This window comes from Streptomyces sp. CNP082, assembly GCF_059570535.1.
On the sequence record NZ_JCANSZ010000047.1, the window covers coordinates 1 to 57671 of the forward strand.

A 57671-nucleotide genomic window follows, 5' to 3' on the forward strand; every position below is an offset into this window, starting at 1 on the left:
GCCGGCGACACCGCCGGACGCCCCCGCACCGGAAACAGCTCCTCGAAGTCGGCGTCAGCGAAGACCGGCCCGAGCGCATCCCGCACCCGCATCACCAGACAGCCCTTCGGGAACACCGCACGCGCCAACCGCACGGTCTCCTCCGGGATCTCCGCCAACTCCACCCCACGCAACGACACGAACCCACCCCAGAAGCACGACGACGGCCTGCACAACCCCAACGGGGTCACACAGGCCGACGTCACGCAGGCCCCCGGATTAAACCAACAGCGTCCGTAGGCGGCCCGGACCGCCGCGGGTTGCGAAGGAAATATTGCGCAACACTTCTTTCGTATCTACGGTGCCCGCATGGGGAGAGAACCTGAGCGGATCACCGAGCTGGAGCAACTGAAGGCGTTCACCCACCCGTTGCGGATCGAGCTGTACCGGCTGCTCACGGCGGCCCGCACCGCGACCGCGTCGCACCTCGCGGAGCAGGCCGGCGAGGCGGTGTCGCTGGTCAGTTACCACCTGCGCAAGCTCGCCGGGCACGGCTTCATCGAGGAGGCGGCGGAGCAGGGCCGGGACGGGCGCGAGCGCTGGTGGCGGGTCTCGGCTAAGCGGTCGTTCAGCTTCCGGTCCGCGGACTTCGACGACACCCCGGAGGGCACGGCGGCGCTGACAGGCGTCACCCGCGAGCTGCTGGCCACCCGGAGCCGTACGTACCTCAACTACCTGGACCAGCAGGCCGGGTGGGGCCGGGAGTGGACGCGGGCGGCGTTCAGCTCGGAGTACACCCTGCGGCTGACGGCGGCCGAACTGCAGGAGCTGGCGGAGGAGATGGGCGCGTTCGTCCTCAGGTGGCGGGAGCGGGCCGAGGCGGCGGAGGCGGAGGGCTCCCCGGACCGCGAGACCGTCGCCCTGCACCTCTACGGCTTCCCCTTCCGCCCGTGAGCCGGGCGCCCGCGCCCCTGCCGTCGTACCGCGACGCCGCCGTCCTGCGGTGGCTCGTGGCGTACGCCCTCTCCGTGCTCGGCGACGGCGTGTTCTTCCTCGCCCTCGGGTGGGCCGCGCAGCGGGTCGCGGGCCCGGCGGAGACCGGCGTGGTGATGGCCGCGGGCTCGGTGCCGCGCGCGGTGCTGCTGCTCGGCGGGGGAGTGGTCGCCGACCGCTTTGGGCCGCGCCGGGTCGTCATCGGCGCCGACGCGGTGCGCTGCGTCCTCATCCTGGGCACCGCCGCCGCCGTGGGGATCGCCGCCCCCGGGCTGTGGCTGCTGGTCGCGGTGGCCCTGGCGTTCGGCGTGGTCGACGCGCTGTTCCTGCCCGCGGTCGGGGCGCTGCCGGCGCGGCTCGCGCCGCCGGAGGAGCTGGGCCGGATCGCCGGGCTGCGGGCGCTGGCGCTGCGCCTGGGCGGTGCGGCGGCGGCGCCGGTCGGCGGGTACGCGCTGGTGCTGGGCGGGCCGGCGGCGGCGTTCGCGGCGGCGGGGCTGCTGTTCGCCGCGTCGGTGCCGCTGCTGCTCACGCTGCGCGTACGCCCCCTGCCGGACACACCGGACACACCGGACGCATCCGGCGCACCCGGCGGGTCGGCGGAGCGGGCGCATCCGGCGGGCGCCGGGCGGGAGTTGCGCGAGGGACTGCGGTACGTGCGCGGCCACCGGCTCATCGGGCCGCTCGTCCTCTCCGGCGCGCTCAGCGAGTTCGGCCTCAACGGCCCGCTCAACGTCGGCCTCGTCCTCCTCGCCGCCGAACGCGGCTGGGGCGCGGCCGGACTCGGCTGGCTCGTCGGCGCGTTCGGCCTCGGCGCCGGCGCCGGCGCGCTGTTCCTGGCCGTCGCCGGCCGGCTGCCGCGCCCCGGACTCGTCCACGCCGCCACCCTCGTCGCCGCCGGCGCCGCGCTCGGCTGCGTCGCGCTCGCGCCCTCCCACGGGCTCGCGGTCGCCGCCTGCGCACTGGGCGGCCTCGCGGGCGGCGTCTGCGGGGGACTGGCGTACGCGCTGATCCAGACCTCCGCCGCACCCGCCTGCCTCGGCCGCGTCACCGCCGCCACCAGCCTGACCGGCCTGGGGCTCGCGCCGCTGTGCTACCCCCTGGTCGGCGCGGCCATCGGCGCCTGGGGCAGCGCGCCGGTCTTCCTCGCCTGCGGCGCGTTCAGTTGCCTGGGCGCCGTCGTCTGCCTCGCCGCGCCCGCCGTGCGCCGGGCCGAGCTGCCCCGCGCCCGCGCCGTGCGCCGCAGCCGCCGCGCCGGTACGGGCCCGCTGCCGGACCGGCCGCCCGCCCCGGCCCCGTAGCGGAACCTGCGCCTCGCCGCCCGGTGCAACTCCCCGCCGCCCGGGGTCAGATGCCGAGCGGCGCCGACTGCGCCTGCGCCACGGCGTCCTCGTCGCCCTCCAGCTCCGCCTTCGCCGCCTCCTGCCGCCCGGTGGCGAACAGCAGCAGCTCCCCCGGCTCCCCGGTCACCGTGACCACCGGCGCGCCCCGGTGGGCCACCGCCGTCTGCCCGTCGGGCCGGCGCAGCACCAGCCCCACGGGCGACTTGCGGCCCATCATCCGGGCGCCGCGCTCCAGGCGCTGCCACAGGGCGTCGGAGAAGACCGGGTCCAGCTCCCGCGGCGTGTAGCCGGGCTGCGCGCGGCGGACGTCCTCGGCGTGGACGTAGAACTCCACGACGTTCGCGGCCTCGTCGACCTGCTTCAGCGCGAACGGCGAGAACCGCGGCGGCCCGCTGCGGATGAGCCCGACCAGCTCCTCGTACGGCCTCTGCCGGAACTCCGCCTGCACGCGCTCCAGCCGGTTCTGCAGCGGCTTGAACAGGATGCCGCCCGCCGCGTCCTGCCGGCGTTCGCGCACGACCACGTGCGCGGCCAGGTCGTACGTCGTCCAGCCCGCGCACAGCGTCGGCGCCTCGGGCCCGGCGCCCTCCAGGAGATCGGCGAGGAGCAGCCGTTCGCGCTTCGCATGGGTTGTCATGCGGCCACACTACGGCCGCGGGAGCCGCCGGAGTTGCCGGGGCACGCGGCGCCGCAGACGGCCGCGGCTGCGGGGAGGGCGAGCCCGCGCCGGCGGCACGGGCCGGGGTCACGGCAGCGGCTGGGTCAGCTTCGGGCCGTCGGGCTCGGTGCTCAGGGTCAGCGCGCAGGAGATCTCGTCCTGGCTCTGGTATTCGTACGTCGTCAGCGTCGGGTACAGCGCGTAGTAGAAGTAGTGCCGCCCGTCGGCCGGCATCGTCTCCAGCCTCTCCTCCGCGGCCCGCTGGCACAGTCCCAGCGCCTGGTCGTCGAGCGCGTCGCCGTCCGGGAAGTCGCCGCTGAGCGTGCGGTTGGCGATGATCTCGCCGTCGTGCGGGCCGGTGCACGAGCGGGTCTCGACCGACTCCACGGCGGTGTCCAGCGAGGGGTGGTCGAAGCACTCGCCGGTGCGCAGCACCACGTACGGGATGTGCGACTCGCTCGGCTCCAGGTCCCCCCGCGCGTCCGTGGTGCCCGCCGCCGCCCCCGCGCTCGCGCTCTTCGTCTCCGGGGCGCCGCCGAGGCTGTCCTGACCCGCCGGCCGCTCCGCGCTGCCCAGCGGTCGCGGGCCGCCCGCCTCCGTCCGGTCGCCGTCGCCGCCGCGCAGCGCGAGGAAGGCGGCGAGCGCCACGGCGACGAGCAGGGCCGCGGCCACCGCAGCGGTGACGGCGGGCTTCGGCCCGCGGGGTCTTGCGGGCGGATCCGGAGGAGGGTTGGTCATGGGCGAAGCATGCCCTATCGACACGTACCGATGTGCCGGAAGGGCCATCCCCGGCCGCGCGCGTCGCGCCCTCTGGCACCGTGGTGTGTCCGTCCCTCTTGGCACAATGGCCCCATGACCGGCAACCGGCCCGCGCGGCCCTCCGACCTCGATCCCGCCGTCGCGGCGCGCCTGAAACGGAACACCGACGGCATGCTGCCCGCCGTCGTGCAGCAGTACGACACGGGCGAAGTGCTCATGCTGGCGTGGATGGACGACGAAGCGCTGCACCGTACGCTGACCACCGGCCGCGGCACGTACTACAGCCGCAGCCGAAAGGAGTACTGGGTCAAGGGCGAGACGTCCGGGCACGTGCAGCATGTGAAGTCGGTCGCCCTCGACTGCGACGCCGACACCGTGCTCGTCCGGGTCGACCAGGTCGGCCCCGCCTGCCACACCGGCACCCGCACCTGCTTCGACGGCCGCGAGCTGACCGTGGGCGGTGCCGGATGACCACCCCTGACCGGGAGACGTTCCACACGCTGGCCAAGGACCGCCGCGTCATCCCTGTCGTGCGTCGCCTGCTGGCCGACGGCGACACCCCCGTGGGGCTGTACCGCAAGCTCGCCGGCGAGCGCCCCGGCACGTTCCTGCTGGAGTCCGCGGAGAACGGCCGCACATGGTCGCGGTACTCGTTCGTCGGCGTGCGCAGCGCCGCCACGCTCACCGAGCGTGACGGCCGGGCCCACTGGCTCGGCACCCCGCCCGTCGGCCTGCCCACCGGGGGCGACCCGCTGGCCGCGCTGCGCGCCACCGTCGAGGCCCTGCACACTCCGCGCGACCTGCACGAGCGCACCGACGGCCGGGGGACGCTGCCGCCCTTCACCGGCGGCATGGTCGGCTATCTCGGGTACGACGCCGTGCGGCGGCTGGAGCGTATCGGCGACAGCGCCCGTGACGACCTGCGGCTGCCGGAGATGACGATGCTGCTCGCCTCCGACCTCGCAGTCCTCGACCACTGGGACGGCAGCGTCCTGCTGATCGCCAACGCGATCAACCACAACGACCTCGACACGGGCGTCGACGAGGCGTACGACGACGCGGTCGCCCGGCTCGACGCGATGACCGCCGGCCTCGCCCGCCCCACCGCCGCGAGCGCGGCGCCGCTGCCGCCCTCCGCGCTGCCGGAGTACGGGGAGCTGTGGGGCGCCGCGCAGTTCAGGGCGGCGGTCGCGGACATCAAGGAGCGGATCAGGGCGGGGGAGGCGTTCCAGGTCGTGCCCTCGCAGCGGTTCGAGACGCCGTGCGAGGCGAGCGCCCTCGACGTCTACCGCGTGCTGCGGGCCACCAACCCCAGCCCGTACATGTACCTGATCCGGCTGCCCGACACCGGCTCCGGCGCGTTCGACATCGTCGGCTCCAGCCCCGAGGCGCTGGTCAAGGTCGAGGACGGGCGCGCCCTGCTGCACCCCATCGCCGGTACGCGCCCGCGCGGCGACACCCCGCAGCAGGACGCGGCGCTGGCCGAGGAGTTGCTCGCCGACGAGAAGGAGCGCGCCGAGCACCTGATGCTCGTCGACCTCGGGCGCAACGACCTCGGCCGGGTCTGCGAGCCCGGCAGCGTCGAGGTCGTGGACTTCATGTCGGTCGAGCGCTACAGCCACGTCATGCACATCGTCTCCACGGTCACCGGCCGGCTCGCCCCGGGACGCACCGCGTTCGACGTGCTCACCGCGTGCTTCCCCGCCGGGACGCTGTCGGGTGCGCCCAAGCCGCGGGCGCTGCAGATCATCGAGGAGCTGGAGCCCACGCGGCGCGGCCTGTACGGCGGTTGCGTCGGGTACCTGGACTTCGCCGGCGACGCGGACACCGCGATCGCGATCCGCACCGCGCTGCTGCGCGACGGCACGGCGTACGTGCAGGCCGGCGCGGGCATCGTGGCGGACTCCGACCCGGCGGCGGAGGACGCGGAGTGCCGCAACAAGGCGGCGGCGGTGCTCCGGGCGGTCGCGGCGGCGGGGCACCTGTCCCGCGCGGGCGGGCAGCCGGCGGGGTAGCGGGGCGCGTACGGCGGGCGCGGCGTGCGCATCCGTCCCACCCGCGCCCCCTGCCTGAACCGGGCCCGGCGGGTGCGAGACACTTGCCGGGTGACAGCTCAGTCCGGCTCCCGCACCCCCCTCGCCGCCGCCCTGCTCTCCGGCGCGCTCGGGGCCGCCCTGGTCCTCGTCGCCGCCGGCCGCACCTGGGCCGAGGGCGAGGCCCCCACCCCCGTCGCGGACACCGCGCTGCCGGTCACCGCCGGCGGCCGGGACGTCACCGGCGTACCGTCCGCGCTGGCGATCGTCGGGCTCGCCGCCCTCGTCGCCGTCTTCGCCGTCCGCCGCGCCGGCCGCACAGTGGTCGCCGCGCTGCTCACGCTCAGCGGCGTCGGCGTGATCGCCGCCTCCGCCGTCGGCGCCTCCGACTCCGCCGCGCTCGACGACGAGGCGGCCGAGGCCGCCGGCCTCACCGACGCCGTGGTCGACGCCGTCAGCCACACCGCCTGGCCCTGGGTGAGCCTGGCCGGCGGCGTGCTGCTGCTGTGCGCCGGTGTGCTCGCGCTGCGGTACGGTTCCGGCTGGCCGGCGATGTCCGGCCGCTACGAGCGCCCGGGCGCCTCCGGCGCCGCCGCCCGCCCCCGGCGGGCCGCACCCGCGGACCCGGAGCGGCCGGAGGAGCTGTGGAAGGCTCTCGACCGCGGCGAGGACCCCACCAGCGGGGGCTGACCGGCCCCCGGCGTCAGAGGCGTGGACCGATCGGGGACAATGGCCACGTCTGGTGATATGAGCGTTTGTACGTTTCAAGGAGCGCAGGATGGCCGAGACCTACCACCACGGACGGACGCCGGCGGCATGGGCCACGGCGACCATCATCATCATCGGGTTCTGCGTCTCGGGCGCCCTGATGGTGATGGACAAGCCCGTGCTGTTCTGGCTGAGCCTGATCATCATCCCCATCGGCGGCGTGGTCGGCGCCGTGATGCGGGGCATGGGCCTGGGCAAGAAGCCGTCGCCGCCGGTGCGCCTCGTCGGCGAGTAGCCGGCGAGCAGTCGGCGTCCGGCAGGTACGGTCCGCGCTCCGCCCCCGGCCGGGAAGCCCCGGGCCGGGGGCGCGTCGCGTCGCACCCCTCCCCGGCCCCGCGTCACCTCTCCGGGCCGCGGGGGATGCGTACCTGCACCGGCATCGGGACAATCCGGGTGTGTCCGCCCGTACCGCCGCGACCGCCCCGCTGCGGCGCCTCGCGCCCCCGCTCGCCGCGCTGGGCTGCGCCCTCGCCGGCCTCGCCGCGGTCGGCGCCGCCGACCCGAACGAGCCCGGCCGCTACCCGCCCTGCCCCGTCCTGGCGTACACGGGCCTGGCCTGCCCCGGCTGCGGCGGCCTGCGCTGCGCGCACGCGCTCGCCCACGGCGACGTGGCCGCGGCGCTGGGCGCCAACGCCCTCGTGACCGCCGCCGCGGCGGCCCTCGCCGTGGCGCTGCTCGGGTGGCTGCTGGCGGCCGTACGTCCCCGCCGCGGCGCGCCCCGGCCCTCCGTGCGCTTTCGGCCGGCGGCGGCGCTGCCGGTGGGGTCGGTGCTGTTCGCGCTGGTCGCGGCGTTTACGCTGCTGCGGAACCTGCCGTTCGGGGCGGTGCTGGGACCGTAGCCGCACCGTGTCCGGCTGGTGGGACGGAGAAGGTCCGGATTCGGGGCTTCCGCCCGGTGCCGGATACCATCGCAGGTACCCGAACAGCCGCCCGCCGGCGGCCGGTGTTCCGCACCGGCCGGCACCGGCGCCAGCAGAAAGGGGTCCGCTCGCGTGAGTGTGCTCGACGAGATCATTGACGGCGTGCGCGAGGACCTCGCCGAGCGGCAGACCCGGGTCAGCCTCGACGAACTCAAGGAGCGCGCCACCCGGGCCCCCGAGGCGCGGGACGGGGTGGCCGCGCTGCGCGGCGACAGCGTCGGCGTCATCTGCGAGGTCAAGCGCTCCAGCCCGTCCAAGGGCGCGCTCGCGGCCATCGCCGACCCCGCCGCGCTCGCCGCGGACTACGAGGCGGGCGGCGCCGCCGTCATCAGCGTCCTGACCGAGCAGCGCCGCTTCGGCGGCTCGCTGGCGGACCTGGAGGCCGTGCGCGCCAAGGTGGACCTGCCGGTGCTGCGCAAGGACTTCGTCGTCACGGCGTACCAGCTCTGGGAGGCGCGGGCGTACGGCGCCGACCTGGTGCTGCTGATCGTCGCCGCGCTGGACCAGGAAGCGCTGGTCTCGCTGGTGGAGCGGGCCGAGTCCATCGGGCTCACGCCGCTGGTCGAGGTGCACGACGAGGAGGAGACCGAGCGCGCCGTGGCCGCCGGGGCGAAGATCATCGGGGTGAACGCGCGGAACCTCAAAACGCTTGAGGTGGACCGCGGCAACTTCGGCCGGGTGGCCGCCGAGATCCCCGGCCACATCGTCAAGATCGCCGAGTCCGGCGTGCGCGGCCCGCACGACCTCATCGCGTACGCGAACGACGGCGCTGACGCCGTGCTCGTCGGCGAGTCCCTGGTCACCGGCAAGGACCCGCGCGCCGCCGTCGCCGACCTCGTCGCCGCCGGCGCCCACCCCGCGCTCCGCCACGGGCGTGGCTGACGCCCCGGTGACCCCGGACATGGACCACCCGCCCCCGCCCCCCGCCGCGCACACCGGCGCCGCGCCGACCGCCCGCGCGGCGTCCCGCGCCCGCCCCGACGGCTCCGCCGCGGCGGGCGGTCGGCGAGCGGGGCGCACCGGTGTCCCCACAGCCGGAGGCGTTCTCGCCCCCGGGTGCCGCCCCCGTGGCTGCCGGGCGCCCGCGCGGCGCGTCCGCGGGCGGCGCGTGCGCTATCACATCGGGGCCGAGCCCGGTCAGATCAACGGCATGCGATGGCAGGCGGCGTGTTCCCACGCCGTCCGTCATCCGTTCCGACCGAGGATCACCCATGTCCGCAGACTTCTTCATCCCTGACCCAGAGCGTCAGGTCCCGACCGCCGAGGGCTATTTCGGCGCGTACGGCGGCAAGTTCATCCCCGAGGCGCTCCGCGCGGCCGTCGACGAGGTCGCCGTCGCGTACGAGAAGGCCAAGGGCGACGAGTCGTTCGTCGCCGAGCTGAACGACCTGCTGGTCAACTACACCGGCCGGCCCAGCCCGCTCACCGAGGTGCCGCGCTTCGCCGCACAGGCCGGCGGCGCCCGCGTCTTCCTCAAGCGGGAGGACCTCAACCACACCGGCTCGCACAAGATCAACAACGTGCTGGGCCAGGCCCTGCTCACCCGCCGTATGGGCAAGACCCGCGTCATCGCCGAGACCGGCGCGGGCCAGCACGGCGTGGCCACCGCCACCGCCTGCGCCCTCCTCGGCCTGGAGTGCACCGTCTACATGGGCGAGATCGACACCGAGCGGCAGGCGCTCAACGTCGCCCGCATGCGGATCCTCGGCGCCGAGGTCGTGCCGGTGAAGTCCGGCAGCCGCACCCTGAAGGACGCCATCAACGAGGCGTTCCGCGACTGGGTGGCCAACGTCGAGCACACCCACTACCTCTTCGGTACGGTCGCGGGCCCGCACCCCTTCCCCGCCCTCGTACGCGACTTCCACCGGGTGATCGGCATCGAGGCCCGGCAGCAACTGCTCGACCGCACGGGCCGGATGCCCGACGCGGCCGTGGCCTGCGTCGGCGGCGGCTCCAACGCCATCGGCCTCTTCCACGCCTTCCTGCCGCACCCCGCCGTGCGCCTCGTCGGCTGCGAGCCCGCCGGGCACGGCCTGACCAGCGGCGAGCACGCCGCCACCCTCAGCCTCGGCGACCCCGGGATCCTGCACGGCTCCCGGTCGTACGTGCTGCAGGACGAGGACGGCCAGATCACCGAGCCGTACTCGATCTCCGCCGGCCTCGACTACCCCGGCGTCGGTCCCGAGCACGCCTATCTCAAGGACGCCGGCCGCGCCGAGTACCGGGCCGTGACCGACGACGAGGCCATGCAGGCGCTGCGGCTGCTGTCGCGCAGCGAGGGCATCATCCCGGCCATCGAGAGCGCCCACGCGCTCGCCGGCGCGCTGGAGATCGGCCGCGAGCTGGGTCCCGACGGCCTGATCGTCGTCAACCTCTCCGGCCGCGGCGACAAGGACATGGACACCGCCGCCCGCTACTTCGGGCTCTACGACGCCGAGGAGGCGGACCGGTGACGGGGAACATCGCGCGGCTCGACGCCGTGCTCGCCGCCGCGAAGGCGGCGGACCGGGCGGCCCTCATCGGCTACCTGCCGGCGGGCTTCCCGGACGTGGACACGGGCGTACGGGCCATGACCGCCATGATCGAGGGCGGCTGCGACGCCATCGAGGTCGGCCTGCCGCACAGCGACCCGGTGCTGGACGGCCCGGTGATCCAGACCGCCGACGACATCGCGCTGCGCGGCGGGCTGCGCATCAAGGACGTCATCCGCACGGTCGCCGAGGTGCAGGCCGCGACGGACGCCCCGGTGCTCTGCATGACGTACTGGAACCCGGTCGACCGCTACGGCCCCGAGCGCTTCGCCGGGGATCTGGCTGCGGCGGGCGGCGCGGGCTGCATCCTGCCCGACCTGCCCGTCGAGGAGTCGGGACCGTGGCGGCAGGCGGCTGACAAGCACGACCTGGCTACGGTCTTCGTGGTCGCCCCCAGCAGCCGTGAGCAGCGGCTTTCGGCCATCACGGCGGCCGGTAGCGGCTTCGTCTACGCCGCGTCGCTGATGGGCGTCACCGGCACCCGCGAGTCGGTGGGCCGCGAGGCCCGGGACCTGGTCCGCCGCACCCGCGCCACCGAGGCGGTACGCGACGGCGGCCTGTCCGTCTGCGTCGGCCTCGGCGTCTCGACGGCCGCCCAGGCGGCCGAGGTAGCCGGGTTCGCCGACGGCGTGATCGTCGGCTCGGCGTTCGTCAAGCGGCTGCTGGCCGCGGGCGACGACCACGAGGCCGGCCTCGCGGCCGTGCGAGCGCTGGCCGGCGAGCTGGCCGAGGGGGTGCGCCGCCGGGCCTGACGGCGGTGGCCATTATCCACAGGGCCCTCCGCGGTGCGTACGGACGTGCGATCCTGGAAAAGAGCAATCCGTGCCGTACTGGGGAGGGCCCGATGGCCGGCGAACAGCCCGGCGCCGACGACGAGTCGCGTCTGCCCGATGACATATGGGAGCGATTCCAGAAGGACTCGCTGGGCCAGATAGACGCCACCGCGCCCAAGGAGCACTCCGCCCGGTGGTATGAGGTCACGGAGCGGCTTGCCGCCGAGGAGGCCCGGCGCGAGTCGGCCCCCCGGCCGCGCCGGATGCACCGCCCCCGGCCGCGCATGCCGCACGCTCCGGTACCGCGCGCCCTCACCGTCGGCCTGGTCCTCGTCTCGGTCGTCCTGGTGCTCTCCGCCGCCGCCGCGTACCTGCAGTACGGGCGCGTGTTCTGATCCGTCACCGGGCGGCGGGTCCCTCGTTATAGCCGGGCGTGAGCGAGAACAAGCCCGAGGGAAAGCGCGCCGCCAGGGAGCGGATGCAGGCCGAGCGTGAGCGGCAGAGGTCCAAGGACAAGCAGCGGCGCATGCTCGTCGTGCTCGCCGCGGTGGTGGGGGTGCTCGCCGTGATCGCGGTGGTCGGCATCCTCATCGACCAGAACAGCGGCGACGGAGACGAAGGCGACAAGCCCGTGGCGTATCCGAAGGGCGCCGTCGGCAAGGACCGGCTCGCGCTGCCCGCGGGGAAGGCGGACGCCCCGGCCGCCCTCACCGTGTACGAGGACTTCCGCTGCCCCGCCTGCGGCCAGTTCGAGGCCGGCTTCAGCAAGACGATCAACGAGCTGGAGGACGCCGGGAAGCTGCGCACGGAGTACCGGCTGGTCAGGCTCATCGACGGCAACTTCGGCGGCTCCGGCTCGCTGAACTCCGCCAACGCCGCCGCCTGCGCCCAGGACGCCGGCAGATTCGTCCCCTACCACGACGTGCTCTTCCGCAACCAGCCGCCGGAGACCGACGACGCCTTCGCCGACAAGGGGCATCTGAAGGACCTGGCGGGCAAGGTCGACGGGCTGAGCGGCAAGCGCTTCGACTCCTGCGTCGACGACGGCAGGTACGACGGCTGGGTCGACGCCTCCGACGACGCCTTCGGCGAGTCCGGCCACAACTCCACGCCCACGGTCCTGCTGGACGGCGAGAACATCTACGGCCAGGGCTCGGACCTCACCCCGGAGCGGCTGAAGCAACTCGTCGGCGACGTCGCGGCGGGCTGAGGAGATACGACCTCGCCCGCACTGACGCGGACGGGGCCGTTATGCAGGTGTTGCCGGACTGGTTCGCCTCACCCCGCAGGGCGCGGTACCGTCGGTCCTGCTGTGACTCCTCCCTCTTCGGCCGAGGCCGAGGGGCTTCCCCCTCCGTTGTGTGACGGAGGGGCGGCCAAGCCCTGACCGCTGCCCGAAGGCAGGCTCACGAGCATACAAGACGCAGGTCGGCAGCGCGCGCTAGGAGACGGATGGATCTCGCATACATCCCCAGTCCCTCCGACGGGGTCTGGCACCTCGGACCGGTCCCGCTGCGCGGGTACGCCCTCGCCATCCTGCTCGGCATCTTCGCCGCCATCTGGCTCGGCGGGCGCCGCTGGATCGCGCGCGGCGGCCGGCCGGGGACCGTCGCGGACATCGCCATCTGGGCCGTGCCCTTCGGCCTCGTCGGCGGCCGGCTCTACCACGTCGTCACCACGTACGAGCCGTATTTCGGCGAGGGCGGCGACTGGCTCAAGGCGTTCGAGATCTGGGAGGGCGGCCTCGGCATCTGGGGCGCCATCGCGATGGGCGCGCTCGGCGCCTGGATCGGCTGCCGCCGCCGCGGCATCCCCATCCCGGCCTACGCCGACGCCGTCGCGCCCGGCATCGCGCTCGCGCAGGCCCTGGGCCGCTGGGGGAACTGGTTCAACCAGGAGCTGTACGGCAAGCAGACCGACGTCTCCTGGGCCGTCGAGATCGACGCGGACCACTCCGTCACCGGCACCGCCGAGACCTTCCACCCGACCTTCCTGTACGAGTCGCTGTGGTGCATCGGCGTCGCGCTGCTGGTGATCTGGGCGGACCGGCGCTTCCGCCTCGGCCACGGCCGGGCCTTCGCGCTCTACGTCGCGGGCTACACCGCGGGCCGCGGCTGGATCGAGTACATGCGCGTGGACGAGGCGCACGAGATCCTCGGGCTGCGGCTCAACGTCTGGACGTCGATCCTCGTCTTCGCCGCCGCGGTCGTCTACATCGCGGTGTCGGCGAAGAAGCGGCCGGGCCGCGAGGAGGTCGTGGAGCCGGCCGCGGCGGACGGCGAGCCCGGGGACGGCGACACGGACGCGGACGGCGCCCAGAAGAAGGCCGGCGACGCGGAGGCCGGTGACGCGGCGGACGGCGAGTCCGGCAAGGCGGCCGGGCCCGGTGACGACGCCGGTGAGCCGGAGCCGGCGCCCGCCGCGGCCGAGGCCGCCGGGGACGCCCCCGCGGGCGAGCGCGGCCGGCACACGTAGCGCCTGCCCGGCGGATCAGGTCCGGGAAGGCCGCGGCGTCCGGCGCCGTGTAACGCGAGGCGGACGGTCGACCGCATACCGGCGCATATGTCGTTGCGCAACGCCGGGCGGTTCGGGTCCGGGTTCCCCCGGCGCTTCGCGCGCGGGCGGTGCCCCAGCGGGCCGGGAGACGACCCGCCGGACAGACCCATGCCGCCCAGCGCACCTCCGGAAAACGGCAGGGCCGTCGCCGCACCCGCGGCGACGGCCCTGCCCGTGTCCGGCGCGGATTTCCCGGCCGGATCGTCCCCTGGAGTCTGTCCGGCGCCCCGGCGGCGGAACCCCGGGGCGGGGTCCACGTGCGCGGCGCTGCACGGGGAGACCGCTGCCGCGGCCGGCAGCCAGCGTGCCGTCCGCGTACGGCGCTGTCGGGACCCGGCGTCGTGACCGGCCGCGCGGCTGCCGCCGCCACGTGGTCCGCCCCGCGGGCCGGTCCCGCAGGCCCGGCCCCAGGTGAGTACGGCCTGCCTTGCTGGCGGGCCTCCCGCCCCCCGCGTATCGTCGAACTGAAGATCGACGAGGGGAGCGCGATCCATGTCCGCTGGGCTGCAGGCGGGACGGCCGGCCGAGCGGCACGGCCACAGCCACCGCGACGTCACCGGCGGCTGGCTGCGGCCCGCCGTCTTCGGCGCGATGGACGGCCTGGTGTCGAACCTCGCGCTGATCACCGGCGTGGCCGGTGGCTCGGTCTCGTCCACGACCATCGCGCTGACCGGCCTCGCGGGGCTGGCGGCCGGTGCCTTCTCGATGGCCGCGGGGGAGTACACCTCGGTCGCCTCCCAGCGCGAGCTGGTCCTCGCCGAGCTGGACGTGGAGCGGCGCGAGCTGCGCCGGCACCCGGAGGACGAGCTGCGCGAGCTGAGCGACCTGTATGTGTCCCGCGGCGTGGACCCGGAGCTGGCCGTCGAGGTGTCGAGGCAGCTCATGCGGGACCCGGAGCAGGCGCTGGAGATCCACGCCCGCGAGGAGCTGGGCGTCGACCCGGGTGACCTGCCGTCGCCGACGGTGGCCGCGGCGTCGTCGTTCGGCGCGTTCGCCGTGGGCGCCGTGCTGCCGGTGCTGCCGTATCTGCTGGGCGCGACGGCGCTGTGGCCAGCGGTGCTGCTCGCCTTGGCCGGGCTCTTCGCCTGCGGTGCGGCGGTGGCGCGCATCACGGCCCGCAGCTGGTGGTACAGCGGCCTGCGGCAACTGCTCCTCGGCGGCGCCGCGGCGGCGGTCACGTACGGGCTTGGCGGGCTCTTCGGGGCCGCCGTCGGGGGCTGACGGCCGGGCGCCGGGCGCGGCTGAATCCCGTATGCTCGAAAGCGGCCTGTCCGCACTCGTGATCTATTTCTGCCGGGTTTCGAACCGGACCTCCGCGGGCATGTGACGGGAACCGCGGGCAATGCCGCCCGCACTTTCTCCTGCACGAACAGTGCAGATCCCCCGCTTTGCGGGGCGCACTCCCGACCCCGGGGTGTCCGGATGCTGATACGCAGTATCCGCTTCCTGAGCTGCAGGTCATCATGTAACCTGCACGAAATTTCGGCCAGGGCCAACGTCGTCCCTCGGCACGCATCACTGCCACGACGACGACGGGAGAGCCGATGCGGCACGCATCCCAGGCGGCCCGCCCTGCAGCGCAGGGGCTGTACGACCCCCGGTACGAGCACGACGCCTGCGGGGTCGGCTTCGTCGCCGCGCTGAGCGGTCAGGCGAGCCACGCACTCGTCCAGCAGGCGCTGACGGTGCTGCGCAACCTGGAGCACCGCGGTGCCACCGGCTCGGACCCGGACACCGGCGACGGCGCCGGCATCCTGCTGCAGGTCCCGGACGCCTTCCTGCGCGAGGTCGCGGGCTTCCCGCTGCCGGCGGCCGGTTCGTACGCCGTGGGCATGGCCTTCCTGCCGGTGGCCGGGGCCGAGGCCGCCGCCGTACGGGAGCGGGTCGAGGCCATCGCCGCCGAGGAGGGCCTCGCCGTGCTCGGCTGGCGCGAGGTTCCCGTGGCGCCCGAGCTGCTCGGCAGCGGCGCCCGCGCGACCATGCCGTCGTTCGCCCAGCTCTTCGTCGAGAGCGCCACCGCGGACCCGGCGGCCCGCAAGAGCGGCATCGAGCTGGACCGGTCCGCGTTCGTGCTGCGCAAGCGCGCCGAGCGGGAGACCGACGTGTACTTCCCGTCGCTGTCCTCGCGCACCCTGGTCTACAAGGGCATGCTGACCACCGGGCAGCTCGAACCGTTCTTCCCCGACCTGTCGGACCGCCGGCTGACCACCGCCATCGGCGTGGTGCACTCCCGGTTCTCCACCAACACCTTCCCGAGCTGGCCGCTGGCCCACCCGTACCGCTACATCGCGCACAACGGCGAGATCAACACGGTTCAGGGCAACCGCAACTGGATGCGCGCCCGCGAGTCCCAGCTCTACTCGGAGCTGTTCGGCGCGCACGACCTGGAGCGGGTCTTCCCCATCTGCACGCCCGGCGCCTCCGACACCGCCTCCTTCGACGAGGTGCTGGAGCTGCTGCACCTGGGCGGGCGGTCGCTGCCGCACGCGATGCTGATGATGATCCCGGAGGCGTGGGAGAATCACGAGTCCATGGAACCGGCCCGCCGAGCTTTCTACCAGTACCACTCCACCGTCATGGAGCCCTGGGACGGCCCGGCCGGTGTCAGCTTCACCGACGGCACCCTCGTCGGCGCCGTCCTGGACCGCAACGGCCTGCGACCCGGCCGCTACTGGGTCACCGACGACGGCATGGTCGTGCTGGCCTCCGAGGTCGGCGTGCTCGACTTCGACCCGGCCCGCGTCGTACGCAAGGGCCGGCTGCAGCCCGGCCGGATGTTCCTGGTCGACACCGCGCAGCACCGCATCGTCGAGGACGACGAGATCAAGGCGGAGCTGGCCGCCGAGCACCCGTACGGGGAGTGGCTGGACGCCGGCATCGTCGCGCTGCCGGAGCTGCCCGAGCGCGAGCACATCGTGCACACCCACGCCTCGGTCACCCGCCGCCAGCAGACCTTCGGCTACACCGAGGAGGAGCTGCGCGTGCTGCTCGCGCCCATGGCGCGCACCGGCGCGGAGCCGATCGGCTCCATGGGCTCCGACACCCCGCTCGCGGGTCTCTCGGACCGGCCGCGGCTGATCTTCGACTACTTCACGCAGCTCTTCGCGCAGGTCACCAACCCGCCGCTGGACGCGATCCGCGAGGAACTGGTCACCTCGCTGCACTCCGCGCTCGGCCCGCAGGGCAACCTGCTCATGCCCACGCCCGCGTCCTGCCGCACCGTCACGCTGCCCTTCCCGGTCCTGGACAACGACGAGCTGGCCAAGCTCATCCACATCAACGCCGACGGCGACATGCCGGGCTTCAAGTCCGTGACGCTCTCCGGCCTGTACCGCGTGCACGGCGGCGGCGAGGCGCTCGCCGGCCGGCTGGCGGAGATCTGCGCCGAGGTCGACGCCGCGATCGACTCCGGCGCCCGGCTGCTGGTCCTCTCCGACCGGCACTCCGACGCCGAGCACGCCCCGATCCCGTCGCTGCTGCTCACCTCCGCCGTCCACCACCACCTGATCCGCACCAAGCAGCGCAGCCAGGTCGGCCTGCTGGTCGAGGCCGGCGACGTGCGCGAGGTGCACCACGTCGCGCTGCTCATCGGCTTCGGGGCCGCGGCGGTCAACCCGTATCTGGCGATGGAGTCCGTCGAGGACCTCGTCCGCGCCGGTACGTACCTTCAGGCCGGCCCGGACGGCGACTCGCATACCGCCATCCGCAACCTGATCAAGGCGCTGGGCAAGGGCGTGCTGAAGGTGATGTCGAAGATGGGCATCTCCACCGTCGCCTCCTACCGCGGTGCGCAGGTCTTCGAGGCCATCGGCCTGGACCAGGAGTTCACGGACACCTACTTCCACGGCACCACCTCGAAGATCGGCGGCGCCGGTCTCGACGTCATCGCGGCGGAGGTCGCCGCCCGGCACGCCAAGGCGTACCCCGCCTCCGGCATCGCCCCGGCGCACCGCAACCTGGAGATCGGCGGCGAGTACCAGTGGCGCCGCGAGGGCGAGCCGCACCTGTTCGACCCGGACACCGTCTTCCGGCTCCAGCACTCGACCCGCACCCGCCGCTACGACATCTTCAAGCAGTACACGCGGCGCGTGGACGAGCAGTCCGAGCGGCTGATGACGCTGCGCGGCCTGTTCCGGCTGGCGTCCGACCGCCCGGCGGTGCCGCTGGACGAGGTCGAGCCCGTCGCCGAGATCGTCAAGCGGTTCTCCACCGGCGCCATGTCGTACGGCTCCATCTCCAAGGAGGCGCACGAGACGCTGGCCGTCGCGATGAACCAGCTCGGCGGCAAGTCCAACACCGGCGAGGGCGGCGAGGACGCCGACCGGCTGTACGACCCGCGGCGGCGCTCGGCGATCAAGCAGGTCGCCTCCGGCCGCTTCGGCGTCACCAGCGAGTACCTCGTCAACGCCGACGACATCCAGATCAAGATGGCGCAGGGCGCCAAGCCCGGCGAGGGCGGGCAACTGCCCGGCCACAAGGTCTACCCGTGGGTGGCCAGGACCCGGCACTCCACGCCCGGCGTCGGCCTCATCTCGCCGCCGCCGCACCACGACATCTACTCGATCGAGGACCTGGCGCAGCTCATCCACGACCTGAAGAACGCCAACCCGCAGGCCCGCATCCACGTGAAGCTGGTCAGCGAGGTCGGCGTCGGCACGGTCGCGGCCGGAGTGTCCAAGGCGCACGCCGACGTGGTGCTGATCTCCGGCCACGACGGCGGCACCGGCGCCTCCCCGCTGACGTCGCTGAAGCACGCTGGCGGTCCCTGGGAGCTGGGCCTCGCCGAGACCCAGCAGACGCTGCTGCTCAACGGGCTGCGCGACCGCATCGTCGTGCAGACCGACGGGCAGCTCAAGACCGGCCGCGACGTGGTCGTCGCCGCGCTGCTCGGCGCCGAGGAGTTCGGCTTCGCGACCGCGCCGCTGGTGGTCTCCGGCTGCGTGATGATGCGCGTGTGCCACCTGGACACCTGCCCGGTCGGCATCGCCACCCAGAACCCGGTGCTGCGCGAGCGCTACGCCGGCAAGGCCGAGCACGTCGTCAATTTCTTCGAGTTCATCGCCGAGGAGGTCCGCGAGCTCCTGGCCGAGCTGGGCTTCCGCACCCTGGACGAGGCCGTCGGCCACGCCGAGATGCTGGACGTCTCCCGCGCCGTCGACCACTGGAAGGCGCAGGGACTGGACCTCGCGCCGCTGCTGTACGTCCCTCAGCTTCCGGACGGCGCCGCGCGCCACCGGGTCACCGGCCAGGACCACGGCCTGGAGAAGGCGCTCGACAACGAGCTGATCAAGCTCGCCGCCGATGCGCTGGCCGCACCGTCGGCCGCCGAGGCCCAGCCCGTACGGGCCCGGGTGGCGATCCGCAACATCAACCGCACCGTCGGCACCATGCTCGGCCACGAGGTGACGAAGAAGTTCGGCGGCGAGGGGCTGCCCGACGACGCGATCGACATCACCTTCACCGGCTCCGCCGGCCAGTCGTTCGGCGCCTTCGTGCCGCGCGGCGTCACGCTGCGGCTGGAGGGCGACGCCAACGACTACGTCGGCAAGGGCCTGTCCGGCGGCCGGCTCGTGGTCCGCCCCGACCGCGGCGCGGACCACCTCGCCGAGTACAGCGTCATCGCGGGCAACACCCTCGCGTACGGCGCCACCGGCGGCGAGATCTTCCTGCGCGGCAGGGTCGGCGAGCGGTTCTGCGTCCGCAACTCCGGCGCGCTCGTCGTCGCCGAGGGCGTCGGCGACCACGGCTGCGAGTACATGACCGGCGGCCGGGCCGTCGTGCTGGGCGAGACCGGGCGCAACTTCGCGGCCGGCATGTCCGGCGGCGTCGCGTACGTCCTCGACCTCGACCCGGCCAACGTCAACGAGGGCAACCTCGCCGCCGTCGACCGGCTCGACGACGCCGACCGGCAGTGGCTGCACGACGTGGTGCGCCGCCACCACGAGGAGACCGGCTCGACGGTCGCGGAGAAGCTGCTCGCCGAGTGGGACGCCCCCGACGCGGGTGCCGCCCGGTTCAGCAAGGTCTACCCGTCCACGTACAAGGCAGTGCTCACCGCCAAGGACGCCGCTGAGCGGGCCGGCCTCACCGAGGCCCAGACCCACGAGAAGATGATGGAGGCTGCGCTCCATGGCTGATCCCAAGGGCTTCCTGACCACCGGCCGCGAGGCCGCCGAGACCCGGCCCGTCACCGAGCGGGTCAAGGACTGGAACGAGGTCTACGTCCCGGGCTCGCTGCTGCCCGTCATCAGCAAGCAGGCCGGCCGCTGCATGGACTGCGGCATCCCCTTCTGCCACAGCGGCTGCCCGCTGGGCAACCTCATCCCCGAGTGGAACGACTACGCCTACCGCGGGGACTGGACCGCCGCCAGCGAGCGGCTGCACGCGACCAACAACTTCCCGGAGTTCACCGGGCGGCTGTGCCCGGCGCCGTGCGAGTCGGCCTGCGTGCTGGGCATCAACCAGCCGGCGGTGACCATCAAGAACGTCGAGGTCACCATCATCGACAAGGCGTGGGAGGCGGGCGCGGTCACGCCGCAGCCGCCGGAGCGCCTGTCGGGCAAGACGGTCGCCGTCATCGGCTCGGGCCCGGCGGGGCTGGCCGCGGCGCAGCAGCTCACCCGGGCCGGGCACACGGTCGCGGTCTACGAGCGGGCCGACCGGATCGGCGGGCTGCTGCGGTACGGCATCCCCGAGTTCAAGATGGAGAAGCGGCACATCAACCGGCGCGTCGAGCAGATGCGCGCGGAGGGCACCAAGTTCCGTACGGGCGTGGAGATCGGCCGCGACATCGACGCCGCCAAGCTGCGCAAGCGCTACGACGCCGTGGTCATCGCCGCCGGCGCCACCACCGCCCGCGACCTGCCGGTGCCCGGCCGCGAGCTGGCCGGCGTCTACCAGGCGATGGAGTACCTGCCGCTGGCCAACAAGGTCCAGGAGGGCGACTACGTCGCCCCGCCCGTCTCCGCCGAGGGCAAGCACGTCGTGGTCATCGGCGGCGGCGACACCGGCGCCGACTGTGTCGGCACGGCGCACCGGCAGGGCGCGGCCTCCGTGACCCAGCTGGAGATCATGCCGCGGCCGTCCGAGGAGCGCCCCGCGGGCCAGCCGTGGCCGACGTACCCGATGACGTACAAGGTCACCTCCGCCCACGAGGAGGGCGGCGAGCGCGTCTACTCGGTCTCCACCACCCACTTCGAGGGCGACGAGGAGGGCAACGTGGCCTTCCTGCACCTGGTCGAGGTGAAGTTCGAGGACGGCGGGTTCAAGCCCGTGCCGGGCACCGAGAAGAAGATCCCGGCCGAGCTGGTCACCCTCGCGATGGGCTTCACCGGCGTGGACCGGGAGAACGGTCTGGCCGAGCAGCTGGGCCTGGAGCTGGACGCGCGCGGCAACGTCGCCCGCGACGCCGACTTCGCCACCAGCGTCCCCGGGGTCTTCGTCGCCGGCGACGCCGGGCGCGGCCAGTCGCTGATCGTCTGGGCGATCGCCGAGGGCCGTTCCGCGGCGCGCGGCGTGGACCGTATGCTGACGGGCGCCAGTGACCTGCCGGCGCCCATCGGGCCGGCGGACCGGGCGCTGGCGGTCTGACGCCCCGGCGCCACCGCACGAGGACGTCACGTCCCTGGGATGTCCCGTACAACGAGGTACGGAACAGCAAGATCCGCGGCGCCTGCCTCTCCCCGACCGTTGAGGCGGGCGTCTCGGCGCGTCCGGCGGGCGCTGCGGGGCTGAGCGGGATGAGGGGGGCGGGTGGGACGGATGCCGTCTGGTGCGGCGGGGGCGTAGCGGATACCTTCCGGGAAGGTGCGCGCGTCATGCAACTCCCGTTCGTATCCCAGGAGTCCACATGCTCAGACGTCGCTGGACAGCACCGCTGTTCCTCGCCGCTGTGCTCGCCCTGTTCGCCCCCCTGACGGCTGCCGCCGCCCCCGAACCGACCGTCACCGGTTCGGCTCCGGCCGCCGAAGTCCCGCTGGCGGAGCTGGCGGTCACCACCACCCAGGTGGCCTCCGGCCTGCGCCGGCCCGTCGACATCGCCGCGCCCGGCGACGGCAGCGGCCGGCTGTTCATCGCCGAGAAGCGCGGCACCGTCCGCGCGTACCACCCCGACACCGGCCTCGCCCCGGACCCCGTCGCCGACCTCACCGACGTCGTCGACGAGTCCGGCAACGAGCGCGGGCTGCTCGCCGTCATCCCCGACCCCGCCTTCCCCGAGGTGCAGGACCTGTACGTCGTCTACACCGCGCTGCCCGACGGCGCGGTCACCCTGGCCCGCTACGGGCTCGACGACAGCGGCCTGGAGGTGCTGCTCTCCCAGGAGCACGCCGAGAACTGGAACCACAACGGCGGCACGATCGCCTTCGGCCCGGACGGCTATCTCTACTGGACCATCGGCGACGGCGGCGGCGCCGGCGACCCGTACGACAGCGGCCAGCGGCTCGACACCCTCCTCGGCAAGATGCTGCGCATCGACGTCAGCCGGACCTGCGGCGAGCGGCCGTACTGCGTGCCGGAGGACAACCCCTTCGTCGGCACGGCGGACGCACGCCCGGAGATCTGGGCGTACGGGCTGCGCAACCCCTGGAGGTACTCCTTCGACCCGGCGGACGGCTCGCTGTGGCTCGGCGACGTCGGCCAGGGGGCCTGGGAGGAGATCAACCACGTCGCCCGTTCGGAGCAGGCCGGCGCGAACTTCGGCTGGTCCTGCCGCGAGGGCCTCGTGGTCTTCGACGAGGCGCAGTGCGAGGACGGCGCCGAGTACACCGACCCCGTCTTCACCTACTCCCCGTACACCGGCGGCTGCTCCGTCATCGGCGGCCGGGTCTACCGCGGCGAGCAGTACGCCGACCTGCTCGGCGGCACGTACATCGCCACCGACTACTGCTCCTCCGCCGTCTGGGCGCTGCGCGAGGACGGCGAGGGCGGCTACGAGCAGGCGGAGATCGGCCAGTTCCCCACCCAGATCACCGACATCGGCGAGACGGTCGACGGCGAGTTCTACGTCGTCAACGACCTGCCGGGCGGCCTGCACAAGGTCGACTTCGAGCGGCAGCGGCCGACCTGCCGGATCGACCTCACCTCGACGACCTGGGGCGGCGGCCTGACCGCGGACCTGACGCTCACCAACACGGGCAGCACGCCGGTCGACGGCTGGACGCTGACGTTCCCGCTCGCCATGGGCCAGACCGTGATCTCGGACTGGAACACCGACCTCGTGCAGCTCAGCAACGTGATCAGGGCGTCCAACGGCACCCACAACGCGGTCATCGAGCCGGGGGAGAGCATCTCCCTGGGCTATCTGGCCAGCCATACGGGTGACGTTTCGCCGCCGGCACGTGCCAACCTCAACGGCGACGCCTGCGCCCTGACCCCCTCCGGGGCCGCGGCCGGCTGATCCCACGGAGACAGCAAGCGCTTCCCGCACGCCCCCGGTCGTACGCCGGGGGCGTGCGGCGCAAAGAAGGCGATGATAATTTCGGCTGCACAGCGCGCAACGTCAATGGTCGGACAATTGTCGGGTGGACGCTTTGGCGGCGGCCCAGACAACGGTTCGGCATCACCTCGAAGTCACCCTTGACCACTGGTTAAACCTGTCCATACCGTCCTGCTGGTCTAGACAAGTTCAGGTTCGGCTTCACTGAGGAGCGGGAGCGGTTCATGCGGAAGTTCGTCATCGGCGCCGTGAGCGCCGCAATGGTGCTGGGGCTCGCCGCCTGCGGCAGCGACTCCGACGATTCAGACGGCGGCGGTGACGCGCTGGACGGCAAGGGCAAGACCCTCGACGTCTGGATCATGGAGGGGACCAACCCCGACGCCAAGCCGTTCTTCGACAAGCTGAACAAGGCGTTCGAGAAGAAGACGGGCGCCAAGGTCAACGTCGAATACCAGCAGTGGGCGAGCGCCCAGCGCAAGTTCACCACCGCGATCGAGGGCGGCCCCGACCAGGTGCCGGATGTCGCCGAGGTCGGCACCACCTGGGTGCCGCAGTTCGCCGAGACCGGCGGCCTGGTGGACGTCACCGACGAGGTGAAGGCGGCCGGGCTCGACCAGGACCTCGTCGAGGGCCTGAAGGACGCGGGCACGCTGGACGGCAAGCAGTACGGCATGCCCTGGTACGCGGGCGTGCGCGGCCTCGTCTACCGCAAGGACATATTCGACAAGCACGGCCTGAAGCCCCCGACGACCTGGGAGGAGCTTCGCGACGTCGCGCTCACCCTGAAGAAGGAGGAGCCGGACATGATCCCGTTCCCCGTCGCCGGCGGGGCGGAGATGTTCGCGATGCCCTTCGTCTGGGGCGCGGGCGGCGAGCCGGCCGTGCAGGACGGCGACTCCTGGAAGTCCGCCATCAACTCGCCGGAGTCCGTCGAGGGCCTGGAGTTCTACACCGACCTGGCGACGAAGGACGGCCTGTCCCCGGCGAAGGCCACCACCTGGCGCGAGGACGAGGTGGCCCAGGACTTCACCAAGGGGAACGTCGCCATGACGATCTCCGGCAACTGGACCCCCAAGGCGTTCATCGAGGAGGCCCCCGAACTTGAGGGCAAGCTCGGCGCCGCGCCGATCCCCGGCAAGGACGGCGGCATGAGCCCGTCGTTCCTCGGCGGCTCCTACCTGTCGACCTTCGACAGCGACAAGAAGGAGCTGGCCTGGGAGTACGTCAAGATGGCCACCACCGGCAAGTTCGCCGCCGAGTGGGCCAAGCAGACGAACTACTTCCCCGGCACCAACACCGAGCTGGAGAAGATCGCCGCCGAGGGTGACCCGCTGGTCGAGCCGTTCGCCAAGCAGATGATGGAGGCCGGCGCGACCGTCCCGAAGACCAGCTCCTACGGCGAGATCCAGGCCAGCCAGGTGGTGCTGAAGCTGGTGCAGTCCGTGCTCAAGGGCGACCAGAGCGTCCAGGAGGCCGCGGACAAGGCCGCCGGCGAGATGGACGACATCTTCGCCAAGTCCGAGTAGACCCGGGCTTTCGGACAAGGACACGGAAACACCGTGAAGGAATCGCTCACCGCCGAGGCCGCGGTGGTTCCCGCAAAGGAGCCGTCGCGGCCCGGCCGCACCTCCGCAGACGCCGCGCGCCGCCGCAAGCGGGTGGTCACGCTGACCCGGCCGTGGCTGCTGCTGGCACCGTCCCTCGTCGTGCTCGCCGGGCTGCTGCTGTGGCCGCTGATCGAGGTCGGCAAGCTGTCGCTGCAGGAGTACGAGGTCAAGTTCGGCGGCGGCGTCGGCACCTGGACCGGGTTCGACAACTACTCCGACCTGCTCTCCAACGACCTGCTGTGGCGCACGGTCCTGCCGAACACCGTGGTCTTCGCGTTCGCCTGCGTGATCCTCACCGTGGGGTTCGGCACCCTCGTCGCGCTGCTGCTCAACCGCCTGGGCACCGTGTGGCGGGTGATCTGCTCCACCGCGATCATGGCCGCCTGGGCGATGCCGGCGGTCACCGGCACCTACGTCTGGGTGTGGCTGTTCGCGCCGGAGGACGGAATGATGAGCCAGGTCGCCGGCGGCCTCGGGCTGATCGACCCGGAGTCCACCAACTGGTTCACCGAACGGCTCGGCTTCTACGCCATCGCCACCCTGAACGTCATCCACCACGGCTTCCCCTTCGTGGCCATCACCGTCCTCGCGGGCCTGATGACCGTGCCGAAGGAGCTGTACGAGGCCGGGATGATCGACGGCGCGAGCGCCTGGCAGCGGTTCTGGAGCATCACCGTCCCGGCGCTGCGGCCGATCTTCCTGGTCGTGACCATCCTCTCGACCATCTGGGACTTCAAGGTCTTCACCCAGATCTTCCTCATGCCCGGCGGCAGCGGAAGCAACGAGGACGTCATGAACCTCGGCGTGTACTCGTACATCGAGGCGTTCGCCAAGGACGACTACGGGGCCGGCGCCGCCGCGGCCGTGCTGCTCACGCTGCTGCTCATCGCCATCACCCTCGTCTACATCCGCACGCTCTTCCGGCAGGGGGAGGAGGACCTGTGAAGCGCACCTCGACGGCCTCACGCATCGGCCTGCCGGCCGCGGTCGCGGGCCTGCTGATCTTCACCCTCTTCCCCGTCTACTGGATGGTGAGCACGGCGCTGGACCCGCGGGCCACCTCGCGGGGGTCCGACCTGGTGCCCAGCGGGGTGTCGTTCGACCACTTCAGCCGGGTGTGGAACGAGGGCGACTTCGACCGCTACCTGCTGAACTCGGCGATCGTCGGCATCGGCACCATCGTGGCCGCCGCCGCGCTGTCGCTCTTCGCGGCCGTGGCCGTGGCGCGCTTCCGGTTCAAGTTCCGCACCTCCGTGCTGATCATGATCCTGATCGTGCAGATGGTGCCGCTGGAGGCGCTGGTCATCCCGCTCTTCCTGCAGATGCGCGACTACGAGCTGCTCAACAGCCTGCTCGGGCTGACGATCGTCTACATCGCGCTGTCGCTGCCGTTCGCGATCTGGACGCTGCGCGGGTTCGTCGCCACCGTGCCGAAGGAGGTCGAGGAGGCGGCGTACATCGACGGCTGCACCTGGCCGCGGATGTTCTGGTCCGTGCTGCTGCCGCTGGTGGCGCCCGGGCTGGTGGCCACCAGCGTGTTCGCGTTCATCACCGCCTGGAACGAGTTCATCTTCGCGTACGTCTTCATGCAGGACAGCGACAAGTACACGGCGGCCGTCGGGATCTACCAGTTCTTCGGCGAGAACGACACCGCGTGGGGGCCGGTGATGGCCAGCTCCACGCTGGTCACGCTGCCGGTGCTGATCTTCTTCGTGATCGTGCAGCGGCGGCTGGCCGCCGGGCTGGCGGCGGGGGCGATCAAGGGCTGAGGGCGCGGACCGGTCCGTCGCCGTCTGGTGGTGTCCCAGCTGTGGGTTGCGAGAACCAAGCTTTCCGCGCCTGCTGATCGAGAACCAAGACAGCACATGCAGAGCTTTGCCGTATCAAACCGGGCTGGTTTCAACCCGGCTGGTGTTGATCGTGGAAGACCTGTCGGGTCGCCGACTCGCAGGCAGCGTGAGCCAGGAATCCCCTTGCCTCGGCTGGGGGAGGATTCAAGTGTCGCACTCCAGCACAACCTTGCACAGTCCGCAGCGCGCCCGTACCTGTCCGCTCACCGGCACCCGGATCCGCTGGTGGCAGACGGGGCACGGGAACGACACCCGCAGCGGGGGGCCGTTTTCGAAGGCGTAGCCGTCGTCGGGGACGGCCGTCGTCGTCAGCCCCTCGCCGCCCGCCCGCGCGAACAGCTCCTGCGCCCGTCTGCGGTCCCGGGTGTACCGGTGCCGCCCCAGGCGCCCGCTCGCCGTCAGCGGCGGGCGCCGGGCGTCCTGGCGGGCCAGGCGCATGCCGGCGGTGTACGCCTCGTACGCCTGCGGGCTGGTGAACCACACCTCCGGGTTCTCGCCGAAGGCGAGCGCGCGCTTGGCGACGACGTAGCCGAACTCCTCGGGCGTCAGATAGCCGAACCGCTGCGAGGCGCCGCCGCCCTCCCGGAAGGCGTCCAGCAGCAGCCAGCCGGCGCCGAGGTAGGCGGTCGCGGTGTCGGTGAGGATCTCGTTGTCCGCGGTGCCGGGGAAGGACAGGCCGAGGCGGTCCAGAAAGACGTGCATCACCTCGTGGGCCAGCGCCCCGCCGACGTCCCGGCGGTGCTCGCGGAAGCGCGGGTTCAGCTCGACGAAGTACTCGGGGCCCGCGGCCAGTTCCACCACCGCGGCCTCCGGCATCTCGCGGAAGCTCACGATCATGCGCGCGTCCGGCAGCCGCAGATGCTGCACCAGCGCGTGCGCCACCCGCTGGACGCCCAGGTGCAGGTCCTCGTCGGCGTCCAGCGCCACGTCGGCCGGGAGGACGCTGACGGCGAAGTCGGCGTGCAGCCGGTCCGCGGTGATCCGCCGGTAGAGCGCCGTCAGGGCCGACCGCACGGTCCGCAGATGCGGAAAGCCGTGCACGACCTCGCGCGCGCTGTCCACCGGCGACCCCCAGGGCGTCCGACAGGGTGTCCGACTCCCGCCAACTCTACGGGCCCCGCGCCAACGGCCCCCGGCGACGTATCGTGACGCACATGAGTCCGAACATCGCCACCAACACCCGGGTCGACCTCGCCGGGCTGCTGGAATTCGTACGGCCCAGGCACCGGGCCCTGCTGCTCACCCGGCGGGCCGACGGCTCGCCGCAGGCGTCGCCGCTGACCTGCGGGGTGGACGACGCGGGGCGGATCGTGGTGTCCACGTACCCGGAACGGGCCAAGACGCGCAACGCCCGGCGGGACCCGCGGGTCGGGATCGTGGTGCTGTCCGACGCGTGGAACGGGCCGTGGGTGCAGGTCGACGGCGCGGCGGAGGTGATCGACGCGACGGCGGACGTGGAGCCGTTCGTGGAGTACTTCCGCAACATCTCGGGGGAGCACCCGGACTGGAACGAGTACCGCGAAGCCATGGTGCGCCAGGGCAAGTCGCTGATCCGGATCACCCCGGAGCGGTGGGGTCCGGTGGCCACCGGGGGCTTTCCCGCGCGGCTGTCGGAAGGGGCGTAGGCGGGGCGGATACTCACACCCCCTGGCCACCCGACCGTCCATCGACGAAGATCGACTCTGCGTGGACCCGGCGCCCGGAGGCGGTGTCCGGACCCGGCGGCGACGCAAGGAGGGCGGGCGATGAGCCACCACACGTGGATGCGCTACTTCACTCCCGGCCCGGTGCACCGCAAGCTCGGCCTGGTCTGCCTGGGCGTCGGGCTGCAGTACGGCGACCTGCCGGTGGTCGGGCCGCGCACACTCGACCACCACGTCGCCCTCGTCATCAGCAGCGGGAGCGGCTGGTTCCGGGGCGGCGACGGGCCGGTACTGGAGGTCACGGCGCCCGCGCTGCTGTGGCTCACGCCGGGCACCGTCCACCACTACGGGCCCGACCCCGCCACCGGCTGGGACGAGGCGTTCGTCGACTTCACCGGGCCCGCCGTGGCCGCGTACACCGAACTGGGCTACGTCCAGCCGGAGCGGCCCGTGGTGCCCCTCAGCGACGCCACCGGGCCGCGCGCCGTCGTCACCCGCATCGCGCGCGCCGCCCGCCGCGGCAACCCGATGCTGGAGGTGGAGACGTCCGCGGCCGTGCACGACCTGCTCGTGGCGCTGCGCCGGGCGCGCGCGGACATGGCGCCGGACGGCGACCCGGTGCTGCCGGCGCTGGCCCGCGACGCCTTCCTGCCGCTGTCCGTCGCCGAGCACGCGGCGCGGCACGGGATGACGGCGGCGGAGCTGCGCTCGGCGGTGCGGCGGGCGGCGGGGTGCAGCCCCAAGGACTACCTGCTGGGGATACGGCTCGGGCGGGCGAAGGAACTCCTGGCGGCCACGGAGCTGCCGATCGCGGCGGTCGCCCGGCGGGTCGGGTACGACGATCCGGCGTACTTCTCGCGGCTGTTCACGCGCCGGGTGGGGGTGGCGCCGGTGCGCTTCCGCGACCAGCAGGGGCGCGCGGTGCCGGGCGGCTGGAGCGACCGCGGTACGGAGCCGGGGGACCCGCCGGCGGTGGAGGGGGCGCCGTGGGCGCCGGGCGGGGGACCGGCGTAGCCGGGCTTCCACGGGTGCCGGAGGACGGCGTCGCGGGCGGGTCGGTCAGCCAGGCCGGTCATCGGGCCGGTCAGTCGGTTCGGTCAGCGGGGGGCACCAGGCGGGTGTCGTAGGCGAAGATCACCGCCTGCACGCGGTCGCGGGCACCGGTCTTGCCCATACCGGCGACGCTAGGCCGCGCGGCCACGCCGATCGTCCGACCACGGCCCGCATCTGCGCACTGCCGTAGTACCACGGGAGGACCCCCGCTAGGACCTGCCGTCACCCCCGGGCCGTTCGCCCGCAGGGCCGGCGGCAGCCGCGGCGTCCGGCTCACCGGTCGCACTCGCCGCGCCGGCAGCCGCCGTCACGTCGGCGGCAGCCGTCGCGCCGCCCGCGGCGACGACGCGCGCCCCGCGGCGTACGCCCAGCAGACCGCCCCGAAGACCGCTCCGCCGCCGCGACACCGCCACGCCCGCCAGGCACAGCGCGCCGCCCAGCAGGGCCGGCACCTCCGGCACCTCGCCCAGGGCCGCCCAGGACATCAGCACCACCAGCGCCGGCACCGCGTACGTCGTGGCGCCCATCTTCCCCGCCGTGGTCCGCGCCAGCGCGTACGCCCAGGTCGTGAACGCCAGCGCCGTCGGGAAGATGCCGAGATACACCACGTTGGCCGTCGCCGACAGCGGCGCGTCGCCCAACTGTCCCGCCAACTGCCCCGCGAACGGCAGGCACAGCACCGCGCCCGTCATGCAGCCGAAGGTCGTGGCCTGCAACGGCGAGGCGTGCGCCAGGGCCGGCTTCTGGCTGACGACACCGCTCGCGTACGTCGCCGCGGCGAGCAGGCACAGCAGCACCCCGCCGAGCGAGGAGTCACCCCCGTCGGACGTCGATATGCCGACCACCACGGCGCCCGCGAAGGACACGCCGAGGCCGGCCAGCAGCGCCGGCGGGAAGCCCTCCTTCAGCAGCCAGCCGCTGAGCACCGCTATGAGCATGGGCCCGACGTTGACGATCATCGCGGCCGTGCCCGCGTCGACCAACTGCTCGCCCCAGTTGAGCGCGACCATGTACACCCCGCACCAGAGCGCGCCGGAGACGGCGATGCCCGGCCACGCCGCCCGCGGCGGCAGTCCCTCGCGGCGCACGACGAGGATCAGCGCCAGCACGGCGGAGCCCGCCACCATCCGGCCGAGCGCCAGCGCGCCGGGGCTGAAGTGCTCGCCCGCGTCCCGGATGGAGACGAACGCCGACGCCCACAACACCACGGTCACCGCCGCCGCGGCCATCGCCCGCCGGTCCGCCCCCGCCTGCACGTTTACCATGACCAAGAACGTAACAGCCGGCACTGACAACGGGCCCGCCCCTGTTACGGTGGCCCGATGACCGACCACTCCACGCCCCCGTCGGCCATGGACGGCCTCTCCGACTCCGCCGTACGAGCCGAGCTCGCCCGGCTCCGCGACAGCATCGACAACATCGACGCGGCCGTCGTGCACATGCTCGCCGAGCGCTTCAAGTGCACCCAGCAGGTCGGCCGCCTCAAGGCCGCCCACCACCTGCCCCCCGCCGACCCCGCCCGGGAGGCCCGCCAGATCACCCGCCTCCGGGAGCTGGCGGAGAGCGCCAAACTGGACCCGGCCTTCGCGGAGAAGCTCCTCACCTTCATCATCGCCGAGGTCATCCGCCACCACGAGACGATCGCCAGCGCCACCACCCCGGAGGGTCCCGCGCGCGAGTGACCGCCGGCTGATCTCCGTCCGCTGGTCCCGTCCGCCGGTCTCCGTCCGTCAATCCCCGTCCGTGCCCGCGTCGTACGCCGCGAAGGCCGGCTCAGGCAGCAGCCAGCCCTCCTCGCGGAAGATCCGCGTCCCCGCCTCCCGCGCCGCCGCGTCGGTGCCCGCGCGGGCCACCCAGTCGCGGGGCGTCGGACCCAGGAGGCCGCGCAGCCGCGGGGAGGCGGCGAGGAGGCGGGCCAGCAGGGCGGGTTGGTCCCGGTCGTGGGGGAGCGGGCGGCGGGGGTGGTCCGGGGCGCCGGAGAGGATGCCGCGGGCGTTGTAGTAGACGTACGCGGCCGGCAGCCGTTCCCCGGTGGCCAGCCGCGCCGGGAACGCCTCGGCCGGCAGCAGCGCGCGCCCGTAGCGCGGCATCTCCGTGCCGTCCACGGCGCGCAGTTGCGCCTCGTCCAGCCACGTGATCCACAGCCGCGACTCGGCGGTCTCGTCGGCGTACGGGGCCGCCGCGACGTACCCCGGGCGGCTGATGTGCGCCGAGACACCGATGCCGATGCCGCGGACGGTGACCGGCGTGAGCGGCACGACGGCGGGCAGCCCCAGGCGCGTGAGCTTGTGGCGCACCTGCCCCGGCGCCGCGTTCGACCCCAGCGCCAGCACCGCGGACCGCTGTGCGGCCGGTGGCTGCCCCAGCGACGCCAGCGCCTCGTCCAGCCCCGTGTCCGTACGGCCCCGTGCCACCCGCCACCGCCCCACCCCGCCCGGCGCGGGCCGCAGCGGCAGCAGCCGGTCGCCGGCCAGCAGCGCGGGACCGGGCGCCGGCGGCCCCGGATACGTCAGCGGCTCCAGCGCGGGTACGGTCGCAAGGCCCAGGGCCCGCAGGGTTCTGTCCGGCACGCCGGCAGCGTAGCGGCGCACGCGGCACGCGCGCTCCGGGCGCGAGGAGGCCCGGCGCCGCCCGGGTGTCGTCGCAGCCGCAGGCGGTGAGGCAGCATATGCCCCATGCCCGCACTCACCCGCGCCGAGGCGCAGCGCCGCGCCGACCTGCTGGACGTCCGCCACTACGCCGTCGACCTCGACCTGACGCGCGGTGCGGAGGTCTTCGGCTCCCACACCGTCATCACCTTCGCCGCGCGCGCGGCGAAGGAGACGTTCGTCGAGGTCAGGCCGGCCGAGCTGGTACGTGTCACGCTCGACGGCCGGGACCTGGACACCGGCGCGCTCGACGGCAACCGGCTCGCGCTGCAACTCGGCGAGGGCGAGCACGAACTGCGCGTCGAGGCCGTCATGCGCTACTCGCGCACCGGCGAGGGCATGCACCGCTTCACGGATCCCGCCGACGGCGAGACGTACGTCTACAGCCAGCTCTTCCTGGACGAGGTGCAGCGCGTCTTCGCCGCGTTCGACCAGCCCGACCTCAAGGCCGTCTTTGACGTCTCCGTCACTGCACCGGCCGGCTGGACCGTACTCGGCAACGGCATCGCCCACCAGGAGGCGGACGCCGGACCGGACGCCTCCGCCGACGCCGATACCGACGCCGATACCGGTGCCGATACCGACGCCGGTGCCGGTGCCGATGCCGGTGCCGACCCCGGCGTCCGCTGGCGGCTGACCACCACCCCGCCGCTGGCCACCTACCTCGTCGCCGTCGCCGCCGGCCCCTGGCACTCCGTCCACACCGAGCACGCCGGCCTGCCCTTCGGCCTGCACTGCCGCCGCTCGCTCGCCGCCCACCTCGACGCCGACGCCGACGAACTGTTCGACATCACCCGGCGCTGCTTCGACCGCTACCACGAGCGGTTCACCGAGCCGTACCCCTTCGACTCCTACGACCAGGCGTTCGTCCCGGAGTTCAACCCCAACGCCATGGAGAACCCGGGCCTGATCACCTTCCGCGACGAGTTCGTCTACCGCTCCGCCGTCACCGACACCGAGCGCCAGACCCGCGCCATGGTCATCGCGCACGAGATGGCGCACATGTGGTTCGGCGACCTGGTCACGCTGCGCTGGTGGGACGACATCTGGCTGAACGAGTCCTTCGCCGAGTACATGGGCTACCAGATCCTCACCGAGGCCACCCGCTTCACCGGCACCTGGACCGACTTCGCCATCGCCCGCAAGAGCTGGGGCTACGACGCCGACCAGCGCCCCTCCACACACCCCGTCGCCCCGCCGCGCGTCCCCGACAGCGCCTCCGCACTGCAGAACTTCGACGGCATCTCCTACGCGAAGGGCGCGAGCGCGCTGCGCCAACTCGTCGCCTGGATGGGCGAGAAGGACTTCTTCGCCGGGCTCGGCGACTACTTCGCCCGGCACCGCTTCGGCAACGCCACCCTCGCCGACTTCATCGAGTCCATGGCCCGCGCCTCCGGCCGCGACGTGCCCGGGTGGGCCGACGCCTGGCTGCGCACCACAGGCGTCGACACCTTCCGGCCGCAGACCTGGGAGGGCGGGGACGGCGTGTGGGCGCTGGAGGTCGAGCACGCCGGGCGCCGTCCGCACCGGCTGGACGTCGGCCTCTACGACGAGGTCCCCGGCGAGCCCGGCCGGATGGCGCTGCGCGAGAAGCCGGCGCAGGAGTTCGCCGCGGACCTCGGGCTGAAGTCCACGTCCGCTTCCGGCCGCCGGCCCGACCTCGTCCTCGTCAACGACGGCGACCTCACGTACGCCAAGATCCGGCTCGACGACCACTCCTGGGAGACCGCCCGCCGCTGCCTGTCCGGCATCCCCGACCCGCTCAGCCGCGCCGTGCTGTGGAACGCCGCCCGCGACATGGTCCGCGACGCCGAACTCCCGCCCGCCGACTATCTCAGGGCCGCCGCCGCGCACCTGCCGGCGGAGTACGACCTCGCCGTCGTCCAGGGCGTGCTGGCCTTCGCCCGCGAGCCGGTCGCGGGCGCCTACGCACCCGACGCGGACCGCCCGGCGGCCCGCGCGGCGGTTGCCGGGATCTGCCGCGAACTGCTGCGCCGCACCGATGAGAACGCCGACCCCGGGCTGCGGCTCGCGGCCGTACGCGTCCTCGTCGACTGCGCCGACGAGCCCGACGAGGTACGCGACTGGCTCGCCGCCGGCACCGTCCCCGGCGGCCCCGTGCTCGACCCCGACCTGCGCTGGCGCTGCCTGACCCGGCTCGCCGTCCTCGGCGCCGCGGGACCGGAGCGGATCGAGGCGGAAGTCGCCCGCGACCCCGGCGCCTCCGCGCAGGAGGGCGCGGCGCGGTGCCTGGCCGCGATGCCGGGGGCCGAGGCGAAGGCGATGGCCTGGGAGGCGATGTACGGGGACGGCGGCACCGGCGGCGGGGAGCCCTCCAACTACCTGTTCACAGCCACCGCGCTCGGCTTCTGGCAGCCGGAGCACCGCGAGGTGCTGGCCCCGTACGTGCCGCGCTGGTTCGCCGAGACGCCGGCGCTCGCCGCGCGCCGCGGCGCCGCCATCGCCACGGCCGCGGGGCGCTCGGGGTTCCCGCGGGGGTTCGTGAACGCGGAGACGCTGCGGCTCGGCGAGGAGTGCCTGCGGCGGGACGACCTGGTGCCGGCGCTGCGGCGGTGGCTGGGGGACCAGCTCGACGACCTGGCCAGGACGCTGCGCGTACGCGAGGCGGCGGGTTCCCCGGGCCCAGCGGGTTCCGGCCCGGCAGGCCCGGCGGACTCGTAGCGGGACGGGGCCGGGCGCGGCCGGGCGGAGGCGCGTCGCGCCCGGCCCCGTAGCAGATCGCGGAACGCGCCCCTCCGCGTCCCCGCGCGTTCCCACGTACGGGCGAACTCCCGGGCAGAACGGCACGTTTCGGAGAAATAGCGGAAGTAGCTTAGGGCCGCCTCACCTCACCACACCGGTCCACCGGGACCGGCGTCTTCAGGAGCCTGCATGCCCGCTGCCGCCGAAGCCGCCCTCGCGGGCGGCCCCGCCGGCCCCCGCGCCCTCCGCCCGTACCTCGACACCGTCCTCGCCGCCCTCGGCGACGGCGCCGCCCGCCGCCGGGGGCCGCTGCCCGCCGGCGGCCCGGTGGCCGTCGCCGCGCGGGTCCGCGAGGCCGTCCGCCCCGTGCTGCCCGACACCGGCGTCGGCGCCGAGGCGGCCCTCGCCGGCCTCGTCCGCCTCCTCGCCGAGGGCGCCGCCGATCCGGCGGACCCGCACTGCGCCGCCCACCTGCACGCCCCGCCGCTCGCCCTCGCCGTCGCCGCGGACCTCGCGGCCGGCGCACTCAACCCCTCGCTCGACTCCTGGGACCAGGCCCCGGCCGCCACCGAGCTGGAGGCCGAAGTGGCCGCCGCCGTGGCCGCCGAGGTCCACCCCGGCGCCGCCCGCCCCGACGCGCTGGTCACCACCGGCGGCACGGAGGCCAACCAGCTCGCGCTGCTGCTCGCCCGCGAACTCCTCGGCCCCGGCGTGCAGGTGGTCGCCGGGGCCAGCGCCCACCACAGCGTCCACCGCGCCGCGTGGCTGCTGGGCATGCGCGCCCCGCACGTCGTGCCCACTCCCCGCGGCGTCCTCGACCCTGCCGCCGTAAGGGACGCGCTCGCGCACATCCGCGGCCCCGGCGGCGTGCCGGGACCGGCGCTGGTCGTCGCGACCGCCGGCACCACCGACGCCGGTGCCGTCGACCCGCTGCCCGGGCTCGCCGACGCCGCCGCGGCGCACGGCGCCCGGCTGCACGTGGACGCCGCGTACGGGGGGCTGCTGCTGCTCGCCCGGAGCCGCGCACACCTCGTTGCCGGGCTCGACCGGGCCCACACCGTCGCCCTCGACCTGCACAAGCTGGGCTGGCAGCCGATCGCCGCCGGCTTCCTGGCCGTACGCGACGACGCCGACCTGGCGCCGCTCGCGTACACCGCCGACTACCTCAGCGCCGACGACGACACCGCCGCCGGGCTCCCCGCCCTGCTGCACCGCTCGCTGCGCACCACCCGCCGCGCCGACGTGCTCAAGGTCGCCGTCACGCTGCGCGCGCTCGGCCGCGCCGGGGTCGCGGAGCTGGTGGAGGGGACGCTCACGGCGGCGGTGCGGCTCGCGGAGCTGGTCGAGGACGACCCCGAGCTGGAGCTGTACGCGCCGCCGACGCTGACCACCGTCCTCTTCAAGCCCGTGGGCGCCGACGACGCCGCGGTCGCGGCGCTGCGGCGGCGGCTGCTCACCGACGGGCAGGCGGTGCTCGGGCGCGCGCAGGCGGGCGGGCGGCGCTGGCTGAAGGCGACCCTGCTCAACCCCCATGCCCACCCCGGCGACCTGCGCAACCTGCTCAAGCTCGTCATCGAGGCCCACCGGGCACCGGCCCCTTCACCCCAGCAGCCGCCTCGACAGACCCAGCAGACCCAGCAGACCCGGCAGCCCCGCGAGAACGGAACCGCCCTCGATGCCCGCTGAGCACTCCGCCCGCCGGCGCCCGCTCGACCTCGCCGGGATCGGCATCGGTCCCTTCAACCTGTCGCTCGCCGCCCTCGCCGCCCGCGTCCGCGGTCTGCGCACCGCGTTCTACGAGCGCCGCGCCGAGTTCCGCTGGCACCCCGGGCTCCTCGTCGAGGGCACCACCCTCCAAGTGCCCTTCCTCGCCGACCTCGTCACGCTCGCCGACCCCACCAGCCCCTTCAGCTTCCTCAACTACCTGCGCGTCCGCGAGCGGCTCTACCCCTTCTACTTCGCCGAGCGCTTCCACACCCACCGCGCCGAGTACGACGCGTACTGCCGCTGGGTCTGCGGGCAGCTCGACGGCCTGCACTTCGGCCACCACGTCGAGGACGTCCGCTGGAACGCGGAGCGCGGCGTGTTCGAGGCCGACTTCACCCGGCTCGACGCCGCCGGCGAGGCCGCGGCGCTGGGCCGCACGCACGCCCGCCACCTCGTCGTCGGGGTGGGCACCGAGCCGTACGTACCGGAGGCGCTGCGTCCGATCGCCGGCACGCCCGGGGCCTCAGTCGTGCACTCCGCCGACTACCTGACCCACCGCGCCCGCCTCGTCGCCGCCGGGCACGTCACCGTCGTCGGCGCCGGGCAGTCCGGCGCGGAGGTCTTCCTCGACCTGCTGCGGGCCCGTCCCGCGGGCGCGGAGGGGCTGCACTGGCTGGCCCGTACCCCGGCGTTCGCGCCGATGGAGTACAGCAAGCTGGGCCTGGAGCAGTTCACGCCGGACTACGCGCGCTATTTCCACGGGCTGCCCGAGGACGTACGCGACGAGCTGCTGCCCCGGCAGTGGCAGTTGTACAAGGGCATCGACGCCGGGACCATCGCCGCCGTCCACGAGGAGCTGTACCGCCGCACCCTCGGCGGCGGCTGGCCGGACGCCGTCCTCACCCCCGGCGTCACCGTACGCACCGCCGGGCGCCTCGGCTCGAACCGCATCGAACTGCACCTGGAGCACACCGTGCAGGGCGCCCGCGAGACCCTGCGCACCGACGCCGTCGTGCTCGCCACCGGCTACCGCGAGCGTCCGCTCGACGGCCTCCTCGCCTCGCTGGAGCCGCTGCTGCACCGCGACGCCGCGGGCCGCCCGCAGGTCGACGAGCGGCACCGCCTCGTGCTCGACCCGGAGGTCACGGGCCGGGTCTACGTCCAGAACGCCGAGCGGCACACGCACGGCGTCGGCGCCCCCGACCTGGGCCTGGCCGCCCACCGCAGCGCCGTCATCCTCAACGACGTCTCCGGTGCGGAGCCGTACCCGCTGCCGCGCCGTACCGCGTTCACCACCTTCGGGCTGCCGCAGGCCCGGCTCGAACGGCCCGACGAGCCGGCGCATGGGATCCCGCGCGCGCTGGAGCCTGGCACAGTGAAGGCATGACGAACCCGCCCCCCACTCCCAGCGGCACCCCCTACGGCACCCCCGACGAGCCGCGCCTGGCCGTTCGCGGCGAGGCGCGGCTCGAAGTCGACCCGGAGATCGCCCGGATCGCCGTCACCGTCTCCGTCCGCGGCACCGACCGGCGCACCGCGCTGGCGGACCTGACCCGCCGCAACGCCGAGGCGCGCGAGCTGATCAGGTCGTACGGCGACGCGGTCGAGAAGCTGGAGACCGGGGCGCTGCTCGTGACCCCAGAACTCGGCAGGCACGGCCGCGGCGAGCGGGTGCGCCGGTACCAGGGCCGGGTCCGGCTGGTCGCGACGTTCAGCGACTTCACCGCGCTCGGCGAGCTGAGCACCCGGGCCGCCGACCTCGACCTCACCAGCGTGGACGGCCCGTGGTGGGGCCTGCGCCCGGACTCGCCGGTGCACCGCGGGGCGCGGCAGCAGGCGGTGCGGGAGGCGGTGACGCGCGCCCGCGAGTACGCCGAGGCGCTGGGCGCGGAGCTGACGGCGGTCGTGGAGATCGCCGACGAGGGCGCGGAGCAGCCCGAGATGTGGATGGCGGCACAGGCGACCCGCGGCTTCGCCCGCAGCTCCCTCGAAGCCGGCGTCGAAACGGCCCCCGCGCTCGACCTCGAACCTCAGCGGCAGACTGTCTGCGCACGAGTCAACGCCAGGTTCATCATGACTCGTCCGCAACTCTGATAACGCTCATCAGAGCAGCGCCCCGCACGTTTTATTAGTTGTCAGTTCGCTCTCAATAGACCTTTGCTCAAATGTCGTTCGGGATTGGCCGGTATCCGGTTCCCTACCTGCCGGTAAGTCATAGAGTCGAAAGCATGCGCCGAGCGAAGATTGTCTGCACCCTGGGTCCAGCGACCGACACATACGACCAGATCAAGAGCCTGGTCGAGGCGGGAATGGACGTGGCCAGGCTCAATCTCAGCCATGGCACTTACGCTGAGCACGAGGAGCGTTACGCACGGGTGCGCAAGGCCGCGGACGAAACGGGGCGCAGTGTCGGCGTACTTGCCGACCTTCAGGGCCCGAAGATCCGCCTGGGCACCTTCCGCGAAGGTCCTGTATTTCTCGAACGGGGCGATGAATTCACCATCAGCGTCGACCCGGTCCAAGGCGACCGCCAGTGCTGCGGTACGACCTACGCCGGGCTGGCCGCCGACGTCGGCCGCGGCGAGCGGATCCTCGTCGACGACGGCCGCGTCACGCTGGAGGTGACCTCCGTGGACGGGCCCCGGGTCCGCACCATGGTCATCGAGGGCGGCATGGTCTCCGACCACAAGGGCCTCAACCTGCCCGGCGTCGCCGTCTCCGTCCCGGCGCTCTCCGCCAAGGACCGCGACGACCTGCGCTGGGCGCTGCGCGCGGGCGCGGACATCATCGCGCTGTCCTTCGTACGCTCCGGGCAGGACGTCCGCGACGTCCACCGGATCATGGACGAGGAGGGCCGCCGGGTCCCGGTGATAGCCAAGGTGGAGAAGCCCCAGGCGGTCGAGAACCTGGAGGGCATCGTCGACGCCTTCGACGGGATCATGGTGGCCCGCGGCGACCTCGGCGTGGAGATGCCGCTGGAGCAGGTGCCGATGGTGCAGAAGCGGGCGGTCAAGCTCGCCAAGCGGAACGCCAAGCCGGTCATCGTCGCCACGCAGATGCTCGACTCGATGATCGAGGCGTCCCGGCCGACGCGCGCGGAGGCGTCCGACGTCGCCAACGCGGTGATGGACGGCGCGGACGCGGTGATGCTGTCCGGCGAGACGAGCGTCGGCAAGTACCCGGTCCAGACGGTGCGGACGATGGGCCGGATCGTCGAGGCGGCGGAGGAGGAGATGCTCGCCAAGGGGCTGCCGCCGCTGACCGAGCGCAACAAGCCCCGCACGCAGGGCGGCGCGGTGGCGCGCGCGGCGGCGGAGATAGGCGACTTCCTCGGGGCGCGCTACCTGGTGGCGTTCACGCAGTCCGGCGACACGGTGCGGCGGCTGTCGCGCTACCGCTCGCCCATCCCGGTGCTGGCCTTCACCCCGGACCCGGCGACGCGCAGCCAGCTCAACCTGACGTGGGGCGTGGAGACGTTCCTCGGCCCGATGGTCCAGACGACCGACGAGATGGTGGCGCAGGTCGACGAGCAGTTGCTGAAGATCGGCCGCTGCCGCCAGGGCGACGTGGTCGTGATCACCGCCGGCAGCCCGCCCGGCGTCCCCGGCTCCACCAACCTCGTCCGCGTCCACCACATAGGCGAGGACGACAGCCCGAACTGACCCGCGCGCCGGCGGCACGGACCCGGGCGCGGCGTGCGGGCCGCGCGAGCTGTCTGTGACGGGGCAACGCGCGCTCGGCACCGACCCGGGCGCGTGCGCCCGGCCGCGCCCGGCCGCCACTGCTCGCCTGCCGCACGGCGCCGCAGGTCCACCGTGCGTTTGGCACGTACCCGGGCGCGGGGTGCGCACCGCGGCGCCCGGCCGCCGCCGCTCGCCGCAGGCGGCAGCGGCGGGCGCCGCCGCTCGCCTGCCGCACGGCGCCCGCCGTTCCCGTCTCGCCGTTCCCGGCCCGCCGGGGCAGCGCCCCGGTCCCCGCCCGCCGGGCGGCGCAGCCCGTGCCGTTCCCCGCCCGCGCCGGACGAGAGGCGCTCAGTGGGCCGCCGACTCCCAGTCCGTGCCCACGCCCACCGCCACGTCCAGCGGCGCCCGCAGGTCCGCCGCGCCCGCCATCTCGTGCCGCACCAGCTCCTCCACCTGCTCGCGCTCGCCCGGGGCCATCTCCAGCACGACTTCGTCGTGCACTTGGAGCAGCAGCCGCGTCTGCAGCGACGCCGCCGCCAGCGCCCGGTCCACCCGCAGCATCGCGAGCTTCACGATGTCCGCCGCCGTGCCCTGGATCGGCGCGTTGAGCGCCATCCGCTCCGCCATCTCGCGCCGCTGGCGGTTGTCGCTGTTGAGGTCGGGCAGATACCGGCGGCGGCCGAACATCGTCTCCGTGTAGCCCGTCGCCCGGGCCTCGTCCACGACGCGGCGCAGATAGTCCCGTACGCCGCCGAAGCGCTCGAAGTAGTTCTCCATCAGCTTGTCTGCCTCGGCGGTACTGATGCCGAGCTGCTGCGAGAGGCCGAACGCGGACAGCCCGTAGGCCAGCCCGTACGACATGGCCTTGATCTTCCGCCGCATCTCGGGGTCGACCTCGGTGCGCGGCACCGCGAACACCTGCGAGGCGACGGTGTCGTGCAGGTCCTCGCCGGAGGCGAACGCCTCGATCAGGCCCTCGTCCTCGGACAGGTGGGCCATCACGCGCAGCTCGATCTGGCTGTAGTCGGCGGTGAGCAGCGACTCGTACCCCTCGCCGACGACGAAGCCGCGCCGGATTGCCCGGCCCTCGTCCGTACGGATCGGCACGTTCTGCAGGTTCGGATCGGTGGAGGACAGCCGGCCGGTGGCGGCGACGGTCTGGCTGAACGTCGTGTGGATCCGGCCGTCCGCCGCGATGGTCTTGATCAGCCCTTCGACCGTGGAGCGCAGCCGGGCCTGCTCGCGGTGGCGCAGCATGATGACCGGCAGCTCGTGGTCGGTCTTGGTGGCGAGCCAGGCGAGGGCGTCGGCGTCCGTGGTGTAGCCCGTCTTGGTCTTCTTGGTCTTCGGCAGGCCCAGCTCGCCGAAGAAGACCTCCTGCAACTGCTTGGGCGAGCCGAGGTTGAACTCGTGCCCCACCGCGTCGTGCGCCTCCCGGACGGCCTGCTGCACCGCGCCGGCGAACTGCTCCTCCATGGCCTCCAGATGGGCCCGGTCGACGGCGACACCGGCCCGCTCCATGCCCGCCAGCACCGCCGAGACCGGCAGCTCCATGTCGCGCAGCAGCTCCGCCGCGCCGACCTGCGCCAGCCTCTCCGACAGCGCGTCGCCGAGGTCCAGGACCGTACGGGCCGTACGCATCAGCGCGTCCCGCTCGGCCGCCTCCTGGTCGCCTTCCTCGCTGTCGAGGCCCAGCTCGAGCTGGCCGTCGGCGGCCGGGGGCTCCAACTCGCGGCCCAGATAGGCGATCGACAGCGCGTCGAGCGCGAACGTGCGCCGCCCGGGGGTGACCAGATAGGCGGCCAGGGCCGTGTCCGTGGCCACGCCCGCGACCGTCCAGCCGTGCTCGGCGAAGACGCGCATCGCGCTCTTCGCGTCGTGCATCGTCTTGGGCCGGCCGGCGTCCGCGAGCCAGCCCGCGAACGCCTGCTCGTCCGCGGCGTCCAGCCGGGCCGGGTCGAACCACGCGGCCGGCCCCTGGGCGGTGGCCAGCGCGACCTCGGTGACGCTGCCGGCGCCGAGCTGCCAGGTGCCGACGGTGGCCACGCCGAGCGGCCCCGCGCCGTGCTCGGCGAGCCAGGGCGCCAGCTCGCCCGTCTGCAGCACCCGGCCGTCGACCTGCACCCCCGGCTCCGGCTCGGCCTCCACCTCGGCGGCGCCCGGGTCGGCGTTGAACAGCCGCTCGCGGAAGTTGGGGTTGCGGAACTCCAGGGCGTCCATGACGACCTGGAGCGCCGTCCGGTCGTACGGCCGGCGCTCAAGCCCCTCGGGCCCGGCGGGCAGCTCGACGGCGCGGTCCAGCTCGGTCAGCCGGCGGTTGAGCTTCACCGCGTCGAGGTGGTCGCGGAGGTTCTGGCCGGCCTTGCCCTTGACCTCCTCGGCGCGCTCGGCCAGCTCCGCGAACGAGCCGAACTGCTTGATCCACTTGGCCGCGGTCTTCTCGCCGACGCCCGGGATGCCCGGCAGGTTGTCCGAGGGGTCGCCGCGCAGCGCGGCGAAGTCCGGGTACTGCGCGGGCGTCAGGCCGTAGCGCTCCTCGACCTTCGCCGGGGTGAACCGGGTCAGCTCGGAGACGCCCTTGGTCGGGTACAGCACCGTCACGTGGTCGGAGACGAGCTGGAAGGAGTCCCGGTCGCCGGTGACGATCAGGACCTCGAACCCGGCCGCCTCCGCCTGCGTGGCCAGCGTGGCGATCACGTCGTCCGCCTCGAAGCCCTCGACGGCGAAGCGCGGCACGTTCATCGCGTCCAGCAGCTCGCCGATCAGCTCGACCTGGCCGCGGAAGTCGTCGGGGGTCGAGGACCGGTTGGCCTTGTAGTCCGGGAACTCCGCGGAGCGCCAGGTCTTCCGCGAGACGTCGAAGGCGACGGCCAGGTGCGTCGGCGCCTCGTCACGCAACGTGTTCGACAGCATCGACGTGAAGCCGTAGATCGCATTGGTGACCTGCCCGCTGGTGGTGGAGAAGTTCTCCGCGGGTAGCGCGAAGAACGCCCTGTATGCCAGGGAATGTCCGTCCAGCAGCATCAGGCGGGGACTGCGGGGGCCAGGGGGTTTCGATGCGTTCTCAGCCACGGCTCCGATCCTGCCATGCCGCACTGACATCGGGGCCGTGACGGTGCGGCATGGGAGAATCGGCCCGTACACCCAACCCCGAGAAAGGGTGACCGCCATGGCCGGCAAACCGCCCGTCGGCGACCCCGTACAGGACGCCCCCGAGGTCACCACGCCCCAGCAGTCCGCCGTCGGCGCCCCGGCCATCGCGCACGCCCTGCGCAGCGGGCAGGAGCAGATGGGCGTACGGCGCACGGCGCGCACCCTGCTGCGCGTCAACCAGCGCGACGGCTTCGACTGCCCCGGCTGCGCCTGGCCAGAGCCGGACCGCCCGCACACCTTCGAGTTCTGCGAGAACGGCGCCAAGGCCGTCGCCGAGGAGGCGACGCTGCGCCGCGTCACCCCCGGGTTCTTCGCCGCGCACCCCGTCGCCGACCTCGCGGGCCGCAGCGGCTACTGGCTGGGCCAGCAGGGCCGGCTCACCCACCCCGTGTACCTGGCCGAGGGCGCCGACACCTACGAGCAGGTGTCCTGGGAGCGGGCGTTCGCCATCGTCGCCGAGGAACTGACCGCCCTCGACTCGCCCGACGAGGCGGTCTTCTACACCTCCGGGCGCACCAGCAACGAGGCCGCGTTCCTGTACCAGCTCTTCGCCCGCGAGTTCGGCACCAACAACCTCCCGGACTGCTCGAACCTGTGCCACGAGTCGTCCGGCTCCGCGCTCACCGAGACCCTCGGCGTCGGCAAGGGCAGCGTCCTGCTCGACGACCTCTACCAGGCCGACCTGATCATCGTCGCCGGCCAGAACCCGGGCACCAACCACCCGCGCATGCTCACCGCGCTGGAGCGCGCCAAGGACAACGGCGCCCGCATCATCACCGTCAACCCGCTGCCCGAGCCCGGCATGGTCCGGTTCAAGAACCCCCAGACCGTACGCGGCCTCGCGCGCGGCGGCACCCCGCTGACCGACCTGTTCCTCCAGGTGCGTGTCGGCGGCGACCAGGCGCTCTTCCGCGCCCTGGCCGGCCGCGTCCTCGCCGCGCACGACTCCGGCGCGCGGACCCCCGGCGGCCGGGCCGTCGTGGACGAGGAGTTCGTCGCCGAGCACACCCGGGGCTACGAGGAGTACGCCGCCGCCGCCCGCGGCTACGCCGACGCCGACGCCGAGCGCGCCACCGGCCTGACCGCCGCCGACCTCGACCGCGCCGCCGAACTGGTCCTCGCCGCCGACAAGATCGTCGTCTGCTGGGCGATGGGCCTGACCCAGCACAAGCACGCCGTGCCCACCATCAAGGAGATCGTCAGCTTCCTGCTCCTCGGCGGCCACGTCGGCCGCCCCGGCGCCGGCGTCTGCCCCGTGCGCGGCCACAGCAATGTCCAGGGCGACCGCACGATGGGCATCGTCGAACGGCCCGCGCCCGCCTTCCTGGACGCGCTGGAGAAGGAGTTCGGCTTCGCCCCGCCCCGCAGACACGGCTACGACGTCGTACGCGCCATCCGCGCGCTGCGCGACGGCGACGCCAAGGTCTTCTTCGCGGTCGGCGGCAACTTCGTCTCCGCCTCGCCCGACACCGAGGTCACCGAGGCCGCGATGCGCCGCGCCCGGCTGACCGTGCACGTCTCGACCAAGCTCAACCGCAGCCACGTCGTCACCGGCGCCCGCGCGCTCATCCTGCCCACCCTGGGCCGCACGGAGCGGGACCGGCGGCCCGGTCCCGACGGCCGCGGCCACGAGCAGGTCGTGACCGTCGAGGACTCCATGGGCGTCGTGCACGCCTCCCGGGGCCGGCTCGCGCCCGCGAGCGACGCGCTGCTGTCGGAGGTCGCGATCGTCTGCCGGCTCGCCCGCGCGGTGCTCGGGCCGGCCAGCGCCACGCCCTGGGAGGAGTTCAGCGGCGACTACGCGCGCATCCGCGACCGTATCGCGCGCGTGGTGCCCGGCTTCGAGGACTTCGACGCCCGCGCCCGCCGCCCCGGCGGCTTCACCCTCCCGCACGCCCCGCGCGACGAGCGCCGCTTCCCCACGAGCACCGGCAAGGCCCACTTCACCGCCGGCGCCGTGACGTACCCCGAGGTGCCCGAGGGCCGGCTGCTGCTGCAGACGCTGCGCAGCCACGACCAGTACAACACCACGATCTACGGCCTGGACGACCGCTACCGCGGGGTGCGCGGCGGCCGGCGCGTCGTCCTCGTCCACCCCGACGACGCCGCCGACCTCGGCCTGGCCGACGGGGTGTACGCGGACATCGTCGGCGAGTGGCACGACGGCGTCGAGCGGCGCGCGGACGGCTTCCGCGTCGTGCACTACCCGACGGCCCGGGGCTGCGCCGCCGCGTACTACCCGGAGACCAACGTGCTGGTGCCGCTCGACTCCACCGCGGACACGAGCAACACCCCCACAAGCAAGTCCCTGGTGGTGAGGCTGGAAACGGCCGCGTCTACGGTGGAGCCCGACACGGTGTAGACGGGGCAGAGGACGGAGCCGGGCGCGACATGGGCGAGCACACCACGACGAAGTTCCCCCAGGAGATCCTCGACGAGTTCGCCGGCGTCGGCGTCGATCTGGAGAAGCTGTTCTCCGCCGGCGCCCTCGGGCAGCGCATGGGCCTTGCGGTGCTGGAGGCGGCGCCCGAGCGGGTCGTGGGCACCCTGCCGGTGGAGGGCAACACCCAGCCGTACGGGCTGTTGCACGGCGGCGCCTCCGCGGTGCTCGCCGAGACCCTGGGGTCCGTCGGCGCGATGCTGCACGGCGGCCCGGCGAAGATCGCGGTCGGCGTCGATCTCAACTGCACCCACCACCGGGCCCTGCGCTCCGGCGTCGTCACCGGCGTGGCCACGCCGGTGCACCGCGGCCGGTCCACCGCGACGTACGAGATCGTCGTCAGCGACGAGGAGGGCCGCCGGGTGTGCACCGCGCGGCTCACCTGCCTGCTGCGCGACGCCTGACCCGCGGCGGACCGGCACACGGCGGCGCGGTCAGTGGCGCGGCGCGCGCCGCCCGTCCTTGATGACGACCTTCTTCACCGGCTTGTGCACCGGCTTGCGGTGCCAGCGGGCATGCGTCCGCCCGGACTTCTTGCAGTGCCCCCGGGGTGTGTCCTTCACGTGCACCCGCTTGCCGGCCGGGCCCGCCGAGCCGCCCGGCCCGTGCTGCGCGACGTGCTTGCTCTGCGCGCACGGCCGGTGCGGCGCCGCATGCCCCTCGGCGGCGCTCGCCGTCCCCGCGGCACCCAGCAGGACCGACAGCGCCGCGACCGCGGTGACCGCGACCCTCCTCATGGTGACGTTCATGGTGGGATTTCCCTTCTGTGCCGGTCCGTCCGGCACGGGCACCACCATCGGCCGTGCCGCCCGCCGATCCGAACTCCCGCCGCCCGCCCGCGTGTCCCGCCGCGGGACGCACCCGCCGGCCCGAGGATGAGAAACCCATGAGAATCGCTCACCCGATACGCTCAGACCGGCCGCCCCCGGGGCCCCTCCCCCTCATCCCGCTCTCATGGTTCTCACCCTCCCCTCACCCCCGGCGGCACCGACGTCCCGTGCGGAATTCACCCGTCCGGGCGGTGCGTACCAGTGCCCGGTGCCCGCTCCCGCAGGTCTGTGCACCTCCCGCGCGGTTGCTGTGACCAGCGCCACTCCGTATCAATCAAACTAGCTATGACCTGCACGTTTAGCGAACATGCCGCTCGGGTACGTTGCCCGTCTCACAAACGCCTTCTAGCCTCGGGGCGCATGAACCTCCTCCGGAAGCTGAATCACAAGCTCGGCGCAACCACGGGTTTCGAGATCCGCAAGGCCGGGCTGCCGCAAGCACCTGCCCTGAAACCCGCCCGGGCCAAGGAGCCCACGGAGCCGAAGCCGGCCGCGCAGGTCGCGTACCGGCCCCCGGAGGATCCCGAAGTCGACCGGCTGCTGCGGCAGCCCGTGTTCATCATGTCGCCGGTACGCTCCGGCTCCACCCTGCTGCGCCTGCTGCTCAACGCGCACTCCCGCCTGCACTCCGCGCACGAACTGCACTTCCGCCGCCTGGAGGTCAACGCCAGCACCAAGCTCGCCGAGCGCGCCATGGCGGAGCTGGGCCTGGAGCGCGGTGACCTGGAGCACCTGATCTGGGACCGGGTGCTCCACCGCGAGCTGGTGCGCTCCGGCAAGGACTTCCTGGTGGAGAAGACGCCCAGCAACACCTTCGCGTACAAGCGCATCGCCGCCTGCTGGCCCGACGCCCGGTTCATCTTCCTGCTCCGCCACCCCGCCTCCATCGCCCGCTCCTGGTACGAGGCCGACCCGGACAAGCGCACCGAGGAGGAGGCCGCCCTCGACGCGCTGCGCTACATGCGCGCCACGGAGCGCGCCCGCCAGGCCCTGCCGGGGCACGTCGTGCGCTACGAGGAGATGACCGACGACCCCGAGTCCGCCATGAAGGGCATCTGCGCCTACCTGGGGATCGACTTCGAGCCGGGCATGCTCGACTACGGCTCCCGGGGCGAGGCCAGCTACAAGAAGGGCCTCGGCGACTGGAAGGACAAGATCCGCAGCGGCCAGGTGCAGGCCGGCCGCGCGCTGCCCGCCGAAGCGGAGATCCCCGAGCCGCTGCGCGAGATCAGCGCCGCCTGGGGCTACCTCGAAGGCCGGCCCCCGGCGGCCGGCGCCGCAGCCGCCGAGCCGCACGCCGAGATCGCCGAGGTCTGGCCCCGCGACGGCGCCGTACGCCTCACCGGCAGCCTGCACGGCGTCGCCGACGCCACCGGCAGCCCCTGGACGGTGCTCCTCGTCCGGCGCGACCACGAGCACCACCAGCTCCGCTATCCCGCCGAGCTGGCGGACGGCGGCTTCGACGTCACGGTGCCCGTGGCCGACCTGGCGCCCGCCGGGCTGACGACGCCGGCCCAGTGGGACATCCACCTGGCCGCCGGCGAGGGCGACGCGGAGGTCCGGCTGCGCGCCGGCCGCCACCTCGACGGGATCACCGGCAAGAAGAACATCATGGTCTTCCCCGGCCAGCCCGCCCAGGTCGACGGTGCCGACGTCGAGGTCAAGCCGTACTACACCATCAAGGACAACCTCTCCGTCGAGGTACTGCCGGCCTCATGAAGATCCGCTATCTGCTGATGCACGCCTACGGCACGGGCGGAACCATCCGCACCGTGTTCAACCAGGCCGGCTCCATGGCCGCCGCGGGCCACGACGTCGAGATCGCCAGCATGCAGCGCACTCGCGACGAGCCCCACTTCCCCCTCCACCCCGACGTCACCGTCACCACCCTGGTCGACCAGCGGCCCGCCGCCCGCGAGGCCGAGCTGGCAGCGGCCGGCCCCCGCGCCGCCGAGCGGCGCGTAGAGCGCGAGGGGCAGCCGCCCCGGCACATCCCGGCGGGGGAGTTCGCGTACGAGCGCTACAACCGCCACGTCGAGGACACCGTCATCGGCTGGCTGGAGCGGCAGCAGGACGCCGTCATCGTCCCGACCCGCCCCGGCCTGAACTTCCTCACCGCCCGGTACACGCCGCGCTCCTGCCGGAAGATCGCCCAGGAGCACATGAACCTGGGCACGCACCCGGGCGACATCCGCGCCGCCATCCAGCGCGAGTACCCCCGGTTCGACGCCGTCGCCGTCCTCACCCACGGTGACCGGGAGGACTACCAGGAGCTGCTGCCCGGCACCCGCGTCGTCCGCATCCCCAACGCCGTGCACACCGGTGACAAGAAGCTCACCACCTATGCCAACCGCATCGCGGTCGCCGCCGGCAGGCTCTTCCCGCAGAAGGGCTTCGACATGCTGATTCCGGCGTGGGCGCAGCTCGTGGAGAAGTTCCCCGACTGGCAGCTGCGGATCTTCGGCACCGGCGAGAAGAAGGCCGAGCTGCGCCGCCTGATCAACGACCACCACCTCTACAATCACGTCTTTCTGATGGGGCACACGCACAAACTGGACGACGAACTTGCGAGAGCATCCTTTTATGTGCTCAGCTCGCGGTTCGAGGGCCTGCCCATGGTGATGATCGAATCGATGACCCACGGACTCCCCGTGGTCAGCTTCGACTGTCCGACGGGCCCGTCCGACGTGCTCACCCACGGGAAGGACGGCCTGCTGGTGCCCCGCAAGGACGTGGACGGGCTGGCCGAGGCCATGGGAGAGCTGATGGACGACGAGGGCCTGCGGGCCGACATGGGAGCGGCGGCACTGCAGACGTCGCGCTCCTACACTCCCGAGGCGGTCCATCCGCAGTGGGAGGCACTGTTCGAGGAGATTCACGGGAGTGGGAGTGCCTGACAACGCACCCGGCGCCGACGGCGTACACGCGCGCGGCGCCACGATCTGGCTCACCGGCCTGCCCAGCGCCGGCAAGACGACGCTGGCGCGCGCCTTCGGCGAGCGGCTCCGGGACGCCGGCCACCGGGTGGAGGTGCTGGACGGCGACGAGATCCGGGAATTCCTCACCGCGGGCCTCGGTTTCTCCCGCGGGGACCGCGACACGAACGTGCAGCGCATCGGCTTCGTCGCCGAGCTGCTCGCGTCGCACGGGGTCAAGGTCCTCGTGCCGGTGATCGCTCCGTACGCGGACAGCCGCGAGGCGGTGCGCAAGCGCCACCAGACGGAAGGTACGACGTATGTGGAGGTGCACGTGGCCACGCCCGTCGACGTCTGCGCCGAGCGGGACGTGAAGGGCCTCTACGCCAAGCAGGCGGCCGGTGAGCTCTCCGGCCTCACCGGCGTCGACGACCCGTACGAGCCGCCCGCGGAACCCGATCTGCGCATCCCCACGCACGAGCAGAGTGTCGAAGAATCCGCGGCGATGCTCCACGCCGCACTGGTGGAACGAGGTCTCGCATGAGCCAGGTCGAGCAGGCCACCGCCCATGACTTCCAGTTGCCGCACCTGGACGTGCTGGAGTCGGAGGCGGTGCACATCTTCCGCGAGGTCGCGGGGGAGTTCGAGCGTCCGGTGATTCTCTTCTCCGGCGGCAAGGACTCCATCGTGATGCTCCACCTGGCGCTGAAGGCGTTCGCGCCGGCCCCGCCGCCGTTCGCGCTGCTGCACGTCGACACGGGGCACAACTTCCCCGAGGTGCTGGACTACCGCGACCGCGTCGCCGCCCAGCACAACCTGCGGCTGCACGTCGCCTCCGTCCAGGACTTCATCGACCGCGGCGAGCTCAAGGAGCGCGCCGACGGCACCCGCAACCCGCTGCAGACGGTGCCGCTGCTGCGCGCTATCGAGGAGGGCCGCTACGACGCGGTCTTCGGCGGGGGCCGCCGCGACGAGGAGAAGGCCCGCGCCAAGGAGCGCATCTTCTCCCTGCGCGACGAGTTCGGCGGCTGGGATCCGCGCCGCCAGCGCCCCGAGCTGTGGCAGCTCTACAACGGCAAGCACGCCGTCGGCGAGCACGTCCGGGTCTTCCCGCTGTCCAACTTCACCGAGCTGGACGTCTGGCAGTACATCGCCCGCGAGAAGATCGTGCTCCCGCAGATCTACTACGCGCACCGCCGCGAGGTCTTCCTCCGCAGCGGCATGTGGCTCGCCCCCGGCGACTGGGGCGGCGCCAAGGAGGGCGAGCGCGTCGAGACCCGCACGGTGCGGTACCGCACCGTCGGTGACATGTCCTGCACCGGCGCCGTCGACTCCGATGCCGACACCATCGAGAAGGTCATCGCCGAGATCGCCGCCACCCGCCTCACCGAGCGCGGCGCCACCCGGGCCGACGACAAGATGTCCGAGGCCGCCATGGAAGACCGCAAGCGCGAAGGCTACTTCTGATCATGACTGTGAACCCACCTGCCCCCGCCACGGAGCCGGCCGCGCTCACCGAGGTCTCCCTGCTGCGCTTCGCCACCGCCGGCAGCGTCGACGACGGCAAGTCGACCCTCGTCGGCCGGCTGCTGCACGACTCCAAGTCGGTGCTCGCCGACCAGCTGGAGGCCGTCGAGCGCGCCTCCGCCAGCCGCGGGCAGGAGGCCCCCGACCTGGCGCTGCTCACCGACGGCCTGCGCGCAGAACGCGAGCAGGGCATCACCATCGACGTGGCGTACCGCTACTTCGCCACGCCCCGGCGCCGCTTCATCCTCGCCGACACCCCCGGCCACGTGCAGTACACCCGCAACATGGTCACCGGCGCCTCCACCGCCGAACTGGCGGTCATCCTGGTGGACGCCCGGCACGGCGTCGTCGAGCAGACCCGCCGGCACGCCGCGGTCGCCGCGCTGCTGCGCGTGCCGCACGTGGTCCTGGCCGTCAACAAGATGGACCTCGTCGGCTACGCCGAGGACGTCTTCGCCGAGATCGCCGCCGAGTTCACCAAGTACGCCAAGGCCCTGGGCGTGCCCGCCGTGACCACCATCCCCATCTCGGCCCTGGAGGGCGACAACGTCGTCACCCCGTCGGCCACCATGGACTGGTACGCGGGCCCCACGGTGCTGGAGCACCTGGAGACCGTCCAGATCGACCACGACCCGCGCGGTCGCGTGGCCCGCTTCCCCGTGCAGTACGTGATCCGTCCGCAGACCCCGGAGTACCGCGACTACCGCGGCTACGCCGGGAAGATCGCCTCCGGCATCTTCCAGGTCGGCCAGTCCGTCACCGTGCTGCCCTCGGGCCGCACCTCCACCGTCGCCGGCATCGACGTGCTGGGCGAGAGCGTCGACGCCGCCTGGGCGCCGCAGTCGGTCACCCTCCGGCTCGCCGACGACATCGACATCTCCCGGGGCGACATGATCGCCCCCAGCGAGCAGGCCCCGGACGCCACGCAGGACATCCAGGCCACCGTCTGCCACCTGCACGACACCGCGCTCGCCCCCGGCGCCCGGGTGCTGCTCAAGCACACCACCCGCACCGTCAAGGCGATCGTCAAGGAGATCCCCGACCGGCTCACGCTCGACGACCTCTCCCACCACCCCTCCCCGGGGTCTCTGGAGGTCAACGACATCGGCCGCGTCGTGCTGCGCACCTCGGAGCCGCTGCCGATGGACGCCTACGGCGACTGCCGGCGCACCGGCTCCTTCCTGCTGATCGACCCCGCCGACGGCTCCACCCTCGCCGCGGGTATGGCGGGCGCCGCGTTCGCGGGCGCGGACAGCCAGAAGCGGGCCGAACTCGACGACGCCGAGTGGGACTTCTGACCGCACCCCGCCCGGCCGCAGGACCGCCCGGACGCTGACGGCGTCCCACGGGCCAGGCCGCGGGCCACGTCACCGGACGGCGGCGGGAGCAGGGGCACACCGCCCCGGCGCCCGCCGCCGTCGCGTACGTTCGGTAGTCGGACGCGCGCGTGCACGCCCCCTGCGCCCCGGGCGCGTACGCCCTTACGCTGTCCGCCATGAGCGCGCCCACCCGGCCCGAGCCCGGTTCAGAACCGGACCCCGGCCCGCCCGCGGAGATCCTCGGCGGCGGCTCTGCGGGACCGCGCCTCGGCGAGCGCTGGACGGCGCTGCCGCCCCGCTCCCGCCGGCTCGCCGCCATCGGCGCCGGCCTCGCGGCGCTGGCCGCTCTCGGCGTATACGCCCTGGCCACACGGCCGGAGCCGGTGCCGCCCCCGCCTGTGCCGTACCCCCTCCAGTCAACCGCTTTCTCCTTTCTCGGGATAGAAACCCCTAAACCGGGCGATACCACTTTTGATGCCCAGCTCATCGCCACCTCGGACAGCGGCGCCTCACTGGAGAAGGTCACCCAGGGCTACAGCGGCCTGAAACTGTCCGTCCGGCCCGCACCGCCGCTGGAACTGCCCCGGGGCCAACCCACCCGCGTCACCGTGAGGTTCGAGGTCGTCCGGTGCACCGGCCTCCCCCTCGACGCGCGCCTGCCCTCCCTGCGCGTAACGCTGCGTAACACGCGCGCAATACAGGACTACAGCTCCATCCTCGGCGGCACCTACGCCGCCGAACTGTCCCGGGCGCTGCGTACGATATGCGAACCCGCTCAGCGGGCGGCTCCCGGCGCACAGGACACCAGCAGCGGCTTCACGCCCCTTCGGGCGTCCGGACTCCGCGGATCCGGCACAGAGCACCCCCGCCGCCCCGGCCGCCGGATGTAAGGGTCATAACAAGAGAGTCACAGCATTGCCTGCACCTCTGCCCCCCCGCCCCGGGGCGGCTTAGAGTCACGCCCAGTCACCGCGCAGCAGGTCACCTTCCGACGCCTGCCGCGTGCACCGGCCCACTCTGCGCAGTCGAGGCCGCGCCAGGGGAAAGGACTGATCGTGCGTCACCGTTCCTTGCTCATACTCACCACTGCGGTCACCGCAGGGGCTCTCACGCTGTCGGCTTGCGGTTCCCGCGACGACGACAGCGAAGACGGAGGCGGTGGCGACGGAACGACCGTCGTTATCGGCCTCGACGCGCCGCTGACCGGCGACCTCTCGGCCCTGGGCATCGGCATCCAGAACTCCGCCGAGCTCGCCGTGAAGACGGCCAACGACAACGAGGAGGTCAAGGGCGTCACATTCGAGCTCGAGGCCCTCGACGACGTGGCGCAGGCCCAGCAGGGCCAGCAGAACGCCACCAAGCTCATAGGCAACGACGACGTCATGGGCATCGTCGGCCCGCTCAACTCCGACGTCGGCCAGTCCATGCAGAAGGTCGTCTCCGACGCCGGCATGGTCCAGGTCTCGCCCGCGAACACCAACCCCGCCCTGACCCAGGGCGAGGAGTGGCAGTCCGGCGAGAAGGTGCGCCCGTTCGACAACTACTTCCGGGTGTCCACCACCGACGCCATCCAGGGGCCGTACGCGGCGCAGTACCTCTTCAACGAGGAGAAGCTGAAGAAGGTCTTCGTCATCGACGACAAGAAGACCTACGGCGCCGGGCTGGCCGCCACCTTCGCCGACGAGTTCGAGAAGCTCGGCGGCAAGGTCGTCGGAACCGACCACGTCAACCCCGACGACAAGGACTTCGCGGCCATCGCCACGAAGGTCAAGAACTCCGGCGCCGAGTTCGTCTACTACGGCGGCGAGTACCCCGCCGGCGCCCCGCTGGCCGCCCAGGTCAAGAAGGCCGGAGCCAAGATCCCCACCGTCGGCGGCGACGCACTGTTCAGCGCCGAGTACGTCTCCCTGGCCAAGGAGAACGCCGAGGGCGACATGGCCAGCTCCGTCGGCGCGCCGCTGACCGAACTGGACACCGCCAAGGAGTTCATCAAGAACTACGAGGCCGCGGGCTACAAGGACGCCTACGAGGCGTACGGCGGCTACTCCTACGACTCCACCTGGGCCGTCATCCAGGCCGTGAAGGCCGTCGTCGAGGAGAACGACGGCGAACTGCCCGGTGACACGGACGAGGCCCGCAGCGCCATTTCGGAGGCCATGCAGGACGTTTCCTTCGAGGGTGTGACCGGCAGCGTCGCCTTCGACGAGTTCGGCGACACCACCAACAAGCAGCTGTCGCTGTACCAGATCAAGGACGGCGAGCACGTGCCGCTGACCAGCGGCGAATTCGAAGGCTGACCGGGGCGGACCACACCGCCCACTGATCACACAGACCGCAAGCGGCGCGGGGGGCGCACACAGCGCCCCCCGCGCGGCCATATCTGACACCCACTCGGAGGCCCAGCGGTGAACGATCTGCCGCAGCAACTTGCCAACGGCCTGCTACTCGGCGCCTTGTACGGGCTCATAGCCATCGGTTACACGATGGTCTACGGCATTGTTCAGCTCATCAACTTCGCCCACGGCGAGATATTCATGATCGGCGGCTTCGGCGCCCTGACGATGTGGTTGTGGATGCCCAACGGCACCAGCCTGCTCGTCGCCCTGCCGCTGATGATCCTCATGGCAGTCGTCTGCTCCGTCCTGGTAGCCGTGGGCGCCGAGCGCTTCGCCTACCGTCCCCTGCGCGGCGCGCCACGCCTCGCCCCCCTTATCACCGCAATCGGCCTGTCCATCGCCCTGCAGCAGGCCATCTGGGCCTGGTACCCCGACGCCACGAAGGCGCGGCCCTTCCCCGAGTTCAGCGGCCCGCGCATCGACTTCGGCGAGTTCTCCATCCTGCGCGGCGACCTGTTCCTCCTCATCGCCGCCCCCGTGTGCATGATCGCCCTCGGGTTCTTCGTCTCCAAAACCCGCACCGGCCGCGCCATGCAGGCCACCTCGCAGGACCCCGACACGGCCAAGCTCATGGGCATCAACACCGACCGCATCATCGTGATGGCCTTCGCCATCGGCGGCGCCTTCGCCGCCATCGCGGCGATCGCCCACGGGCTGCGGTACGGCAACGTCGACTTCAAGATGGGCTTCATCGCCGGCCTGAAGGCGTTCACCGCCGCCGTCCTCGGCGGCATCGGCAACATCTACGGCGCCATGATCGGCGGCATCGTCCTCGGCGTCGCCGAAGCCATGGCCAGCGCGTACATGGGTGACATCCCCGGCATGGACCAGCTCGGCGGCGGCTCCTGGAAGGACGTGTGGGCCTTCGTGCTGCTGATCCTCGTCCTGCTCCTGCGACCACAGGGCCTCCTGGGCGAACGCGTCTCGGACAGGGCGTGAAAGCGATGACCACCATGGAGAAAACCACCCCGGCCGCCCCCACCGGCGCCACCCTGCCCCTGCCCCCCGGCCTCGCCCGGCTCCTCGCCCTCGGCGGCGCCGCCGGCACCTTCCTCGCCACCTTCCTCTCCTGGACCTACACCGAGGAATTCCCGGGCAACCTGACCGTCTACGGATACCCCGGCGGGCTGCAACTGCTGACGCTCACCGGAGCGCTGCTCACCCTGGCCTTCCTGCTCTCCGGACAGGGCGTGCGCGGACTGCGCTGGCTCACCCCCGCCGGGCCCAACAGCGCCGCACGGCTCCTCGCCCTCGGCACCCTCGGCGTCACCGGCTACACCATCGGCGCCATCGTCAAGAACCTCGGCGGCCTGATCAACGTCGACCCCGGCGGCTACATCGCCGTCGCCGCCGCCCTGATCTGCGCCATCGGCGCCCTCGGCCTGCCCGCGGACGTCCCCGTGGACCCCGACAGCCCGCCGGCCAACCCGTGGGAACAACTGGTGCACTCCCTGAAGGCACCGGCCCCCAGGCGGCTGAAGGACCTGCCGGCCTGGCTGGAGATCATCATCATCTCCGTCTCCTTCGCCATCGGCCTGTACGTCTTCACCTTCGGCATCGGCACCGACTACGCGGAACTGTTCGTCGGCTACATGGTCCTCGTCGCCTTCGCGTTCCCCGCCCTGGGCCGCGCGGGTCTCACCCAGCAGCTCGGCCAGCTCACCGCCAAACACCGCAACGTCACCGTCACCGCGGCCTTCGTCGCCGCGTTCGTCTTCCCGTTCACCCAGAGCGACGACGCCTACGCCAACATCGGCACCAACATCCTCATCTTCGCCACCGTGGCACTCGGCCTCAACGTCGTCGTCGGCCTCGCCGGGCTGCTCGACCTCGGCTACGTCGCCTTCCTCGGCGTCGGCGCGTACACCGCCGCCCTGGTCTCCGGCGCACCCACCTCCAGCATCGGGGTCCACTTCCCGTTCTGGGCGGCCGTGCTCACCGGCGCCGCCGCCTCGCTGGTCTTCGGCGTGCTCATCGGCGCCCCGACCCTGCGGCTGCGCGGCGACTACCTCGCCATCGTCACCCTCGGCTTCGGCGAAATCTTCCGCATCGCCGTCCAGAACATGGACGGCGTCTCCGGCCCCGACGTCACCAACGGGCCCAACGGCATCCCGAGCATCCCCGAACTGGAAATGTTCGGCTTCAACCTCGGCGAGAAGCACACCATCCTCGGCGTCGAACTAGGCCGGTTCTCCAACTACTTCATGCTCATGCTGGTGTTCACCATCATCACCGTCATGATCTTCCGGCGCGCGGACCAGTCGCGCATCGGCCGCGCCTGGGTCGCCATCCGCGAGGACGAGACCGCCGCCCGCGCCATGGGCATCAACGCCTTCCGGCTCAAGCTCCTCGCCTTCGCGCTCGGCGCCACCCTGGCCGGCATGGCGGGCACCGTACAGGCACACGTCCAGTACACGGTCACGCCCAACGGGTACAAATTCGTCGAAGCCGTACCACCCAACTCCGCGTTCCTCCTGGCAGCCGTCATCCTCGGCGGCATGGGCACCGTCAGCGGCCCGCTCATCGGCGCGTCGCTGCTCTACCTCATCCCCGCCAAGCTGCAGTTCGTCCAGGAATACCAACTGCTGCTCTTCGGCGTGGCACTCGTCCTGCTCATGCGCTTCCGCCCCGAGGGCCTCATCGCCGACCGCCGGAAGCAACTCGAGTTCCACGACAGCGACCAGCCCGACGCGCCCAAGGAAGAAACCGGCCTCACCAAGGTGGGGGTGTGACACCCATGACCAACGACACCGCCCCCGCCAAGGGAACCGCAACCGGCACCACCGTCCTGGACGCCCGCGGCGTCACCATGCGCTTCGGCGGCCTCACCGCCGTACGCAACGTCGACCTCACCGTCGGCCAAGGCGAGATCGTCGGACTCATCGGCCCCAACGGCGCCGGCAAGACCACCTTCTTCAACTGCATGACCGGGCTCTACATCCCCACCGAAGGAACGGTCAGCTACAAGGGCAAAGTCCTGCCGCACCGCTCCCACCGCGTCACCGAGGCAGGCATCGCCCGGACCTTCCAGAACATCCGTCTCTTCGCCAACATGACGGTCCTGGAAAACGTCCTCGTCGGCCGCCACACCCGCACCCGCGAAGGACTCTGGTCCGCACTGCTGCGCGGCCCCGGCTTCAAACGAGAAGAAGCCGCATCCGAACAACGCGCCATGGAACTCCTGGAGTTCACCGGACTCGCCGCCAAACGCGACCACCTCGCCCGCAACCTCCCCTACGGCGAACAGCGCAAACTGGAGATCGCCCGGGCACTCGCCAGCGAACCAGGACTGCTGCTCCTCGACGAACCCACCGCGGGCATGAACCCCCAGGAAACCCGGGCCACCCGCGAACTCGTCTTCGCCGTCCGCGAACAAGGCATCTCCGTGCTCGTCATCGAACACGACATGCGGTTCATCTTCGGACTCTGCGACCGCGTCGCCGTCCTCGTC

Annotated in this window: 48 protein-coding genes (1 of these 48 running past the window's edge); 41 read left to right on the forward strand and 7 right to left on the reverse strand. The window is 72.9% G+C overall.

All coding sequences use genetic code 11. From position 1 onward, the window contains the following. The first annotated feature begins 348 nt into the window (after positions 1 to 348). The gene (locus B124_RS28550; protein WP_496505865.1) at positions 349 to 933 is read left to right on the forward strand and encodes an ArsR/SmtB family transcription factor; all 585 of its coding nucleotides are present in this window, start codon (positions 349 to 351) and stop codon (positions 931 to 933) included. A gap of 17 nt (positions 934 to 950) precedes the next feature. Then, positions 951 to 2270, forward strand: coding sequence for an MFS transporter (locus B124_RS28555; protein WP_496505911.1), 1320 nt, complete (start codon positions 951 to 953; stop codon positions 2268 to 2270). Between the two features lie 46 nt (positions 2271 to 2316). Here the strand turns inward: B124_RS28555 and B124_RS28560 are convergent, their stop codons facing one another. After that, positions 2317 to 2949 carry a TIGR03085 family metal-binding protein gene (locus B124_RS28560; protein ID WP_496505866.1) on the reverse strand — a complete coding sequence of 211 codons (633 nt, stop codon included), beginning with the start codon at positions 2947 to 2949 and terminating at the stop codon, positions 2317 to 2319. 108 nt (positions 2950 to 3057) lie between these two features. Then, positions 3058 to 3708, reverse strand: a complete 651-nt coding sequence (locus B124_RS28565) for a hypothetical protein (protein WP_496505867.1) — start codon at positions 3706 to 3708, stop codon at positions 3058 to 3060. 114 nt (positions 3709 to 3822) lie between these two features. On the opposite strand from B124_RS28565, the gene hisI reads away from it, so the two are divergent. The 19 genes from hisI to B124_RS28660 all read left to right on the forward strand — a co-directional run bounded on the left by hisI (position 3823) and on the right by B124_RS28660 (position 26122). Then, a complete protein-coding gene (gene hisI / locus B124_RS28570; RefSeq protein WP_496505868.1) occupies positions 3823 to 4200 on the forward strand; it encodes a phosphoribosyl-AMP cyclohydrolase in 378 nt (125 codons plus the stop codon). Continuing rightward, positions 4197 to 5744, forward strand: a complete 1548-nt coding sequence (locus B124_RS28575; RefSeq protein ID WP_496505869.1) for an anthranilate synthase component I — start codon at positions 4197 to 4199, stop codon at positions 5742 to 5744. Before hisI ends, B124_RS28575 begins: the two co-directional genes overlap by 4 nt. Before the next feature lie 90 nt (positions 5745 to 5834). Further along, complete coding sequence (locus B124_RS28580) at positions 5835 to 6452, forward strand: TIGR02234 family membrane protein (RefSeq protein ID WP_496505870.1); 618 nt, start codon at positions 5835 to 5837, stop codon at positions 6450 to 6452. A gap of 88 nt (positions 6453 to 6540) precedes the next feature. Beyond that, positions 6541 to 6765 (forward strand): HGxxPAAW family protein, encoded by a 225-nt coding sequence (locus tag B124_RS28585; RefSeq protein ID WP_496505871.1) that lies wholly within the window; start codon positions 6541 to 6543, stop codon positions 6763 to 6765. A gap of 160 nt (positions 6766 to 6925) precedes the next feature. Beyond that, entirely contained in the window at positions 6926 to 7369 is a 444-nt protein-coding gene (locus tag B124_RS28590) for a DUF2752 domain-containing protein (protein ID WP_496505872.1), read from the forward strand. 153 nt (positions 7370 to 7522) lie between these two features. Continuing rightward, positions 7523 to 8332: an indole-3-glycerol phosphate synthase TrpC gene (trpC, locus tag B124_RS28595; RefSeq protein WP_496505873.1), complete on the forward strand. Its 810-nt coding sequence runs from the start codon at positions 7523 to 7525 to the stop codon at positions 8330 to 8332. Between the two features lie 19 nt (positions 8333 to 8351). Then, a complete protein-coding gene (trpM, locus tag B124_RS28600) occupies positions 8352 to 8687 on the forward strand; it encodes a tryptophan biosynthesis modulator TrpM (protein ID WP_496505912.1) in 336 nt (111 codons plus the stop codon). Next, positions 8662 to 9903, forward strand: a complete 1242-nt coding sequence (trpB, locus tag B124_RS28605; protein WP_496505874.1) for a tryptophan synthase subunit beta — start codon at positions 8662 to 8664, stop codon at positions 9901 to 9903. Before trpM ends, trpB begins: the two co-directional genes overlap by 26 nt. Next, positions 9900 to 10733: a tryptophan synthase subunit alpha gene (gene trpA, locus B124_RS28610; protein ID WP_496505875.1), complete on the forward strand. Its 834-nt coding sequence runs from the start codon at positions 9900 to 9902 to the stop codon at positions 10731 to 10733. Before trpB ends, trpA begins: the two co-directional genes overlap by 4 nt. Positions 10734 to 10825: 92 nt before the next feature. After that, positions 10826 to 11149 carry a hypothetical protein gene (locus B124_RS28615; RefSeq protein WP_496505876.1) on the forward strand — a complete coding sequence of 108 codons (324 nt, stop codon included), beginning with the start codon at positions 10826 to 10828 and terminating at the stop codon, positions 11147 to 11149. Between the two features lie 38 nt (positions 11150 to 11187). Beyond that, positions 11188 to 11964 carry a DsbA family protein gene (locus tag B124_RS28620; protein WP_496505877.1) on the forward strand — a complete coding sequence of 259 codons (777 nt, stop codon included), beginning with the start codon at positions 11188 to 11190 and terminating at the stop codon, positions 11962 to 11964. Between the two features lie 242 nt (positions 11965 to 12206). Then, the gene (lgt, locus tag B124_RS28625) at positions 12207 to 13229 is read left to right on the forward strand and encodes a prolipoprotein diacylglyceryl transferase (protein ID WP_496505878.1); all 1023 of its coding nucleotides are present in this window, start codon (positions 12207 to 12209) and stop codon (positions 13227 to 13229) included. Positions 13230 to 13802: 573 nt separating this feature from the next. Then, entirely contained in the window at positions 13803 to 14531 is a 729-nt protein-coding gene (locus B124_RS28630) for a VIT1/CCC1 transporter family protein (protein WP_496505879.1), read from the forward strand. 323 nt (positions 14532 to 14854) lie between these two features. After that, positions 14855 to 19447 (forward strand): glutamate synthase large subunit, encoded by a 4593-nt coding sequence (gene gltB / locus B124_RS28635; protein WP_496505880.1) that lies wholly within the window; start codon positions 14855 to 14857, stop codon positions 19445 to 19447. Next, positions 19440 to 20900, forward strand: coding sequence for a glutamate synthase subunit beta (locus tag B124_RS28640; protein WP_496505881.1), 1461 nt, complete (start codon positions 19440 to 19442; stop codon positions 20898 to 20900). The genes gltB and B124_RS28640 overlap by 8 nt, the downstream gene beginning before the upstream one ends. Before the next feature lie 259 nt (positions 20901 to 21159). Continuing rightward, positions 21160 to 22707: a PQQ-dependent sugar dehydrogenase gene (locus tag B124_RS28645; RefSeq protein ID WP_496505882.1), complete on the forward strand. Its 1548-nt coding sequence runs from the start codon at positions 21160 to 21162 to the stop codon at positions 22705 to 22707. A gap of 263 nt (positions 22708 to 22970) precedes the next feature. Then, a complete protein-coding gene (locus tag B124_RS28650) occupies positions 22971 to 24272 on the forward strand; it encodes a sugar ABC transporter substrate-binding protein (protein ID WP_496505883.1) in 1302 nt (433 codons plus the stop codon). Between the two features lie 33 nt (positions 24273 to 24305). Beyond that, positions 24306 to 25298: a carbohydrate ABC transporter permease gene (locus tag B124_RS28655; RefSeq protein ID WP_496505884.1), complete on the forward strand. Its 993-nt coding sequence runs from the start codon at positions 24306 to 24308 to the stop codon at positions 25296 to 25298. Continuing rightward, the gene (locus B124_RS28660) at positions 25295 to 26122 is read left to right on the forward strand and encodes a carbohydrate ABC transporter permease (RefSeq protein ID WP_496505885.1); all 828 of its coding nucleotides are present in this window, start codon (positions 25295 to 25297) and stop codon (positions 26120 to 26122) included. Before B124_RS28655 ends, B124_RS28660 begins: the two co-directional genes overlap by 4 nt. Positions 26123 to 26347: 225 nt before the next feature. Here B124_RS28660 and B124_RS28665 read toward each other — a convergent pair whose 3' ends face one another. Further along, on the reverse strand, positions 26348 to 27265 hold the full coding sequence (locus B124_RS28665) for a hypothetical protein (protein WP_496505886.1): 918 nt from the start codon (positions 27263 to 27265) through the stop codon (positions 26348 to 26350). 92 nt (positions 27266 to 27357) lie between these two features. Here B124_RS28665 and B124_RS28670 point away from each other — a divergent pair, with 92 nt between their 5' ends. Together B124_RS28670 and B124_RS28675 are read left to right on the forward strand one after the other, a co-directional pair. Further along, positions 27358 to 27828, forward strand: coding sequence for a PPOX class F420-dependent oxidoreductase (locus tag B124_RS28670; RefSeq protein WP_496505887.1), 471 nt, complete (start codon positions 27358 to 27360; stop codon positions 27826 to 27828). Positions 27829 to 27948: 120 nt separating this feature from the next. Continuing rightward, positions 27949 to 28860, forward strand: coding sequence for a helix-turn-helix domain-containing protein (locus tag B124_RS28675; protein WP_496505888.1), 912 nt, complete (start codon positions 27949 to 27951; stop codon positions 28858 to 28860). A gap of 248 nt (positions 28861 to 29108) precedes the next feature. Here B124_RS28675 and B124_RS28680 read toward each other — a convergent pair whose 3' ends face one another. Continuing rightward, positions 29109 to 30128 (reverse strand): DMT family transporter, encoded by a 1020-nt coding sequence (locus tag B124_RS28680; RefSeq protein WP_496505913.1) that lies wholly within the window; start codon positions 30126 to 30128, stop codon positions 29109 to 29111. Positions 30129 to 30221: 93 nt separating this feature from the next. Here B124_RS28680 and B124_RS28685 point away from each other — a divergent pair, with 93 nt between their 5' ends. Continuing rightward, positions 30222 to 30581 carry a chorismate mutase gene (locus B124_RS28685; protein ID WP_496505889.1) on the forward strand — a complete coding sequence of 120 codons (360 nt, stop codon included), beginning with the start codon at positions 30222 to 30224 and terminating at the stop codon, positions 30579 to 30581. Positions 30582 to 30629: 48 nt separating this feature from the next. On the opposite strand, the gene B124_RS28690 is transcribed toward B124_RS28685, so the two are convergent. After that, positions 30630 to 31469, reverse strand: coding sequence for a hypothetical protein (locus B124_RS28690; protein ID WP_496505890.1), 840 nt, complete (start codon positions 31467 to 31469; stop codon positions 30630 to 30632). A gap of 105 nt (positions 31470 to 31574) precedes the next feature. Here B124_RS28690 and pepN point away from each other — a divergent pair, with 105 nt between their 5' ends. The 5 genes from pepN (at position 31575) to pyk (ending at position 39619) form a co-directional block, all read left to right on the forward strand. Further along, positions 31575 to 34229, forward strand: coding sequence for an aminopeptidase N (gene pepN / locus B124_RS28695; RefSeq protein WP_496505891.1), 2655 nt, complete (start codon positions 31575 to 31577; stop codon positions 34227 to 34229). Positions 34230 to 34439: 210 nt separating this feature from the next. After that, a complete protein-coding gene (locus B124_RS28700; RefSeq protein ID WP_496505892.1) occupies positions 34440 to 35936 on the forward strand; it encodes a pyridoxal phosphate-dependent decarboxylase family protein in 1497 nt (498 codons plus the stop codon). Next, positions 35926 to 37344 (forward strand): lysine N(6)-hydroxylase/L-ornithine N(5)-oxygenase family protein, encoded by a 1419-nt coding sequence (locus B124_RS28705; protein ID WP_496505893.1) that lies wholly within the window; start codon positions 35926 to 35928, stop codon positions 37342 to 37344. The genes B124_RS28700 and B124_RS28705 overlap by 11 nt, the downstream gene beginning before the upstream one ends. Further along, positions 37341 to 38051 (forward strand): SIMPL domain-containing protein, encoded by a 711-nt coding sequence (locus B124_RS28710; RefSeq protein ID WP_496505894.1) that lies wholly within the window; start codon positions 37341 to 37343, stop codon positions 38049 to 38051. The genes B124_RS28705 and B124_RS28710 overlap by 4 nt, the downstream gene beginning before the upstream one ends. Positions 38052 to 38185: 134 nt before the next feature. After that, on the forward strand, positions 38186 to 39619 hold the full coding sequence (gene pyk, locus B124_RS28715) for a pyruvate kinase (protein WP_496505895.1): 1434 nt from the start codon (positions 38186 to 38188) through the stop codon (positions 39617 to 39619). Positions 39620 to 39988: 369 nt separating this feature from the next. On the opposite strand, the gene polA is transcribed toward pyk, so the two are convergent. Beyond that, on the reverse strand, positions 39989 to 42712 hold the full coding sequence (polA, locus tag B124_RS28720; RefSeq protein ID WP_496505896.1) for a DNA polymerase I: 2724 nt from the start codon (positions 42710 to 42712) through the stop codon (positions 39989 to 39991). A gap of 97 nt (positions 42713 to 42809) precedes the next feature. Here polA and B124_RS28725 point away from each other — a divergent pair, with 97 nt between their 5' ends. Continuing rightward, positions 42810 to 45155 (forward strand): FdhF/YdeP family oxidoreductase, encoded by a 2346-nt coding sequence (locus B124_RS28725; RefSeq protein WP_496505897.1) that lies wholly within the window; start codon positions 42810 to 42812, stop codon positions 45153 to 45155. 29 nt (positions 45156 to 45184) lie between these two features. Beyond that, on the forward strand, positions 45185 to 45637 hold the full coding sequence (locus tag B124_RS28730) for a PaaI family thioesterase (RefSeq protein WP_496505898.1): 453 nt from the start codon (positions 45185 to 45187) through the stop codon (positions 45635 to 45637). 30 nt (positions 45638 to 45667) lie between these two features. Here the strand turns inward: B124_RS28730 and B124_RS28735 are convergent, their stop codons facing one another. Beyond that, on the reverse strand, positions 45668 to 45982 hold the full coding sequence (locus B124_RS28735) for a hypothetical protein (RefSeq protein ID WP_496505899.1): 315 nt from the start codon (positions 45980 to 45982) through the stop codon (positions 45668 to 45670). Positions 45983 to 46423: 441 nt separating this feature from the next. Between B124_RS28735 and B124_RS28740 the strand changes: the two genes are divergently transcribed. From B124_RS28740 to B124_RS28785, 10 genes are all read left to right on the forward strand, one after another. Beyond that, entirely contained in the window at positions 46424 to 47782 is a 1359-nt protein-coding gene (locus B124_RS28740) for a sulfotransferase (RefSeq protein ID WP_496505900.1), read from the forward strand. Continuing rightward, the gene (locus B124_RS28745) at positions 47779 to 48960 is read left to right on the forward strand and encodes a glycosyltransferase family 4 protein (protein ID WP_496505901.1); all 1182 of its coding nucleotides are present in this window, start codon (positions 47779 to 47781) and stop codon (positions 48958 to 48960) included. Before B124_RS28740 ends, B124_RS28745 begins: the two co-directional genes overlap by 4 nt. Continuing rightward, a complete protein-coding gene (cysC, locus tag B124_RS28750) occupies positions 48953 to 49522 on the forward strand; it encodes an adenylyl-sulfate kinase (protein WP_496505902.1) in 570 nt (189 codons plus the stop codon). The genes B124_RS28745 and cysC overlap by 8 nt, the downstream gene beginning before the upstream one ends. After that, a complete protein-coding gene (cysD, locus tag B124_RS28755; RefSeq protein WP_496505903.1) occupies positions 49519 to 50445 on the forward strand; it encodes a sulfate adenylyltransferase subunit CysD in 927 nt (308 codons plus the stop codon). The genes cysC and cysD overlap by 4 nt, the downstream gene beginning before the upstream one ends. A 2-nt stretch (positions 50446 to 50447) precedes the next feature. Continuing rightward, a complete protein-coding gene (locus B124_RS28760) occupies positions 50448 to 51803 on the forward strand; it encodes a sulfate adenylyltransferase subunit 1 (protein ID WP_496505904.1) in 1356 nt (451 codons plus the stop codon). Positions 51804 to 52000: 197 nt separating this feature from the next. Next, positions 52001 to 52714: a hypothetical protein gene (locus tag B124_RS28765; RefSeq protein ID WP_496505905.1), complete on the forward strand. Its 714-nt coding sequence runs from the start codon at positions 52001 to 52003 to the stop codon at positions 52712 to 52714. Positions 52715 to 52879: 165 nt separating this feature from the next. Then, entirely contained in the window at positions 52880 to 54121 is a 1242-nt protein-coding gene (locus B124_RS28770) for a branched-chain amino acid ABC transporter substrate-binding protein (protein ID WP_496505906.1), read from the forward strand. A gap of 108 nt (positions 54122 to 54229) precedes the next feature. Continuing rightward, on the forward strand, positions 54230 to 55159 hold the full coding sequence (locus tag B124_RS28775; protein WP_496505907.1) for a branched-chain amino acid ABC transporter permease: 930 nt from the start codon (positions 54230 to 54232) through the stop codon (positions 55157 to 55159). A gap of 5 nt (positions 55160 to 55164) precedes the next feature. Then, entirely contained in the window at positions 55165 to 56952 is a 1788-nt protein-coding gene (locus tag B124_RS28780) for a branched-chain amino acid ABC transporter permease (RefSeq protein WP_496505908.1), read from the forward strand. 5 nt (positions 56953 to 56957) lie between these two features. Beyond that, positions 56958 to 57671, forward strand: partial view of an ABC transporter ATP-binding protein gene (locus tag B124_RS28785; RefSeq protein ID WP_496505909.1) — the 5' portion only. The gene runs 198 nt beyond the window's last position; only the first 714 of its 912 coding nucleotides appear in the window; it begins with the start codon at positions 56958 to 56960; its stop codon lies beyond the right edge, outside the window.

Coding starts and splice junctions, on each gene's coding strand:
- B124_RS28710 (WP_496505894.1), top strand. CDS start 37,341: ATGACGAACCCGCCCCCCACTCCCAGCGGCACCCCCTACGGCACCCCC.
- lgt (WP_496505878.1), top strand. CDS start 12,207: ATGGATCTCGCATACATCCCCAGTCCCTCCGACGGGGTCTGGCACCTC.
- B124_RS28650 (WP_496505883.1), top strand. CDS start 22,971: ATGCGGAAGTTCGTCATCGGCGCCGTGAGCGCCGCAATGGTGCTGGGG.
- B124_RS28575 (WP_496505869.1), top strand. CDS start 4,197: ATGACCACCCCTGACCGGGAGACGTTCCACACGCTGGCCAAGGACCGC.
- trpM (WP_496505912.1), top strand. CDS start 8,352: ATGGACCACCCGCCCCCGCCCCCCGCCGCGCACACCGGCGCCGCGCCG.
- B124_RS28640 (WP_496505881.1), top strand. CDS start 19,440: ATGGCTGATCCCAAGGGCTTCCTGACCACCGGCCGCGAGGCCGCCGAG.
- B124_RS28560 (WP_496505866.1), bottom strand. CDS start 2,949: ATGACAACCCATGCGAAGCGCGAACGGCTGCTCCTCGCCGATCTCCTG.
- B124_RS28630 (WP_496505879.1), top strand. CDS start 13,803: ATGTCCGCTGGGCTGCAGGCGGGACGGCCGGCCGAGCGGCACGGCCAC.
- B124_RS28670 (WP_496505887.1), top strand. CDS start 27,358: ATGAGTCCGAACATCGCCACCAACACCCGGGTCGACCTCGCCGGGCTG.
- B124_RS28740 (WP_496505900.1), top strand. CDS start 46,424: ATGAACCTCCTCCGGAAGCTGAATCACAAGCTCGGCGCAACCACGGGT.
- B124_RS28780 (WP_496505908.1), top strand. CDS start 55,165: ATGACCACCATGGAGAAAACCACCCCGGCCGCCCCCACCGGCGCCACC.
- hisI (WP_496505868.1), top strand. CDS start 3,823: ATGACCGGCAACCGGCCCGCGCGGCCCTCCGACCTCGATCCCGCCGTC.
- B124_RS28615 (WP_496505876.1), top strand. CDS start 10,826: ATGGCCGGCGAACAGCCCGGCGCCGACGACGAGTCGCGTCTGCCCGAT.
- B124_RS28675 (WP_496505888.1), top strand. CDS start 27,949: ATGAGCCACCACACGTGGATGCGCTACTTCACTCCCGGCCCGGTGCAC.
- B124_RS28700 (WP_496505892.1), top strand. CDS start 34,440: ATGCCCGCTGCCGCCGAAGCCGCCCTCGCGGGCGGCCCCGCCGGCCCC.
- B124_RS28565 (WP_496505867.1), bottom strand. CDS start 3,708: ATGACCAACCCTCCTCCGGATCCGCCCGCAAGACCCCGCGGGCCGAAG.
- B124_RS28735 (WP_496505899.1), bottom strand. CDS start 45,982: ATGAACGTCACCATGAGGAGGGTCGCGGTCACCGCGGTCGCGGCGCTG.
- pepN (WP_496505891.1), top strand. CDS start 31,575: ATGCCCGCACTCACCCGCGCCGAGGCGCAGCGCCGCGCCGACCTGCTG.
- B124_RS28550 (WP_496505865.1), top strand. CDS start 349: ATGGGGAGAGAACCTGAGCGGATCACCGAGCTGGAGCAACTGAAGGCG.
- B124_RS28685 (WP_496505889.1), top strand. CDS start 30,222: ATGACCGACCACTCCACGCCCCCGTCGGCCATGGACGGCCTCTCCGAC.
- B124_RS28730 (WP_496505898.1), top strand. CDS start 45,185: ATGGGCGAGCACACCACGACGAAGTTCCCCCAGGAGATCCTCGACGAG.
- cysD (WP_496505903.1), top strand. CDS start 49,519: ATGAGCCAGGTCGAGCAGGCCACCGCCCATGACTTCCAGTTGCCGCAC.
- gltB (WP_496505880.1), top strand. CDS start 14,855: ATGCGGCACGCATCCCAGGCGGCCCGCCCTGCAGCGCAGGGGCTGTAC.
- B124_RS28745 (WP_496505901.1), top strand. CDS start 47,779: ATGAAGATCCGCTATCTGCTGATGCACGCCTACGGCACGGGCGGAACC.
- B124_RS28585 (WP_496505871.1), top strand. CDS start 6,541: ATGGCCGAGACCTACCACCACGGACGGACGCCGGCGGCATGGGCCACG.
- trpB (WP_496505874.1), top strand. CDS start 8,662: ATGTCCGCAGACTTCTTCATCCCTGACCCAGAGCGTCAGGTCCCGACC.
- B124_RS28645 (WP_496505882.1), top strand. CDS start 21,160: ATGCTCAGACGTCGCTGGACAGCACCGCTGTTCCTCGCCGCTGTGCTC.
- B124_RS28765 (WP_496505905.1), top strand. CDS start 52,001: ATGAGCGCGCCCACCCGGCCCGAGCCCGGTTCAGAACCGGACCCCGGC.
- B124_RS28705 (WP_496505893.1), top strand. CDS start 35,926: ATGCCCGCTGAGCACTCCGCCCGCCGGCGCCCGCTCGACCTCGCCGGG.
- B124_RS28725 (WP_496505897.1), top strand. CDS start 42,810: ATGGCCGGCAAACCGCCCGTCGGCGACCCCGTACAGGACGCCCCCGAG.
- B124_RS28680 (WP_496505913.1), bottom strand. CDS start 30,128: ATGGCCGCGGCGGCGGTGACCGTGGTGTTGTGGGCGTCGGCGTTCGTC.
- B124_RS28760 (WP_496505904.1), top strand. CDS start 50,448: ATGACTGTGAACCCACCTGCCCCCGCCACGGAGCCGGCCGCGCTCACC.
- pyk (WP_496505895.1), top strand. CDS start 38,186: ATGCGCCGAGCGAAGATTGTCTGCACCCTGGGTCCAGCGACCGACACA.